69 protein-coding genes (1 of these 69 running past the window's edge) are annotated in these 56,933 nt (G+C 34.2%); 17 read left to right on the forward strand and 52 right to left on the reverse strand.

Annotation, left to right across the window (positions count from 1 at the left end; genetic code table 11):
* The coding region (locus IEV15_RS14725) for a transposase (protein ID WP_505661209.1) at positions 1-202 on the reverse strand (202 nt) is incomplete at its 3' end.
* Between the two features lie 224 nt (positions 203-426).
* On the opposite strand from IEV15_RS14725, the gene IEV15_RS11290 reads away from it, so the two are divergent.
* From IEV15_RS11290 to IEV15_RS11320, 7 genes are all read left to right on the forward strand, one after another.
* Positions 427-876 carry a hypothetical protein gene (locus IEV15_RS11290; protein ID WP_188362637.1) on the forward strand — a complete coding sequence of 150 codons (450 nt, stop codon included), beginning with the start codon at positions 427-429 and terminating at the stop codon, positions 874-876.
* A gap of 152 nt (positions 877-1,028) precedes the next feature.
* Complete coding sequence (locus IEV15_RS11295) at positions 1,029-2,045, forward strand: alpha/beta hydrolase family protein (protein WP_188362638.1); 1,017 nt, start codon at positions 1,029-1,031, stop codon at positions 2,043-2,045.
* A 234-nt stretch (positions 2,046-2,279) separates the two neighbouring features.
* Positions 2,280-2,816 carry a DUF2975 domain-containing protein gene (locus tag IEV15_RS11300; protein WP_188362639.1) on the forward strand — a complete coding sequence of 179 codons (537 nt, stop codon included), beginning with the start codon at positions 2,280-2,282 and terminating at the stop codon, positions 2,814-2,816.
* 3 nt (positions 2,817-2,819) lie between these two features.
* Entirely contained in the window at positions 2,820-3,047 is a 228-nt protein-coding gene (locus IEV15_RS11305) for a helix-turn-helix domain-containing protein (protein WP_188362640.1), read from the forward strand.
* A gap of 155 nt (positions 3,048-3,202) precedes the next feature.
* Positions 3,203-3,844: a class I SAM-dependent methyltransferase gene (locus tag IEV15_RS11310; protein ID WP_188362641.1), complete on the forward strand. Its 642-nt coding sequence runs from the start codon at positions 3,203-3,205 to the stop codon at positions 3,842-3,844.
* 134 nt (positions 3,845-3,978) lie between these two features.
* Positions 3,979-4,482, forward strand: coding sequence for a hypothetical protein (locus IEV15_RS11315; protein ID WP_188362642.1), 504 nt, complete (start codon positions 3,979-3,981; stop codon positions 4,480-4,482).
* 64 nt (positions 4,483-4,546) lie between these two features.
* Entirely contained in the window at positions 4,547-4,993 is a 447-nt protein-coding gene (locus IEV15_RS11320) for a DUF1801 domain-containing protein (RefSeq protein ID WP_188362643.1), read from the forward strand.
* Between the two features lie 62 nt (positions 4,994-5,055).
* Here the strand turns inward: IEV15_RS11320 and IEV15_RS11325 are convergent, their stop codons facing one another.
* A complete protein-coding gene (locus IEV15_RS11325) occupies positions 5,056-5,463 on the reverse strand; it encodes a hypothetical protein (RefSeq protein ID WP_188362644.1) in 408 nt (135 codons plus the stop codon).
* Positions 5,464-5,815: 352 nt separating this feature from the next.
* Here IEV15_RS11325 and IEV15_RS11330 point away from each other — a divergent pair, with 352 nt between their 5' ends.
* The 3 genes from IEV15_RS11330 (at position 5,816) to IEV15_RS11340 (ending at position 8,499) form a co-directional block, all read left to right on the forward strand.
* Positions 5,816-6,508, forward strand: coding sequence for a glycine-rich domain-containing protein (locus IEV15_RS11330; protein WP_188362645.1), 693 nt, complete (start codon positions 5,816-5,818; stop codon positions 6,506-6,508).
* A 148-nt stretch (positions 6,509-6,656) separates the two neighbouring features.
* Entirely contained in the window at positions 6,657-7,367 is a 711-nt protein-coding gene (locus IEV15_RS11335; protein ID WP_229734148.1) for a hypothetical protein, read from the forward strand.
* Between the two features lie 154 nt (positions 7,368-7,521).
* On the forward strand, positions 7,522-8,499 hold the full coding sequence (locus IEV15_RS11340; RefSeq protein WP_188362647.1) for a manganese catalase family protein: 978 nt from the start codon (positions 7,522-7,524) through the stop codon (positions 8,497-8,499).
* A gap of 470 nt (positions 8,500-8,969) precedes the next feature.
* Here the strand turns inward: IEV15_RS11340 and ctlX are convergent, their stop codons facing one another.
* From ctlX to rpsL, 40 genes are all read right to left on the reverse strand, one after another.
* A complete protein-coding gene (gene ctlX / locus IEV15_RS11345) occupies positions 8,970-9,905 on the reverse strand; it encodes a citrulline utilization hydrolase CtlX (protein ID WP_188362648.1) in 936 nt (311 codons plus the stop codon).
* A 65-nt stretch (positions 9,906-9,970) separates the two neighbouring features.
* Positions 9,971-10,888: a dimethylarginine dimethylaminohydrolase family protein gene (locus tag IEV15_RS11350; protein ID WP_188362649.1), complete on the reverse strand. Its 918-nt coding sequence runs from the start codon at positions 10,886-10,888 to the stop codon at positions 9,971-9,973.
* A 170-nt stretch (positions 10,889-11,058) separates the two neighbouring features.
* On the reverse strand, positions 11,059-12,342 hold the full coding sequence (locus tag IEV15_RS11355; RefSeq protein ID WP_188362650.1) for a citrate synthase: 1,284 nt from the start codon (positions 12,340-12,342) through the stop codon (positions 11,059-11,061).
* Positions 12,343-12,542: 200 nt separating this feature from the next.
* Positions 12,543-15,677 carry a DUF7619 domain-containing protein gene (locus IEV15_RS11360; protein ID WP_188362651.1) on the reverse strand — a complete coding sequence of 1,045 codons (3,135 nt, stop codon included), beginning with the start codon at positions 15,675-15,677 and terminating at the stop codon, positions 12,543-12,545.
* 81 nt (positions 15,678-15,758) lie between these two features.
* Complete coding sequence (locus tag IEV15_RS11365; RefSeq protein ID WP_188362652.1) at positions 15,759-16,520, reverse strand: LytR/AlgR family response regulator transcription factor; 762 nt, start codon at positions 16,518-16,520, stop codon at positions 15,759-15,761.
* 56 nt (positions 16,521-16,576) lie between these two features.
* Positions 16,577-18,544, reverse strand: a complete 1,968-nt coding sequence (locus IEV15_RS11370; protein WP_188362653.1) for a tetratricopeptide repeat-containing sensor histidine kinase — start codon at positions 18,542-18,544, stop codon at positions 16,577-16,579.
* 145 nt (positions 18,545-18,689) lie between these two features.
* Complete coding sequence (gene eno, locus IEV15_RS11375) at positions 18,690-19,982, reverse strand: phosphopyruvate hydratase (protein WP_188362654.1); 1,293 nt, start codon at positions 19,980-19,982, stop codon at positions 18,690-18,692.
* A 157-nt stretch (positions 19,983-20,139) separates the two neighbouring features.
* Entirely contained in the window at positions 20,140-21,258 is a 1,119-nt protein-coding gene (carA, locus tag IEV15_RS11380) for a glutamine-hydrolyzing carbamoyl-phosphate synthase small subunit (protein WP_188362655.1), read from the reverse strand.
* 354 nt (positions 21,259-21,612) lie between these two features.
* Positions 21,613-22,119 (reverse strand): 50S ribosomal protein L17, encoded by a 507-nt coding sequence (gene rplQ / locus IEV15_RS11385; protein WP_188362656.1) that lies wholly within the window; start codon positions 22,117-22,119, stop codon positions 21,613-21,615.
* Between the two features lie 63 nt (positions 22,120-22,182).
* Positions 22,183-23,175 carry a DNA-directed RNA polymerase subunit alpha gene (locus IEV15_RS11390; protein WP_188362657.1) on the reverse strand — a complete coding sequence of 331 codons (993 nt, stop codon included), beginning with the start codon at positions 23,173-23,175 and terminating at the stop codon, positions 22,183-22,185.
* A 21-nt stretch (positions 23,176-23,196) separates the two neighbouring features.
* Positions 23,197-23,802, reverse strand: coding sequence for a 30S ribosomal protein S4 (gene rpsD / locus IEV15_RS11395; protein ID WP_188362658.1), 606 nt, complete (start codon positions 23,800-23,802; stop codon positions 23,197-23,199).
* 116 nt (positions 23,803-23,918) lie between these two features.
* Positions 23,919-24,302, reverse strand: a complete 384-nt coding sequence (gene rpsK, locus IEV15_RS11400; protein WP_112086712.1) for a 30S ribosomal protein S11 — start codon at positions 24,300-24,302, stop codon at positions 23,919-23,921.
* An 8-nt stretch (positions 24,303-24,310) separates the two neighbouring features.
* The gene (gene rpsM, locus IEV15_RS11405) at positions 24,311-24,685 is read right to left on the reverse strand and encodes a 30S ribosomal protein S13 (RefSeq protein WP_188362659.1); all 375 of its coding nucleotides are present in this window, start codon (positions 24,683-24,685) and stop codon (positions 24,311-24,313) included.
* 2 nt (positions 24,686-24,687) lie between these two features.
* Positions 24,688-24,804 carry a type B 50S ribosomal protein L36 gene (ykgO, locus tag IEV15_RS11410; RefSeq protein WP_084139925.1) on the reverse strand — a complete coding sequence of 39 codons (117 nt, stop codon included), beginning with the start codon at positions 24,802-24,804 and terminating at the stop codon, positions 24,688-24,690.
* 12 nt (positions 24,805-24,816) lie between these two features.
* Positions 24,817-25,032, reverse strand: a complete 216-nt coding sequence (gene infA / locus IEV15_RS11415) for a translation initiation factor IF-1 (RefSeq protein WP_026714631.1) — start codon at positions 25,030-25,032, stop codon at positions 24,817-24,819.
* A gap of 2 nt (positions 25,033-25,034) precedes the next feature.
* Entirely contained in the window at positions 25,035-26,381 is a 1,347-nt protein-coding gene (gene secY, locus IEV15_RS11420) for a preprotein translocase subunit SecY (RefSeq protein ID WP_188362660.1), read from the reverse strand.
* 11 nt (positions 26,382-26,392) lie between these two features.
* A complete protein-coding gene (gene rplO / locus IEV15_RS11425; RefSeq protein ID WP_188362661.1) occupies positions 26,393-26,845 on the reverse strand; it encodes a 50S ribosomal protein L15 in 453 nt (150 codons plus the stop codon).
* An 11-nt stretch (positions 26,846-26,856) separates the two neighbouring features.
* Positions 26,857-27,039 carry a 50S ribosomal protein L30 gene (gene rpmD, locus IEV15_RS11430; protein ID WP_188362662.1) on the reverse strand — a complete coding sequence of 61 codons (183 nt, stop codon included), beginning with the start codon at positions 27,037-27,039 and terminating at the stop codon, positions 26,857-26,859.
* A 12-nt stretch (positions 27,040-27,051) separates the two neighbouring features.
* Positions 27,052-27,576 carry a 30S ribosomal protein S5 gene (gene rpsE, locus IEV15_RS11435; protein ID WP_188362663.1) on the reverse strand — a complete coding sequence of 175 codons (525 nt, stop codon included), beginning with the start codon at positions 27,574-27,576 and terminating at the stop codon, positions 27,052-27,054.
* A 6-nt stretch (positions 27,577-27,582) separates the two neighbouring features.
* Positions 27,583-27,936, reverse strand: coding sequence for a 50S ribosomal protein L18 (gene rplR, locus IEV15_RS11440; protein ID WP_188362664.1), 354 nt, complete (start codon positions 27,934-27,936; stop codon positions 27,583-27,585).
* Positions 27,937-27,949: 13 nt separating this feature from the next.
* Positions 27,950-28,492, reverse strand: coding sequence for a 50S ribosomal protein L6 (gene rplF / locus IEV15_RS11445; protein WP_188362665.1), 543 nt, complete (start codon positions 28,490-28,492; stop codon positions 27,950-27,952).
* Positions 28,493-28,507: 15 nt separating this feature from the next.
* A complete protein-coding gene (gene rpsH, locus IEV15_RS11450; RefSeq protein ID WP_188362666.1) occupies positions 28,508-28,906 on the reverse strand; it encodes a 30S ribosomal protein S8 in 399 nt (132 codons plus the stop codon).
* 140 nt (positions 28,907-29,046) lie between these two features.
* Positions 29,047-29,316, reverse strand: a complete 270-nt coding sequence (gene rpsN / locus IEV15_RS11455; protein WP_112086722.1) for a 30S ribosomal protein S14 — start codon at positions 29,314-29,316, stop codon at positions 29,047-29,049.
* A gap of 3 nt (positions 29,317-29,319) precedes the next feature.
* Positions 29,320-29,871 (reverse strand): 50S ribosomal protein L5, encoded by a 552-nt coding sequence (rplE, locus tag IEV15_RS11460; RefSeq protein ID WP_188362667.1) that lies wholly within the window; start codon positions 29,869-29,871, stop codon positions 29,320-29,322.
* Positions 29,872-29,873: 2 nt separating this feature from the next.
* The gene (gene rplX / locus IEV15_RS11465; RefSeq protein WP_188362668.1) at positions 29,874-30,188 is read right to left on the reverse strand and encodes a 50S ribosomal protein L24; all 315 of its coding nucleotides are present in this window, start codon (positions 30,186-30,188) and stop codon (positions 29,874-29,876) included.
* 11 nt (positions 30,189-30,199) lie between these two features.
* Positions 30,200-30,568, reverse strand: a complete 369-nt coding sequence (gene rplN / locus IEV15_RS11470; protein ID WP_007803649.1) for a 50S ribosomal protein L14 — start codon at positions 30,566-30,568, stop codon at positions 30,200-30,202.
* 2 nt (positions 30,569-30,570) lie between these two features.
* The gene (rpsQ, locus tag IEV15_RS11475) at positions 30,571-30,828 is read right to left on the reverse strand and encodes a 30S ribosomal protein S17 (RefSeq protein WP_188362669.1); all 258 of its coding nucleotides are present in this window, start codon (positions 30,826-30,828) and stop codon (positions 30,571-30,573) included.
* A gap of 17 nt (positions 30,829-30,845) precedes the next feature.
* Positions 30,846-31,037 carry a 50S ribosomal protein L29 gene (gene rpmC / locus IEV15_RS11480; RefSeq protein ID WP_188362670.1) on the reverse strand — a complete coding sequence of 64 codons (192 nt, stop codon included), beginning with the start codon at positions 31,035-31,037 and terminating at the stop codon, positions 30,846-30,848.
* 14 nt (positions 31,038-31,051) lie between these two features.
* Positions 31,052-31,471, reverse strand: coding sequence for a 50S ribosomal protein L16 (gene rplP, locus IEV15_RS11485; protein ID WP_188362671.1), 420 nt, complete (start codon positions 31,469-31,471; stop codon positions 31,052-31,054).
* A 20-nt stretch (positions 31,472-31,491) separates the two neighbouring features.
* Complete coding sequence (gene rpsC / locus IEV15_RS11490) at positions 31,492-32,232, reverse strand: 30S ribosomal protein S3 (RefSeq protein WP_188362672.1); 741 nt, start codon at positions 32,230-32,232, stop codon at positions 31,492-31,494.
* An 8-nt stretch (positions 32,233-32,240) separates the two neighbouring features.
* Positions 32,241-32,651: a 50S ribosomal protein L22 gene (gene rplV / locus IEV15_RS11495; protein WP_188362673.1), complete on the reverse strand. Its 411-nt coding sequence runs from the start codon at positions 32,649-32,651 to the stop codon at positions 32,241-32,243.
* Between the two features lie 6 nt (positions 32,652-32,657).
* The gene (rpsS, locus tag IEV15_RS11500; protein WP_188362674.1) at positions 32,658-32,936 is read right to left on the reverse strand and encodes a 30S ribosomal protein S19; all 279 of its coding nucleotides are present in this window, start codon (positions 32,934-32,936) and stop codon (positions 32,658-32,660) included.
* 10 nt (positions 32,937-32,946) lie between these two features.
* A complete protein-coding gene (gene rplB, locus IEV15_RS11505; protein ID WP_188362675.1) occupies positions 32,947-33,771 on the reverse strand; it encodes a 50S ribosomal protein L2 in 825 nt (274 codons plus the stop codon).
* Positions 33,772-33,778: 7 nt separating this feature from the next.
* Entirely contained in the window at positions 33,779-34,069 is a 291-nt protein-coding gene (gene rplW / locus IEV15_RS11510; RefSeq protein ID WP_188362676.1) for a 50S ribosomal protein L23, read from the reverse strand.
* A 7-nt stretch (positions 34,070-34,076) separates the two neighbouring features.
* Complete coding sequence (rplD, locus tag IEV15_RS11515; protein WP_188362677.1) at positions 34,077-34,706, reverse strand: 50S ribosomal protein L4; 630 nt, start codon at positions 34,704-34,706, stop codon at positions 34,077-34,079.
* Complete coding sequence (gene rplC, locus IEV15_RS11520) at positions 34,706-35,323, reverse strand: 50S ribosomal protein L3 (protein WP_188362678.1); 618 nt, start codon at positions 35,321-35,323, stop codon at positions 34,706-34,708. The genes rplD and rplC overlap by 1 nt, the downstream gene beginning before the upstream one ends.
* A 111-nt stretch (positions 35,324-35,434) precedes the next feature.
* The gene (gene rpsJ, locus IEV15_RS11525) at positions 35,435-35,740 is read right to left on the reverse strand and encodes a 30S ribosomal protein S10 (protein WP_026710316.1); all 306 of its coding nucleotides are present in this window, start codon (positions 35,738-35,740) and stop codon (positions 35,435-35,437) included.
* An 11-nt stretch (positions 35,741-35,751) separates the two neighbouring features.
* On the reverse strand, positions 35,752-37,908 hold the full coding sequence (fusA, locus tag IEV15_RS11530) for an elongation factor G (protein WP_188362679.1): 2,157 nt from the start codon (positions 37,906-37,908) through the stop codon (positions 35,752-35,754).
* Positions 37,909-37,918: 10 nt separating this feature from the next.
* Entirely contained in the window at positions 37,919-38,395 is a 477-nt protein-coding gene (rpsG, locus tag IEV15_RS11535; protein ID WP_188362680.1) for a 30S ribosomal protein S7, read from the reverse strand.
* A gap of 24 nt (positions 38,396-38,419) precedes the next feature.
* Complete coding sequence (gene rpsL / locus IEV15_RS11540; RefSeq protein WP_188362681.1) at positions 38,420-38,824, reverse strand: 30S ribosomal protein S12; 405 nt, start codon at positions 38,822-38,824, stop codon at positions 38,420-38,422.
* A 316-nt stretch (positions 38,825-39,140) separates the two neighbouring features.
* On the opposite strand from rpsL, the gene IEV15_RS11545 reads away from it, so the two are divergent.
* Entirely contained in the window at positions 39,141-40,739 is a 1,599-nt protein-coding gene (locus tag IEV15_RS11545; RefSeq protein WP_229734149.1) for a BamA/TamA family outer membrane protein, read from the forward strand.
* A gap of 30 nt (positions 40,740-40,769) precedes the next feature.
* Positions 40,770-41,504: a 23S rRNA (guanosine(2251)-2'-O)-methyltransferase RlmB gene (gene rlmB, locus IEV15_RS11550; RefSeq protein WP_188362683.1), complete on the forward strand. Its 735-nt coding sequence runs from the start codon at positions 40,770-40,772 to the stop codon at positions 41,502-41,504.
* A 1-nt stretch (position 41,505) separates the two neighbouring features.
* On the opposite strand, the gene IEV15_RS11555 is transcribed toward rlmB, so the two are convergent.
* Positions 41,506-42,264, reverse strand: a complete 759-nt coding sequence (locus tag IEV15_RS11555; protein ID WP_188362684.1) for a rhomboid family intramembrane serine protease — start codon at positions 42,262-42,264, stop codon at positions 41,506-41,508.
* Positions 42,265-42,337: 73 nt separating this feature from the next.
* Here IEV15_RS11555 and IEV15_RS11560 point away from each other — a divergent pair, with 73 nt between their 5' ends.
* Entirely contained in the window at positions 42,338-43,615 is a 1,278-nt protein-coding gene (locus IEV15_RS11560; protein WP_188362685.1) for a replication-associated recombination protein A, read from the forward strand.
* Here the strand turns inward: IEV15_RS11560 and IEV15_RS11565 are convergent.
* The 7 genes from IEV15_RS11565 to radC form a co-directional block, all read right to left on the reverse strand.
* Complete coding sequence (locus IEV15_RS11565; protein WP_188362686.1) at positions 43,612-44,361, reverse strand: hypothetical protein; 750 nt, start codon at positions 44,359-44,361, stop codon at positions 43,612-43,614. The genes IEV15_RS11560 and IEV15_RS11565 overlap by 4 nt on opposite strands.
* 15 nt (positions 44,362-44,376) lie before the next feature.
* Positions 44,377-45,069, reverse strand: coding sequence for a YjjG family noncanonical pyrimidine nucleotidase (locus IEV15_RS11570; protein WP_188362687.1), 693 nt, complete (start codon positions 45,067-45,069; stop codon positions 44,377-44,379).
* Positions 45,070-45,111: 42 nt separating this feature from the next.
* Complete coding sequence (locus IEV15_RS11575) at positions 45,112-45,663, reverse strand: hypothetical protein (protein WP_188362688.1); 552 nt, start codon at positions 45,661-45,663, stop codon at positions 45,112-45,114.
* Positions 45,656-46,948, reverse strand: a complete 1,293-nt coding sequence (locus IEV15_RS11580) for an ABC transporter permease (RefSeq protein WP_188362689.1) — start codon at positions 46,946-46,948, stop codon at positions 45,656-45,658. Before IEV15_RS11580 ends, IEV15_RS11575 begins: the two co-directional genes overlap by 8 nt.
* A gap of 1 nt (position 46,949) precedes the next feature.
* Complete coding sequence (locus IEV15_RS11585; RefSeq protein WP_188362690.1) at positions 46,950-47,579, reverse strand: ABC transporter ATP-binding protein; 630 nt, start codon at positions 47,577-47,579, stop codon at positions 46,950-46,952.
* A 71-nt stretch (positions 47,580-47,650) separates the two neighbouring features.
* A complete protein-coding gene (locus IEV15_RS11590) occupies positions 47,651-48,211 on the reverse strand; it encodes a PepSY domain-containing protein (RefSeq protein ID WP_188362691.1) in 561 nt (186 codons plus the stop codon).
* A gap of 11 nt (positions 48,212-48,222) precedes the next feature.
* A complete protein-coding gene (gene radC / locus IEV15_RS11595) occupies positions 48,223-48,918 on the reverse strand; it encodes a RadC family protein (RefSeq protein WP_188362692.1) in 696 nt (231 codons plus the stop codon).
* 111 nt (positions 48,919-49,029) lie between these two features.
* Between radC and IEV15_RS11600 the strand changes: the two genes are divergently transcribed.
* From IEV15_RS11600 to IEV15_RS11610, 3 genes are all read left to right on the forward strand, one after another.
* Positions 49,030-49,767, forward strand: a complete 738-nt coding sequence (locus IEV15_RS11600; protein ID WP_188362693.1) for an outer membrane lipoprotein-sorting protein — start codon at positions 49,030-49,032, stop codon at positions 49,765-49,767.
* Positions 49,768-49,833: 66 nt separating this feature from the next.
* Positions 49,834-52,914, forward strand: coding sequence for a WD40/YVTN/BNR-like repeat-containing protein (locus IEV15_RS11605; RefSeq protein ID WP_188362694.1), 3,081 nt, complete (start codon positions 49,834-49,836; stop codon positions 52,912-52,914).
* Between the two features lie 96 nt (positions 52,915-53,010).
* Entirely contained in the window at positions 53,011-53,583 is a 573-nt protein-coding gene (locus IEV15_RS11610) for a DUF1287 domain-containing protein (protein WP_188362695.1), read from the forward strand.
* Positions 53,584-53,651: 68 nt separating this feature from the next.
* Here the strand turns inward: IEV15_RS11610 and IEV15_RS11615 are convergent, their stop codons facing one another.
* The gene (locus tag IEV15_RS11615; protein WP_188362696.1) at positions 53,652-55,007 is read right to left on the reverse strand and encodes a UDP-N-acetylmuramate--L-alanine ligase; all 1,356 of its coding nucleotides are present in this window, start codon (positions 55,005-55,007) and stop codon (positions 53,652-53,654) included.
* A 66-nt stretch (positions 55,008-55,073) separates the two neighbouring features.
* Positions 55,074-55,760 (reverse strand): tetratricopeptide repeat protein, encoded by a 687-nt coding sequence (locus IEV15_RS11620; RefSeq protein WP_188362697.1) that lies wholly within the window; start codon positions 55,758-55,760, stop codon positions 55,074-55,076.
* A 142-nt stretch (positions 55,761-55,902) separates the two neighbouring features.
* Here IEV15_RS11620 and IEV15_RS11625 point away from each other — a divergent pair, with 142 nt between their 5' ends.
* A protein-coding gene (locus tag IEV15_RS11625) for an alpha-2-macroglobulin family protein (RefSeq protein ID WP_188362698.1) crosses the window boundary here: on the forward strand, positions 55,903-56,933 show its start. It continues 5,509 nt past the right edge of the window; 1,031 of the gene's 6,540 nt are visible here — the first part of the coding sequence; it begins with the start codon at positions 55,903-55,905; its stop codon lies off the right edge, out of view.

Consider the following 56,933-nt stretch of genomic DNA (forward strand, 5'->3'; position numbering starts at 1 on the left):
AGCCAACCAAACAGATTTTGAAGAACACCACAGGGTCAATGCTCTCTTGTCCTTCGTCTCCATAATAATCTTGTGTAGCTTTGTATAAAAACCGAAAGTCAATGGCTTTATCCAACAATCGGTAGAAGTTATGCTCCGGAATCAAGTCCTGTAAATGAACTTGATAGAGCATTTTTGGGGTGAGTTCTTTTTTTCCTTGCATGACTAAAATTACAAAAAATGAATCTTTTTTGCAAGATTTTTTTGGTATATTTGGGGAGTTGTGCAACAAGCACAGCTGGTAAACGCCATTGCTGTTTTAGTGCAAAAAGGAAACAGTTTTTTCCATAACTTTGTTTTCGGTGGCGGAGAGATTTTTGGTTTTATTTCCGCAACTCGCGTACCAAAAAATCGTTGTTTGATATTCTCAGGTAAAACAAATAAAAAATGAAATCAACAGAAGAAATAGAAAAAAGCTTGGTTACTTTAAGCCTAATTTTTTACTTAGTTTCACTTTTCTTACCTGCGATTTATGTATTTGTCCCATCTTTCGGTAAATCTATTTCATACGATGGTTGGTATGCCTTATTTGTAGGATCACTTTCTGCAACGATGAATGTAAAACAAGCTTTAATTTGGCTTGTTAATCCTATTTATTTACTAGCATTATTTTCAATGAAATTTAGGCCGAAAATAGCATTATTTTTTAGTTTGTTTGTGTTAATTACTTCTCTTACATTTTTAGGGTTCGAAAATATTCAATATACCTGGAGCGGACGAGTTATGTTTATTAATTCTTTGGGTTTCGGTTATTGGTTTTGGAGTATTAGTTTTGTATTGCTCTTAGTTGCCGCATTCATGAATTTAACAGGAGACAAAAATCAGTACATCACATAACTGTGATTTTGTGCAATTGCTCGTTGGGTTATAAAATTTTGCTTTTATTTTCATAACTTCGTTTTTTCCATCCGATAGATCTGAGTTCTTTTTGCCACAACAGTCACATAGCAACAGAACATTGTGGATAAGTTGAACCAAAATCAACATTTATGAATAGCACTTTTTATTTACTTATTCTAGTCGTAGTCCTCTCTACGACTACGTATGGGCAACACGAGAAAATTACTGAAAAATGGAAAACTGAAAGCATCTATGACAGTAACCTTGGCGAAATTAAGTACCACGTTTACAAGAACAAAATTAATGAGCGTAAGCCTTTAATTGTCTATTTACAGGGCTCTACGAACTTCCCTTTGTATTATCTAAACCCAAATGGGACCTATTCCAGTAGCATCACTTTGAATGTTGACTCAATGAGTAATGCTTATCATATTGTTCTTATTAGCAAACCCAACACCCCTCTTGTTGACAGTATCAAAATAGCACCATCCGGCCGAAAGTTCTATCCTATGAAGGAAGGATATCGAGAAAAGTACAGTTTAGATTGGCGAGCAAATTCTGCTGACAAGGTCATTAATGACGCCTTAAAGAAACTGAATGTCGATAGTTCTACAATCATTGTTTGGGGACATTCTGAAGGTTCGCAAGTGGCACCGGCAGTAGCGGTAAAGAATAAAAAAGTTACTCAAATAATTTGTATGATGGGTAACTCACTTAATCATTTGTATGACTTCATTCTTATGGAAAGAGTGTCAGCCTTAAAAGGTGAAAAATCAAATGAAAAAGCACAGTCAAACGTCGATTCACTATATACCGAATACAAAAAAATATACAGTGATCCTCAATCCACAGAAAAAGAATGGTTTGGAGAAACCTATTACAAATGGAGTAGCTTTACCTTGAATTCCCCAATAGAAAATATGTTGCAGCTTGATATCCCTATTCTTTATGTCGCCGGAGGGAATGACCACCATAGTATCTTGAATATGGACTACGCCAAATTGGAGTTCTTAAGAAAAGGGAAAGCCAATTTGACTTATAAGGTATTTCCAAACTGCGACCATTTTTTTATGGAAACTAAGACCGATACATCCGGTAAAAAGGAATGGATTGACCACTTGAATGAAGTCAATAACTTTGCTTTAGAATGGGTGACTAAAAATTGATCCATAAACTACACACAAAAATGGCTATGAGTATTTGCTTGTCCTCTCCTACTTCTGAAAATCCTTGCGGATTTTCAATTTGGTGTGTACTTGTAAAAGAAACGCAACTAAACTATAAAGTACGACTTTGCACTATTGTAGCATCTGACAAAATTATTCGATTATAACTATTTATTTATTGTTTATCAATAAATATTTATTATGTTTGCGATGTAATTTAAAATTTTAATAGTTATGTCAAAAACAAACAACTTCGTATTTTGGGGCTTATATATTGTGGCTTGGTTCATTTTTGTAGGCTTGTCTATTGAAGCGGGAGGCTTAGTGGTAAATTTCATTTTCAGTCTTTATAACCCTGAATTTGTAACAAATCTTTATCAAAAGTTAGACTTAACTGAGATGTATGCAGCCAGTAGCTTAGCTTTTTTCGGCATCTATAGCTTTATTCTAATCATTTCCATTTTAAAAGCTTGTCTATTTTATACCGTTATCAGACTAATGCACACTATGGATTTATCAAAACCGTTCGACACTTTTGTTGCGAGACATATTTCACTCGTAAGTTATTTTGCCCTTTCCATTGGACTGTTAAGTTATATTGGCAGACAGTTAGTTAAAAAATTAATGCATCACGGTTTTGTTCCGGACAACTTAAACCAGTTTTGGGCAGACAGTGATGCATTTATTTTAATGGGAGCTGTGATCTATATCATTGCGACTATTTTCAAAAAAGGAGTAGCTATTCAAACCGAAAACGATTTAACTGTTTAAGCTATGTCAATAATTGTAAACTTAGACGTGATGATGGCAAAGCGAAAGATGTCACTGAATGAACTTTCTGAAAAAGTTGATTTGACATTATCTAACCTTTCCATCTTAAAGACAGGGAAGGCAAAAGCAATTCGATTCAGTACTTTAGATTCAATTTGTAAAGCATTGCAATGTCAGCCCGGTGATATTTTGGAATATGGAAATGACGAAAAGGAGAACAACGAACGCTAACAGTGCTTGTGGGAGGCTGCCAGGCTTGGTTAACTGTTGAAAAAACTACGTTTTTTTTCAACAGTTGTCTTGTACTTAGAGAATTAAGTTCTAAATTCGTAACAACCTCTAGGAGTTGCGGGAGGTTGTGCGTCATTTAAGGAAACGACACAACAATGGACAGCTATAAAGAAACCTTTGAAACTTGGAACAAAATTGCTTCACTATATCAAGACAAGTTTATGGACTTGGACTTGTATAATGAGACGTATGATTTTATTTGTAATTCCATTACCAAGGCAAATGCAAAAGTATTAGAAATTGGTTGTGGACCGGGAAACATCACAAAGTATCTTTTATCAAAAAGACCCGACTTTGCTGTTCACGGAATTGACATAGCTCCCAATATGATAGCACTTGCAAAAAAGAATAATCCCTCAGCAAGTTTTGCTATTCTGGACATCCGGCAAATTGATGAAATAAAAACAAAATATGACGCAATTGTTTGTGGTTTTTGTTTACCATATTTGTCGCAGACCGACATCCAAAAACTTATAACAGACTGTTATAATTTGCTGTATGAAAATGGATTGATCTATATAAGTTTTGTAGAAGGCGACCCAAGTAATTCTGACTTTCAAGTTAGTAGTAGTGGCGATAGAAGTTACTTTTATTTTCATAATTTAGACGCTTTGAAAACGAAACTTATTGAAAGTAAATTTGAAGAACTTACTATATTTAAAGTGGACTATAAAAAAACAGGAAACGAAATTGAGAGTCATACTATAGTAATTGCGAAGAAAAAAACGACGACATAACCTCGGTTTGGCATTATTACGGATGAAGTGCTTCTATGAAACATTTGTGCAAAGTTCAACATTAGGAATTCTATTGTACTTTTGTGGTGAAAATTTGCCACTTCGATAAGCAAAGAACCGTTAATAAATATTTTATGAGAAAACTGTTCATTTTTACAACCTTCTTTTTTTCCGGTTTGATCTATTCACAGTCAAATTTGGATTCTAAAGGAGTTTTAAAAGGTCTCGAAAAAGAGGAATGGATTATGATTGATAGAATTCTTTCTTATTCAAACGCCGACAGTATAAGCAAAATAACTCCAATTGATTTGCTTCGATATCTGATAACTGGAACGGCTGATTCAGAATCTGACATCAAATTAATTAAATATACTATTCCAAAGTCTTGGATTACGAAAGAAAATGTTACTCAACTAATGCCATTTGTTTATGCAAAAAAGAAATCCAGACAAATACAAAGTATTATGTCAAGTTTTGCATCGCCAAAAAATAGTACAATAGGACTTGAAGCAATGCACTTAATTAACCTTTATAGAAATCAAAATTATAATTATCCGGAACTTTGTTTTCTCTGCCATTCAAAGAAAACACAAAATGAAATGGCAGATGATTATAGTTCGTGGTGGAAAGCTCAATAGAACGATTTCCAATTGAGTATACTACCCTAATCACCAAAAGAAGAAACTATTTTACCCCTAAACGATGGCAAAAACAAAGACCACTTATACAGGAAAAGACGTAGCCGATTTTGTGAATTCCTATGTTGAGAATGAGCAGAAAAAAGCTGACAGTTTTCGATTAATCGAATTGATGCAGGAATGGACTGGGTTTGAAGCCCAAATGTGGGGTCCGAGTATTATCGGATTTGGTACTTATCATTATAAATATGCAAGCGGTCACGAGGGTGATGCCCCTATTATTGGTTTTTCGCCGAGGAAAGCAGCGTTTTCGCTTTATGTTTATTCTCCAACAGAAAAAAGCAAAGAATTGTTAGCCGAACTTGGCAAGTTTAAAATGAGTAAAGCTTGCATCTATGTAAATAAGCTTTCGGATATTACTATTTCTGCTTTAGAAGGGATTTGCCTGGAGTCTTTGCAGTATATTAATGAGCATTACGAGTGTGGGTGTCGAGGGGAGAAAAAAGTTTAATCGGTTAATGGATGTATGTCCATTTGGTGAGTAACTCTATAATTTCATTCTCTAAATCAAACCTATTCTGAAACGATAACATACTCCACCCCTACTAAGGTAATGGAATTCACATTAGCGAGTTCAAGGGAGTCTTCAGCTTCAAAAGTTGTGATACAGTCTGAATTGGCCGCTATATTGCCACATTGTCCATTAACATTGGTAAAAGTTGTAGCAATTAGTCCATCAGTATTTAGTGTCACGCGGTAGTATCCATTGACTGCAACATTATTAGGATTAGAGAATTTAATTTGATATCGCAGTAATCTGGTGTTGTTTCCGGTATCCGGGATAAATTCAAATTGAAGCACCTCATGGGCTACATGCGTTAGTTCTTCTATTTGGATATCGGGTTCGTTGTTGCTATCGGATGAACAACCTAAGATTAAGCAAAAACATGCGGTCAGTACTGTTAGTTTGATAAGGTTCATAGTGTCTAATTAAAAAGAGGTGTTTTAATTGGAATCAAATATAAGAACTATTTGTTGGAAAATAGGATATGGAAGTTGGAACTTCTTTCTAAATGGTTACTAAATTATTTGTTTTTTGCTTACTAAAAAAGTAACCCAATCTTATATCACTTTTGAAAAGCTTTTAAGTTTAAGAATCAGTGTCTTTGACAGGCTATTAAAAAATACCTGATTTTGAGCGAATTAACCACATATTTTTTTAAATTTGTTATACTATGAAGCACATTTACAGGTTGTATTGCGTTATCATTATTCGCAGTTGGAACGTTGCTGCTACATATTGACATTTTTAACTCATTAATTTACTACGATTATGAAAAACAAAATTACAAAAATGATTTGTCTACTGATTTTCTCATTATTAGTAGGCTGTTCAAGTGATGATTCTAAAGTAGTTTCAGGCACTTTGGAATTTTCGGAAATAGGTTCCCATACTTTTGAAATTGATGCTGATGCTATCGAGGCAACCATTACTGTTATTGGTGGCGGAGGCGGTGGCGGAGGCGGCACAAGTTATAACTCAGGAAATTCATCTACTGGTGGCGGTGGCGGTGGCGGTGCCGGAGAGGTAAAAACTTTTACGGATGTTACACTTCAAAAAAATGTTACCTATACCGTAGTTGTAGGTGCCGGAGGAGTTGGCGGTAGTGCGGGTAGTTTTGGCCTGAACGGACAACCCTCTTCCGTATCTCTTGAACTAACCACCCTTCATTCCGCTCTAGTGGGAAATGGCGGAGCCGGTAATGTACCCAATCAAACTAGTGGTGGCAACGGAGGCACTGGTTTTCCGGCAGGTACAGCAGGAGGCAGCGGAGTTTTAAAGAATTTAAATGGAAATGCAACGGCCGGAACAGGTGGTGCCGGAGGGAATAATTCGAGTGCATATGGAAATGGAGGAAATGGAGGAAATGGAGCGGGTCTTTCTAACTCTATTCCGACAAACGCGTTTCCGGGATCTAACGGAGGAAGCGGCTATGTGAGAATTGAATGGACCGGGAGAGAATGATAGGTTTTGGTTAATTGGTTAGTATTTGGTTTTTTGTGGCCGTTTTTTTCTTGCTAAAAATATCGTTAAATCTGTTCCCAGGAAGAAAACCTTTCTTACTATTAAATGATCATTTAAGATGAAAGATCGAAGTACTTATTTCCGAAATATGTCCAGAATCCTGCTGTTGTTTGTGTTCTTGGGCTTTGCTCCCAGTTTTTACTTGAAATTTTTGCTGGATGAGCCTACTTTTTATCCGGATGGTTTGCCCCTAACGCATGTTATTCATGGCGTTATCCTAACAGTTTGGTATGTTTTCTTGGTAGTACAAACAGGATTGATTGAGTCAAACCGTTTTCGTTTGCATCAGCGGCTCGGTTGGTTTGGTGCCGTTTGGGCGGTCTTGGTTTTGGTCTCTACTGTTTGGGTTATTTCGGTATTCCCAAATCGGATGCAAAGTCTGGCACAGCAGCTTCAATCTACTGTTGACGAAGTTGAGCCGGGATTGACTTTTATCTTGTGGCTTGATGTTTTTATGTGTCTTTTGTTTATTGGATTTTTGACTACTGCGATTGTAAAACGAAATGAGGCGGCTATTCACAAACGTTTGATGCTTTATACCGGACTGGTGTTCATTTTTGCTGCTACTAACCGCATGGCCGGTTCCATTGGTTTTATAACCGGTTTGGACATCAGCATGCCGTTGGGATTGTTGTTGCTTCTGTCACTTACGGGAAGTTTGCTTATTCATGATCGGAAAACACAAGGTAAAATACTAAGTGTTTCGTGGTGGTGTTTTGGGTTGTATTGGCTTTGTGTTGTGTTGAGTTTAGTGATTTCAGGCAGTGAATGGGGCGGGGTCTTGTTGGGTGTGGAATGAAAACTTAAATCGGAAACTATATTCAAAATCATGCAACGCTACCTATTAATTTTGCAACGCTTTTAGCAACCAACAGGCTTAATTTTGCTTTATCTCATGTAGTAATTAGTTGGACTAAATTTTACATGTATTAGTAACTCAAAAAAATTAAGCTATGTTTCATCATGTAAAAGAATTACAATTTAATGCGAGGGTTTCTAAACCCGACGTTCGCTTTGCGAAACTATTATTAGAACAATTTGGCGGTCCGAATGGCGAACTTAAAGCAGCAATGCAATATTTTGTTCAGGCCTTTGGCTGTAGAAAAGCTTATCCGGCGGAATATGATATGCTAATGGATATTGCTACTGAAGAATTCAGTCACCTTGAAATTGTGGGTGCTACCATTCAGATGTTGCTGACGGGTGTCAACGGCGAATTGAAAAACGCGGCTGATGAATCTGACCTCAACAAAATGTTGGACGGAAAAGCGGCTAAAGAAAATTATATCCACGATGCGATGATTAATCCTCATTTCTTTCTTGTTAGTGGTGGCACTCCAACCCTTACTGATAGTGTTGGCAATCCTTGGAATGCCAGTTATATTATGGGAATGGGTGATTTAACAGCAGATTTACGTTTGAATATCGGTGCTGAAACAAGTGCCAAAATGGTATATGAAAACTTGATGAAATTTACTGACGATGAATATGTAAAAGAATCGTTGCGTTATTTGATGACGCGTGAAGTTGCCCATTTTCAGATGTTTCAAGCAGCATTAGAAGGCATTCAACCGAACTTTCCACCCGGTATTTTAGAAAGCGATCCACGATATAGCAATAAGTATTTTAATATGTCTAAAGGGGATGATTTCAAAGGGCCTTGGAATGAAGGCAGAAGTCCGGAATTGAAAGAAGTTTGGCAAGTTATAGAAGACCCGCTTCAGCATGTTCGAGCTACTAATGGCTTGCTGGATGAGAAAAGTAAAGGTACTGAAAGAACGGATGCTACTGTTCAACAACACAATAAGAAGTTGAGTGCAGAACGTAAAACAACTGTTGAAGCAGCTACTCGTCCGGAAAATGGCGTTATGAGTTGGTCCGTTTATGAAGAAAGTCTTCAGGCAAAATCCAATCAAAACCATAAAGGATAGCTATATAGTAGTCAATAGATACTTGCAGTAACAAGTTATTGCATTTTATTATAAACCGCTCTCGAATAACATTACCCAAAGACTATGAATAAAATTTTTAGAGGATTACTAGCCGGCTACGGTGCCAAAAAATTAGGTGGCGGTTGCTTAGGAACAATTATCGTTTTTATAATTATTTGGATTATTTTGGGCTATTTTTAAAATAAAGTTCTGGAATTTTTCTGCACAAAAATATATTAGGTTGTTTTAATTGACTTTAATAATTGCCTACTAAGAAACCGCCTCATTTTATGGGGTGGTTTTTCTTTGTTAAAAAAAATGAACCGATGTATAGGATTAGGGGGTTAATGAATGGTTTAGAATGGAATTCTACAACAAAGTCAATAACGATTTCGAAAATTATCACTATTTAAATACCTAAAAAAAATCCAAGCTTTTCAACTTGGATTTTTTTGTTTCTATCTATTAACTTAAGCCGTTGGCAAAAATATTTCTGCCATCATGCAACGGGCACTTCCGCCACCACAAGCTTCTATGGTATCTAAACTGGAAGAAATGATTTCGCAGTGTTCTTCTATTTTGTGAATCTGAGCTTTGGTCAAACTTTGATGAGCTGAATTACTCATGACCAAATAACGTTTGTTGTCTTTTCCTTTCACTTGTAGCATGTTTCCGGCGAAGTTGTTCACTTGATCTTCAGTGATTAGAATGATGTCTTTTCCGTCGGCACGAAGGTTGTCTAGGACCATTTTGCGTTCTTTTTTATCATCGATGCAATCGGCACAAATCACTGCAAATGTTTCGGCTAAACACATCATAACGTTGGTATGATAAATGTGTTTTCGCTCACCATTCACCGTTTGATAGGCTTCAAAAATAACAGGAGCCAAATCGAAATCTTCACAAAATTCAATGAATAATTCTTCATCAGCACGAGGTGAAAGAGCACAATAGGCTTTGGCATTGTCACGGTCTAAGAGTATGCTTCCTGTTCCTTCCAAGTAATAGCCATCGTCTTCTGCGGAAGTATAGTCCATAATTTCATTGATGACAAAACCTTTATCTTCAATGATATCTAAAATGTCTTCTCTACGTTCTAAACGACGGTTTTCGGCAAACATAGGATATAAAGTTACATCACCGTTTTCATGAAATGAAATCCAGTTGTTTGGAAAAATACTGTCGGGCGTGTCGGGATCTAATGTATCATCAACAACAATCACGTTCACTCCTACTTTTTGAAGTTTTTCTACAAACGCATCAAACTCTTGTTGAGCTTTTACATTAACGGTAGCTGGAGTTGTGTTGTCAAGTACTTTTTGATAGTAATTATTTACGGCCGTTTGCTCGTTCATTCTGAAGGCAACGGGACGGATCATTAGAATGGTGTTTGTTGTTTGGTTCATCGTTTTTTGTTTAAAGGTTTAATGTTTAAAAGTTTAAAAGTCGTTAACTGCTATTAAACCTGCTGCTATTTATCTCTTACTAATGGTAATGTTGAACATCGCAACAATCCCTCTTGTTTTGCAATTTCAGCGTATGGAATTTCTTCGACGGTGAAACCATTTTCACGAAGCCAAATGTTTAAGCGGGTGAAGTTTTTTTCTGAAACCACAACATCCGGTGCGATTGAAAACACGTTGGAATTCATATGATACATTTCGTCACGGGTAATGTGGAACAAATTTTCTTTTCCGAAAAGATTCACTAAAAAGACATAATCGGCTTCTTCGCGAAATCCACTTTTATAGATGATTCCTTTGTTTGTTCCAACGGGTTGAAAACAACAATCAAGATGCAAGGCATTATCACGAGCTTCAATTTTTGATTTCACCAAATCGAAATCTTTTACTTTTTTATGTGGAAATAATTGTTTGATATATTCCACTCCTTGCCAATTGGTTCGTGCTGTGATGTAATCTTTATAATCAGAACCTTTATACGTACCAATGAAAATATAATCATTCCACAGCATTACGTCACCTCCTTCAATATGTACTTCTTCGGGTGGACGTAGTACTTTTTTGGGGTCAATATGATCAATAACATATTGAATGGCATCCAGTTCTTTTTCTCTATCAGGAAGAATGTTTGCTTTGATGAACGTGTCATCAATTACAAATCCGATATCCCGACTGAAAATTTGGTTATAATTTGGAATTATATCCGGTCTGAAAACTTCTACGTCATATTTTTTAAACACTTGATTGAAGGCTTCCATTTCAACAATCATATCGGCTTCTATGGGATAGGTTCCTGCTAAAATGTGTTCGAGTGATTTTGGGTCATAGGCTTCTTCGGCAGTTGGCGTTGGTCCGTTGCTTACCGCAGTTCCTAAGACCACGGCCCTCAATCGAGAGGTTTCATTTTGAATGTGAATTGGTAACATATAGTGGCTTTTGGCTTTTGACAAAGATAAAAAAAGGGTTTCCAAAAGCAATGGTTATTGTGGTATTAATAATTATAGTAGTGAATTTTTAAATATTTCATAAAATAAGAAAGCCTTCCGAAAAGGAAGGCTTTAAATTTTTGGCATGAACAAGTCGCAACTTATCCCTACTATCTTTTATCCATTGATTTGAACTCTCTCAACGGATGACCTACATACACTTGACGAGGTCTTCCTATAGGTTCTTTATTGATTCGCATTTCTTTCCATTGAGCAATCCAACCCGGTAAACGACCAATGGCGAACATTACGGTAAACATTTCGGTTGGGATTCCTAAGGCTCTATAAATAATTCCAGAATAAAAATCAACATTCGGATATAAGTTTCTTGCTTTGAAGTATTCGTCTTCTAGAGCTACTTTTTCTAATTGTTTTGCAATATCCAATAACGGATCATCTACACCTAGTGCAGTTAAAACATCATCGGCTGCTTTTTTAATGATTGTTGCACGAGGGTCAAAGTTTTTGTAAACTCTGTGTCCGAATCCCATTAAACGGAACGGATCGTCTTTATCTTTTGCTTTTAAGACAAACTTGGCCACATCTCCGCCGTTTTTGTGAATTTCTTCTAGCATTTCTAAAACAGCTTGATTAGCACCACCATGAAGTGGCCCCCAAAGTGCAGAAACACCTGATGCGATAGATGCAAATAATCCAGCATGCGAAGAACCTACAATTCGTACTGTTGAAGTAGAACAATTTTGTTCGTGATCAGCATGAAGAATGAATAACTTGTCTAAGGCTTGCACCACAATTGGATCAATTTTATAGGGTCCTGTAGGTAAAGCATACATTAAATGCATGAAGTTCTCTACATAGCCTTTTGTATTGTCATAATAATTTAACGGATAGCCCATTGACTTTCTGAATGTCCAAGTTGCAATAACTAAAAATTTACCCATAGTTTTACAAACTGCTTCATACATCTCCTTCTCGTTGTGGGGATTGACAGACTTAGGATTGAAAGCCGTCAGAGCACTGGTTAAAGAAGCTAAAACACCCATTGGATGTGCTGTTTTTGGAAAACCATCGATGATATTTTTCATCTCTTCGTTTACCAAAGTATATTTACGAATATCGTTTTCAAATTTTTCAATTTGAGTTTTTGTTGGTAATTCTCCAAAGATTAACAAATAAGAAACTTCTAAGAAATTGGCTTTTGCGGCTAAATCTTCAATGGAATACCCTCTGTAGCGAAGAATTCCTTCTTCTCCATCTAAAAAAGTAATTTCACTTTTACAAGAACCCGAATTTTTGTAACCCGGATCTAAAGTAATTGCACCAGTTAAAGCACGTAATTGTTCGATGTCGATGGCAGCTTCATTTTCACTTCCAACTATGATTGGAAACTCATACTCTTTGCCTTCGAATTTTAATATTGCAGTTTTTGACATGATTATGTGTGTAATTTGTATGTATAAACAATGTTTGTTGCGAAATTACGGAATTTTAGAGGAATGTTAAAATTTTATCGTAAACGTTTTCGTTAAATTTAGTATAAATATTGCAAAGTTTATATACATCAAAACCATGTGATAAAAAAAACTCACGAATAAAATTCGTGAGCTTTCAACTTCAAAACTAAAATAACTGACTAATTCTTAATCAATTTTTCTATCATACTACCGGAATCTGTAGCGATTTTAATAAAATATATACCGCTAGCTCTTTCTAACATGTTCAATGCTGTAGTTAGATTATTTACTAATTGTGTTTGTAACAGTCTTCCGTTGGCATCATATAGTTCAATTGATTTAATAGTTTTATCGCTACTGGTAATAGTGACAACATCCTTCACCGAATTAGGATAAACACTAACCGATGTGCTCCATTCCGGATTGTTGGTGCTTAATGTTACAAATAAAGTTTCTGCTTCATTTGTTTCAATCGGGAAATTATAATCAAAATAGATGTTGGCATATTTTGCTACAAAATCTCCTTCTTGTAAATCACCTTTAGATTTTATTTTCAACAAAATGTTTCCATGACCACCGGAATCCAATTGAATGTTTTGAAAAATAAATTCAATTTTACTTCCATTTCTTCTAATAGTAGCATTGTGTGAAGCAGCAATCATTTGTAAGGAATTCACATTGAATTGAGAGGCGTTAATCTCTGTTTTTACTACAATATTTTCTGCGGAAGCATTTCCTGTATTTTCAAATCGAATCATATAATGTAAAAACTCGCCAATTTCACTTGGAGAGACAACTTCTCCTTGAAGACAAGTTATGTCATTTGGATCGTAGGAACCCACAACGGATTGATTAAAAACAAACGTATTGTCTGTAACAGCTACATCTCCTGTTTGAGGCAAAATTACCGAGGTAAAAGTCAACACATCATCAATATTCACCGGGTTGGTTGTATCTGTTGGTGCGTTTATTAAAAAGGTGACTAAAATACTTCGAGATTCAAACGGCATCAGATTAGCATAATCCCATTGTAAACCACCTGTAGCTTGAGCAGAAGGCACTACAGAAGTGGAAACCAAATTCATTAAATTGTGATTGTAAAAGAAATTCAAACCATAATTTTGTGACATCACTTGATTTCCTTTGTTCTTGTAAACTATTTTGTAAACGGCTTCAAAACCAGGACGAGCAGGAACCACGGGAGCAATAACAACCTCTAAATCAGGATGCACACCATTGGCAGAAATACAGAAATTTTGAATGGTTGTTGAGTTATCGATAGTCATGACAGGAACTTCAGCAGAAAATGGTGTAACAGTAAAGTAGGAGGCATTTTCTAAATTGGGAACCAAACCATAAACACCCGTGTTTGATGTAAATAAATTATATATTCCTAAACCATTTGAATAGACAGATGAATTAGTTGTCATACCATCTATGTTTACTTCTAATCCAAAATAATTTGCATTTGGGTCTGAGGTATCACAACCGTTGTTATTAAAATCATATTGAATGGTTCCTGTGATTGTGTTGTAATCTCCGCCGGGATTGAAGGAGCAATAGGAATTAACTACTACATTATTCATATTATTAAGAGCAAAGTAGTTGGCAAATGTAGAAATTCTATACTCATCAACACATACATATTGTAGATTCGGATTATTATTCATTGGATATCCATTTTGAATTGTCAATTCATACTCACGACCAAACTTAAGAAATACAGAAATTAAGTTTGGATTATTAGTACACTGAAGTGAAATAAAATTTTGATTACCAGATAAATCTAAAGTAGAAATTAAAGTATTTGAACAGTTTAAAAATTGCAGATCTAGGATTGAACCCACAAAATCAAGGTTTCCAACTAAATTATTTGAGCAATTTAATGATCTTAAACTAGATAAAGATGTTACAAAGTTAATATCACTAAAATTGTTATTATTTATTGACAAAAATTCTATATCTGTTGTGCCTGATAAATTAATAGTCGATAGAATATTATTACTAAATCCCGCATTATATATTTGTGGACAATCAATTATCTCTACAAAGGATAACAGATTATTATCCGCATGAATTGAACTTAAATTGCTCAGACCATCAAAGGACAGGGAAGAAATTTGATTATTATTACAATACAAAACTGTCAAATCGAAAAGTGAATCTAAATTTAAGCTTGTAATAACATTATTTGTACAGGTTAACTGATACAAATTAATCAAACCATTTAAATTAATATTACTAATTGAATTATCACTGCATAAAACGACCTTTAAATTTTCCAAATCATGTAAATCTAAAGAAACTAACTGATTACCATTGACATATAAATTTTCTAAATTTGTCATACCGGACACATTAATACTTGTTAATAGTGAATTATTACATTGCAGTGTTTTAAGATTGACTAATGATGACAAGTTTAATGATGTAATTGATGTGTTTGAACAACTTAAATTGGAAAGATTTTGGAAATATTCGATTCCTACTATTTGACTAATATTATTATTACTGTTAACACTTAATGAGGAAACTAATAGTGCTTCAGAAAATTGTATTTCATTATCATTATTTATATCAATAGTAATTTGGTTGCCTAAATAATTCAAAGCAATAAAATTACTTGGGTTTGCATTTAACAATTGCTGCTTAAAATTTGCATCAGGAAAAAATATAATTCCATCCTCAGCTACTATTAAATCAAAGCTTGTTATTGAAAAACAACCTGTATCTGTATTTTCAACTCTGGTGTAAATTGTTTGAGGATTGGTAGTATTTGAAAAAGCAGTGGCAGAAACTATCATTGATGAACCTGAAACTGCATCTGTTTCTGTTACATAATAACTAACAAAAGCTGATGAATTACCATTAATTAAAAAAGTAGTTTGAGAAGATAAATCAAAAGTTGCCGTTCCAATAAAGGGCGATTGATAGATAACTAAATTTGATGGTTGTACAATAGATGGTAACGGATTTACAATCAAATCAAAACTTGTAATCGCAAAATTTGTTGGGTTTGCATTTTCTAAAACTCGGACAAATATTGTGTGAGGATTTGAACTATTAATGTATGCCATAGGATTTGCGATTGGAGCCATCTCATTTTGAGCATCCGCAAGAGAAGTATAAAAAGTTATTGTATAAAGTGATGGATTTAAACCGTTTAAAATTTCAGGAATAGTCACTGTTAGATCAAAGGCTTCAAATCCATCACTGTTTTGATCACAAATCGCCAAATTATTTGGCTGCCCAATTGGGGGTTGTGCATAAAGTGATCCTGTTAGTAAAATAAATAAAAGTAAAATCTTCTTCATAGCAATTTATTTTTTTAAAGATAATTCAGTTGGTTAAATTTATAGATGGTTAATGAGTAAATAGTGGTTTTGAATTAGAATTTATAACGATTTCAACAATTCTTGTAAACGTTCTTTTTTTCGTTGTGAAATCGGCAAATTACTGTTATCCGCCATTACTACATATCCCCCGTCTTTTTTTATATATGATTTCAAATAGGCCAAATTGATTAAATGCGATTGATGAATGCGTTCAAAGCCATGTTCGGTTAACAATTCTTCATATTCTTTCAATGTTTTTGAAATCAAAATGGGTTTATTATTCTTGATGTAAAATTTAGTATAATTATCTTCGCTTTCACAACGAATAATATCACTAATTTCAAACAAGTGAATACCATCTGCTGTTGACAAAGCTATCCTTTTAAAGTTGTCTACTTTTTTTCGAATGTTTTCAAGCAACAAATCAATATGAGCATAATTTTCGCTTTTTGACAAAACATCATTTATTTTACTAATCACTTTTTGCAATTCTTCAGGGTCAACCGGTTTTAATAAAAAATCTAAGGCACTAAATCGAAATGCTTTAATAGCATATTGCTCATGAGCGGTAATGAACACTACTTGCGATGTAATTTTACCGTTCTTTGATGCGAGTTGTTCCAATAAATCAAAACCGGTTCCATCAGTGAGTTGAATATCTAAAAATAGTACCTCAGGATTTAATTGATTGATTGCTTCTACTCCGGTTTGAACGCTATCGGCTTCACCAATAACCTTTATGTTTGGTGCATAACGCAAAAGTAACTGCCTCATTCCGGCTCTTAAATTCGCATCGTCATCTATTAGTAGTGCAGTTGTCATGTTTTTGTTGCGGGTTGCGGATTTCGAGTGCGGTTTACCTCACAATCCGTAAATTACTATTTTATATATTGTATCGGTAAATTCAGGACTACTTTTGTTCCTTGAATTTCTCCTTCATTGTCTTTGATTTCTTTGATTTCTACTTTAGCTTTTTGAGCTGTAGAAGCTTCCATCATTTCCAATCGCTTTTTTGTAATATCTAAAGCCATTGATTTGTGAATAGCTACCAAATTTTCTTTTATTTCCTTCGATTTTTCAAATCCAATTCCGTCATCTAAAATAGTACAAATCAAATTTTCTTTATCCAGTGAGAAGTCTATGGAAATAGTTCCGTTTTCTTTTTTGGGAATCAAACCGTGAATAATGGCATTTTCAACAAACGGTTGTAATAATAATGGTGGGATAGCCATATCGTCTTCAATATCAGAACTCTTTGTTATTTTAAAATCAAAAACATTATTAAATCGCAATTGTTCTAATTCCAGATAATTTTGTAAACTCTCCATTTCTTTATCAATTGGAATCAATGATTCTTTGGAATACTCTAAAGTCAAACGCATTAACTTGGAAAATTTAGACAAATATTTGATAGCTGAATCGGTTCCATTCTGAACTATAAAACTGGAAATAGAACCCAAACAATTAAACACAAAATGCGGATTCATTTGAAGATGTAGGGCTTTTTGTTCATATTCAGCCAACTCTTTCTGTAATGTCAATGTTTTCTTTAACTGAAATCTATTATAAAATAAAAATGCAATTCCAATGATAAGCAAAGTCAACAAAGCAATAAATAAGGTTATTAATGTTTGTCGTTTTGATTTTTCTGAAAGGACTAATTCCTTTTTTTCAAGTTCCTTTTTTTGTAAAGCTTCTTTTTTCTCAAACTCATAATTCATTTCAGCTTGGACACTTTTTCTAATATTTTCATGATTCATCAAGCTATCTTGAGCCGCTTTAAATAATTTAAAATGACTAAATGCTTCATTGGGTTTATGCTGCTTTTCGTAGATGGAACTCAACAAACTTTCGGCTAAAGCTGTTCCTTCAAACACTCTTAACTCATAGGACAACTCTGCTGCTTTCTTGGCATGTACTAATGCATCATCATACTTTTTTTGGTCAAAAAGCAATTGTCCCATCAAAAGATACGTATCCGATTTACCAAACTTATCATCAATAGTTTCAAATGTTTGTAGAGCTAAATTCCAGTTTTCAAATGCTTTTGAAGGATTAGAAGTTTCCTTATAAAACACTCCCAAATTATTATACAATTCTCCCAGACCTCTCGGATTCGGACTCTTATCAAAAAAAAGCTTAGCTATCGCATAATTTGCTTCTGCTTTATCGAAATTTTTTTGCTTAAGGTAAAGATTACCTATGTTAGTACAGGTAATCCCAACGGTTTTATCGCCTGTTTTTTCTTGTAACTTTTGTGCTTTAGTAAAATATTCCAAAGCTTTAAAATCCTCATTTTGTGCTCTGTAAACTACTCCAATATTATTAAAAACTCTAGCTAATTTTTCTTCGTCCTGCAATTCCTCATAAATTGTAACAGCTTTTAGGTGAAATTGAAGGGCTTTTGCATAATTACTTTGTTCCGAAAACACAACTCCCATACTACCAAACGTTCGAGCTAAACCACTTTTGTTTTTGAAATCTTCTGTGGAGCCAATTGACAATTCGTTTTCGAAAATCAATTTTGCTTTAGAAAAATAGTCAAGTGCTTTTGAGTAATCACCTGTAATAATATTTGAGATTCCAAGATTCAAAAAAGCATTTCCTTCTTCAGACTTAAAACGTATTTTCTGAGAAAGTTGCAATGCTTTTTGAGCATACTCTTTCATTCTTTTCGGGTCACTACTTTTATAATAATCCGAAATGGCATTCAGAATTTGAGTTTTTTCAATTTCATTTTTAGAGTTTTCCAATGCAGTCAACAAACTATCTGTGACAGCATTTTGACTTAAAAGATTCGAAAAACCGGATAAAAATATAAGTAGCAGTACTAATAACTTCCTCATAACAATGAATTGATAAACAAATATAGTTTTTCGATTGATATCTAAAGTTTACAAATGAGTATAATGTGGTTTTGATTTAGAATATGAAAAAGAAAAACCCTTTCAAATTCATTGAAAGGGTATCTTTATAAAGTCTTAAAAAAAACTACTTCTGTTTGAAAGCATTCAATCCGGGAAAGTAAGCCACCTCACCTAATTCTTCTTCAATACGAAGCAATTGATTGTATTTTGCCATACGATCGGAACGCGAAGCCGAACCGGTTTTAATTTGACCACAGTTTAAAGCTACGGCTAAATCCGCAATAGTATTGTCTTCTGTTTCTCCCGAACGGTGTGACATCACAGAGGTATAACCTGCATTGTGAGCCATATTAACCGCTGCAATAGTTTCGGTTAACGTTCCTATTTGATTTACTTTAATCAAAATAGAATTGGCAATTCCTTTATCGATTCCGGTTTTTAAACGTTGAACGTTAGTTACAAATAAATCATCACCTACTAATTGAATTTTATCTCCAATTAAATCGGTTAAATATTTCCAACCTTCCCAGTCATTTTCATCCATTCCGTCTTCAATGGAAATGATTGGGTATTTAGCAGCTAGTTCCGCTAAATATTCAGCTTGTTGTGCAGAAGTTCTAATTTTTCCGGTATCGCCTTCAAATTTTTTGTAATCGTAATTTCCGTTTACATAAAATTCGGCAGCAGCACAATCCAAAGCTATCATCACATCATCCCCAAAAGTATAACCTGCATTTTCAACGGCCAATTTGATAGAATCTAACGCGTCTTCTGTTCCGCCGGGTAAGTTCGGTGCAAAACCACCTTCGTCACCTACTGCAGTTGACAAATGACGATCGTGTAATACTTTCTTCAAGTTGTGAAAAATCTCCGTTCCCATTTGCATGGCATGCGTGAAATTTTTAGCTTTTACAGGCATAATCATAAATTCCTGAAATGCAATCGGAGCATCAGAATGCGAACCTCCGTTAATGATATTCATCATTGGAACTGGTAATGTATTGGCAGAAACACCACCCACATAACGATATAAAGGCATTCCTAATTCGTTAGCAGCAGCTTTGGCAACGGCTAATGAAACACCAAGAATAGCATTGGCACCTAAATTTGATTTATTTGGAGTTCCATCCAATTCAATCATGGTTTTGTCGATTTGATTTTGTTCAAAAACGGACATACCCACTATTTCATTGGCAATGTTAGTATTTACGTTATCTACTGCTTTCAACACGCCTTTTCCCATATATGATTTTCCACCGTCACGTAACTCTACAGCTTCGTGTTCTCCGGTTGAAGCTCCTGATGGAACAGCGGCTCTTCCTAAAATTCCGTTTTCTGTAATGACATCCACTTCAACAGTTGGATTACCTCTTGAATCAAGGATTTGTCTTGCATGTACTTTAATAATAATACTCATGGTTTATTTATTTACTATTTTTTAGTTACTTATTTTGATGATACACAAATTTACGGATTCTAAATTTTGATTTTTATATAATTTAATCAAAGTTATAAACGCAAACGTTTTAGTAAAAAGAGACCTGACAATTACACAAACTGTCAGGTCTTTCTATTCAAACTTCTTGTAAAGTTGCTTTTTTAATGTTGGAAATGAAATCATCAAACAAATAAGATGAATCGTGTGGACCCGGACTTGCTTCGGGATGGTATTGCACCGAGAAACAATTCTTAGATTTCATTCGCATTCCGGCTACGGTTCCATCATTAAGGTGTTCGTGGGTGATTTCTAAATCGGGATGTTTTTCAAGTTCTTCGCGAACAACAGCAAATCCGTGGTTTTGAGAAGTAATTTCACCTTTTCCGGTGATGAGATTTTTTACGGGATGATTGATTCCGCGATGTCCGTTGAACATTTTATAAGTAGAAATGCCGTTGGCCAAACCAATGATTTGATGACCAAGACAAATTCCGAATAATGGTTTATTGTCGGCAATGATTTGTCTTGCTACTTCGATTACGCCGACCAATGGTTCCGGATCTCCGGGACCGTTGGACAAAAAGTAACCATCAGGATTGAAACTTTGTAAATCGGCATACGAAGCGTTGTATGGAAATACTTTGATATAACAATCTCTCTTGGCTAAATTGCGAAGGATATTGGTTTTAATACCTAAATCTAACGCAGAAATTTTATACGTTGCGTTTTCATCTCCCAAGAAATAAGGTTCTTTGGTTGAAACGGTGGAAGCTAACTCCAATCCCTTCATGTCTGGAACGTTGGCCAATTGATGTTTCAGTTCGTCAATATGCGTTCCGTCAGTACAGATAACAGCGTTTTGTGCTCCATTATCGCGAATATAGCTTACTAATGCTCGTGTATCAACGTCAGAAATAGCGATTAGGTTTTGTTTTTCGAAATAGTCGTATAAACTTCCGGCTGCATCGGGTCTGGAATAGTTAAAGCTGAAATTCTTGCACACTAATCCGGAAATTTTGATAGAATCGGATTCTACTTCTTGGTCGTTTACACCATAATTTCCAATGTGTGCATTGGTGGCTACCATAATTTGACCGAAATAGGACGGATCGGTAAAGATTTCCTGATAGCCTGTCATTCCGGTGTTGAAGCAGACTTCACCGAAGGTTTTTCCGCTGATTCCGATTGATTTTCCGTGAAAAATAGTGCCATCTGCGAGTAAAAGAATGGCGGGTTGTCGTGTGGTGTAGTTCATTGTTGTGTGTTGTTTTGCAAATTTAGTTTAAATTCTGAATTTGGGAAAGTTTTTTTTTCTTAGGTTCTGAGGTTCTGAGGCACTAAGGTTTTGATGATGGCTTCTTATGGAATTCAATCTTTTTATGGTTTACTTTCTAGCCCCGACCTGCCTGCCGGCAGGCAGGTTGCAGCGATATCCTTTTGTGTAGTTTACGGAACAAAAGATATAGCGGAAAGCGGGAAAATGGTTTCCTGAAAAAGCCCGAGCCATTGCTCTGCCAATTCGCTATCGCTCGGGTCGCTTCTGAAAAAATCAAAAAAAAAGGACAAACTCGAAAGTTTATCCTTTATTTTTATTGAATAAATGGTTTCATTATTCAGCAGCTTCGGTTGTTGGAGTTGAATCAGCAGCTGGAGCTTCCGGTGCTTTTGCTTCTGGAGCAGCGGCTTCGGTTTTCTTAGCTTTTCCACCACGACGGCTTTTTGCTTTTTTCTCTTCTTTTTTACCTCCGTTGTATAGTTCGTTGAAGTCAACTAGTTCGATCATCGCCATATCAGCGTTATCTCCCAAACGATTTCCTAACTTGATGATACGTGTGTAACCACCTGGACGGTCGCCCACTTTTGCTGCTACTTCTCTAAATAGTTCAGTAACACCATATTTATTTCTCAAGTAAGCAAATACGATACGTCTGTTGTGCGTAGTATCTTCTTTTGATTTTGTGATCAATGGTTCAACGAATTGTTTCAAAGCTTTTGCTTTGGCAACTGTTGTATTGATTCTTTTGTGCTCAATTAATGAACAAGCCATATTAGCCAACATTGATTTTCTATGACCTTGTTGTCTGCTTAAATGGTTTACTTTTTTTCCGTGTCTCATGACGTGTTTTTTAAACCTTCATCTTGCATCTATCCGCTTTGGAGAGCAAAATATGAAGTAAATTTATTCTTTATCTAATTTATATTTTGACAAATCCATTCCGAAATGTAAGTTTTTGATTGCCACAAGCTCATCAAGCTCGGTCAGTGATTTCTTACCGAAGTTACGGAATTTCATCAAGTCGTTTTTATTGAATGATACTAAATCACCAAGCGTTTCAACTTCTGCAGCTTTTAAACAATTTAATGCTCTTACAGACAAATCCATATCAACAAGCTTAGTTTTAAGCAATTGTCTCATGTGCAATGATTCTTCATCATACGATTCTGTTTGAGCAATTTCGTCAGCTTCAAGCGTTATTCTCTCGTCTGAGAACAACATAAAGTGATGAATTAAAACTTTTGCAGCTTCTGTTAAAGCATCTTTAGGATTTATTGAACCATCAGTTTTAATTTCAAAAACTAATTTTTCATAATCTGTTTTTTGCTCAACACGGAAGTTTTCGATAGCATATTTTACATTCTTTACAGGTGTAAAAATTGAATCGATAAAAATAGTTCCAATTGCTGCATTTTGCTTCTTATTTTCTTCGGCAGGAACATATCCTCTTCCTTTTTCAATTGTTAATTCAATATTTAAATTAACTTTTGAATCAAGATTACAGATAACTAACTCAGGGTTTAATACTTGAAATCCTGAAATGAATTTCTGAAAATCGCCTGCAGTTATTTGATCTTTACCGGAAAGTGAAATTGTTACAGTTTCATTATCAACTTCTTCAATTTGACGTTTAAGTCTAACTTGTTTCAAGCTTAAAATGATTTCAGTAACATCTTCAACTACACCAGAAATCGTAGAAAATTCGTGATCAACACCTTCAATACGAACAGAAGTTATTGCATAACCTTCAAGAGCTGAAAGTAAAACTCTTCTAAGTGCATTTCCAACTGTCAATCCGTAACCGGGTTCTAAAGGTCTGAATTCAAACTTACCTTCAAAATCGGTTGAATCGATCATGATAACTTTATCGGGTTTTTGAAAATTAAATATTGCCATAATTTAGACTTCTGTCAATTTTTATTTGTTGTATAACTCAACGATTAGTTGTTCTTTGATATTTTCTGGTATTTGTAAACGTTGTGGAACAGTAACGAAAGTACCTTCTTTTGTATCATTGTTCCAAGTAATCCATTCGTAAACAGTGTTTGAATTTGCCAAAGAACTGTTGATTGCTTCAACTGATTTTGATTTTTCACGAACTGCTACTTTATCGCCTGGTTTTAGGTGGTAAGAAGGAATGTTAACGATTTCACCGTTTACTGTAATATGTCTGTGTCCTACAATTTGACGAGCAGCTCTTCTTGATGGAGCTACACCCATTCTGTAAACCACGTTATCTAATCTTGCTTCGCATAATTGTAAAAGGATTTCACCTGTTACACCTTTTGATGCTGATGCTTTTTCAAATAAGTTTCTGAATTGTTTTTCAAGAATTCCGTAAGTGTACTTCGCTTTTTGCTTTTCCATTAACTGAACTGCATATTCAGATTTTTTACCTCTTCTCTTAGCCAAACCATGTTGTCCAGGTGGGTAATTTCTTTTTTCGAAGGCTTTGTCTTCTCCGAATATAGCTTCGCCAAATTTACGAGCTATCTTAGTTTTTGGACCAGTATATCTTGCCATTTTAAATTGTTTTAAAGTAGTGATTATGAATTCAGGTCAAATCCTTCGATAATCAAACTCTACTTTTTGTTATACTTAATTAAACTTATAAATTGCTGAATTAATTTCAGCTAAAATTATACTCTTCTTCTTTTTGGAGGTCTACATCCGTTGTGTGGCATTGGTGTTACGTCAATGATTTCTGTAACTTCAATTCCACCGTTATGTATTGAACGGATAGCAGACTCACGTCCGTTTCCTGGCCCTTTTACATACACCTTAACTTTTTTCAAACCTGCCTCAAGTGCAACTTTAGAACAATCTTCTGCTGCCATTTGAGCGGCATAAGGGGTGTTCTTTTTTGATCCTCTGAAACCCATTTTACCGGCAGATGACCAAGAAATTACTTCTCCTTTTTTATTGGTAAGAGAGATAATAATGTTATTGAAAGTTGCATTAATATGAGCTTCACCCGTTGATTCAACGATAACTTTACGTTTTTTTGCTGTTGCTTTAGCCATATTACTTATTATTTAGTTGCTTTTTTCTTGTTAGCAACAGTTTTTCTTTTACCTTTTCTTGTTCTAGAATTGTTCTTAGTTCTTTGTCCTCTTAATGGAAGACCAGATCTGTGACGAATTCCTCTGTAACACCCAATGTCCATAAGACGTTTGATGTGTAAAGATACTTCTGAACGCAATTCACCTTCAATCTTGTAATAGGATACCGCGTCACGGATTCCTCCGATTTCGTCATCATTCCAATCTTGAACTTTCTTGTCTTGACTAACTTGAGCTTTTTCTAAAATCTCAATAGCTCTGCTTTTTCCGATACCAAAGATATAGGTTAATGCAATAACTCCTCTTTTGTTTTTGGGTATATCAACCCCTGCTATTCTTGCCATAATTATCCTTGTCTTTGTTTAAATCTAGGATTCTTTTTGTTAATAACGTACAATCTACCTTTTCTACGTACAATTACGCATTCGGCACTTCTCTTTTTAACTGATGCTCTTACTTTCATTTTGAATAAGCTTTAATATCTGTAAGTAATTCTTGCTTTGGACAGGTCATATGGACTCATTTCCAGTTTCACTTTATCACCAGGTAATAATTTGATGTAATGCATACGCATTTTTCCTGAAATATGAGCAATAACAACGTGACCGTTTTCTAACTCTACACGAAACATTGCATTTGATAATGCTTCAATAATGCTCCCGTCTTGTTCTATTGCTGATTGTTTTGCCATAATTAAGCTACTGCTTTTCTATTTTTGCCACTTTTCATTAAACCATCATAATGTCTGTTCAACAAGTATGAATTGATTTGTTGAATGGTATCAATTGCAACTCCAACCATAATTAACAATGATGTACCTCCAAAAAACATACCCCAGTTAGGTTGCACATTCATCAAATTAACCACAATAGCTGGGAACACAGCAATAAGAGCTAAAAATAACGAACCTGGGAAAGTAATTAAAGACATCACTTTATCTAAGAAATCTGACGTCTCAACTCCTGGTCTAATACCCGGAATAAATCCACCACTTCTCTTTAAATCATCTGCCATTTTGTTTGTTGGTACTGTAATTGCCGTATAAAAATAGGTGAAAACAACTATTAATAGTGCAAATACAATATTATAAGCTAATCCAAACATATTGCTGAATTGACCGGTAATACTTTGAGCTGTTTCAGAATCTGAAAGACCTGCAACGGCAGCCGGTATAAACATAATTGCTTGAGCAAAAATGATAGGCATAACTCCTGAAGCATTAAGCTTAAGTGGAATAAACTGTCTGTTTCCTCCCATCATATCTTGTTCAAAATCACCTGAAGTTGTTCTTCGGGCATATTGAACAGGAATCTTTCTCACAGCCATTACAAGTAAGATACAAGCAATAATAACCAATAACCAAAGTATAATTTCAAATACTAAAAGTACAGGTCCACCATTTCCTTGTGTCAATGTAGAAGTAATCTCTTGGATAAATGACTGTGGTAATCTGGCAATAATACCTACCATAATCAAAAGTGAAATTCCATTTCCAATACCTTTATCTGTAATTTTTTCACCTAACCACATTGCAAATATAGTACCGGTTACTAAAATAATTACAGAAGAAAATAAGAACGAAAACGAATTGAATCCAAGCAAAAATGCATCTGACGGTAATGTTCTGTATAAGTTATAGATATAACCCGGACCTTGAACAAGAGTAATTGCAATAGTTAACCAACGTGTAATTTGATTAATCTTTTTTCTTCCACTCTCACCATCTTTTTGCAATTTTTGTAAATATGGAACTGCAATGCCCATTAACTGAACCACAATCGATGCAGAAATATAAGGCATGATTCCTAAAGCAAACACGGACGCTTGTGAAAAAGCACCACCAGTGAACATATCTAGTAATCCTCCAATTCCTTGAGAAGTTTGATCTGCCAAACCTGCCAATTTAGTGGCGTCAATACCAGGTAGTGTTACTTGTGCACCAAATCGATAAACTAATAGTAAACCAAGGGTAACTAAAATTCTGTTTTTTAGTTCTTCAATTTTCCAAACGTTAGCGAGTGTATCAAAAAATTTCTTCATATACAAGAAAATTATAAAGTTACGGCTTCACCACCAGCAGCTTCAATAGCAGCTTTTGCGGTTGCAGTAAATTTATGAGCGGTTATTTTCAATTTTGCTTTAAGTTCTCCTCTACCTAAAACTTTTACTAATTCATTTTTAGTAGCTAATCTATTTTCAACTAATACAGAAAAATCAACTGTATCTGTTACTGTACCATTATCTACTAAAGCTTGTAATGTATCAAGATTAACACCTTGATAATCTACTCTATTGATATTTTTAAAACCAAACTTAGGCACACGTCTTTGAAGTGGCATTTGTCCACCTTCAAATCCAATCTTTTTAGAATAACCAGAACGAGATTTTGCTCCTTTGTGACCACGTGAAGCGGTTCCACCTTTTCCAGATCCTTCTCCTCTACCTAATCTTTTATTTTGATTGTGTGTTGAACCTTCTGCAGGTTGTAAGTTACTTAAATTCATAATGAATTGTATTATTTAGTTTCTTCAACAGAAACTAAGTGTTGAACTTTATTTACCATTCCAAGGATAGCAGGAGTTGCATCATGTTCTACAACTTGACCTAACTTACGTAATCCTAAAGCTTCCAATGTTCTCTTTTGTGTTTGAGGACAGTTGATTTTGCTTGTTACTTGTTTTACTTTAATTTTTGCCATAATTTCCTTGAATTAACCTTTAAATACTTTCTCTAAAGATACTCCTCTTTGTTTTGCAACAGTGTAAGCACTTCTCATTTGCAATAATGCATCAAAAGTAGCTTTTACCACATTGTGTGGATTTGAAGATCCTTGAGATTTTGATAATACATCATGAATTCCTACTGATTCAAGAACTGAACGAACAGCTCCACCGGCAATAACTCCTGTACCATGAGATGCAGGCATTAAGAAAACACGTGCACCACCAAATTTACCTTTTTGTTCGTGAGGAACAGATTGACCACTTAGAGGAATTTTTACTAAATTTTTCTTAGCATCTTCAACAGCCTTAGCGATTGCTTCTGATACATCTTTAGATTTTCCTAAACCATGACCTACTACTCCATTTTCATCACCTACAACAACAATTGCAGAAAAGCCAAAAGCTCTACCTCCTTTTGTTACTTTGGTAACACGATTTACACTAACCAAACGATCCTTTAATTCAAGACCACTAGGCTTAACTAGTTCTACGTTTTTATAATTCTGATACATATTTTCTTAGAATTTAAGTCCGGCAGCTCTTGCACCTTCGGCTAATGATTTTACTCTTCCGTGATATAAATAACCTCCTCTATCGAAAGTTACATTTTCTATACCAGCTTTTAATGCTCTTTCGGCTACTAGTTTTCCAACTGCAGTAGCTTTTTCAACATTTGTACCTTTAGAATCTACTTCTTTATCTCTTGAAGAAGCGGCTAACAAAGTGGTACCATTTGCATCATCAATAAGTTGAGCATAGATTTCTTTATTGCTTCTGAACACAGAAAGTCTTGGTTTTTCGGTAGTACCGATAACAATTTTTCTAATTCTGTATTTGATTCTTTGTCTTCTATCAGATTTTGTTAATGACATAATCTTATTTTTTTTAAGCTGATTTACCTGCTTTTCTTCTTAATACTTCTCCAACGAACTTAACTCCTTTTCCTTTGTAAGGTTCAGGTTTTCTGAAGCCTCTAATTTTAGCAGCTACTTGACCTAAAAGTTGTTTGTCAAATGACGTTAATTTTACGATTGGGTTTTTACCTTTCTCTGAAACTGTTTCCAAAACTACTTCTGGAGCAACTTCTAAAATGATATTGTGTGAAAACCCTAAAGCAAGATCTAATTTTTGACCTTGGTTAGAAGCTCTGTAACCCACACCAACTAACTCTAATTCTTTCGTAAAACCTGTAGATACGCCAATAATCATGTTGTTGATTAATGAACGGTATAAACCGTGTTTCGATCTTTGGTCTTTATGATCTGATGATCGCTCAACTAATACTTGACCTTCTTCAACTTTCACTTCAACATCTGAGTATTCTTGTGTAAGTTGACCTAACTTCCCTTTAACTGTAATCACGTTATTTGCTACTTCAACAGTAACGCCTGCCGGGATTGCAACTGGATTTTTACCTATTCTTGACATCGTTTAGTCTTTTTTTTAGTATACGTAACAAATTACTTCTCCACCAACATTTAACTGTTTAGCTTGTTTTCCTGTCATAACTCCTTTTGAGGTAGAAACGATAGCAATTCCTAAACCGTTTAAGATTCTTGGTAAATTAGACGAACCTGCATATTTACGCAAACCTGGTTTACTAATTCTTTGGATATCTCTGATTACCGGCTCTTTAGTATCTTTATCATACTTTAAAGCGATTTTAATGATGCCTTGAACACCACTATCATCAAACTTGTAACTTAAAATATATCCTTGATCGAATAAAATTTTTGTGATTTCTTTTTTAAGATTAGAAGCAGGAATTTCAACCACTTTGTGATTTGCCATTACTGCGTTTCTAACTCGAGTTAGATAATCTGCAATAGGATCTGTATACATATTTATAAAATTTTGGCGACGGTTTTCAGAGGAACTATTCCGCTGAACCTGAAGCCATTAAACACATTTTTTTGAGTAGATAATTGTACGTTACCTGCTAAAAGCTGGCAAATGTACAATTATCTGCTGGAATAAACTAACTACCAGCTAGCTTTCTTTACACCTGGAATTAATCCTTGGTTAGCCATTTCACGAAATGTTACACGTGAAAGACCGAATTGACGCATATATCCTCTAGGTCTTCCTGTTAATTTACAACGATTGTGTAAACGTACTGGAGAGGCATTTTTTGGTAATTTTTGTAAACCTTCATAATCACCAGCTTCTAATAAAGCTTTGCGTTTTTCAGCATACTTTTCTACCGTTTTTTGTCTCTTCACCTCACGGGCTTTCATTGATTCTTTAGCCATATCTTAATTCTTTTTAAAAGGTAAACCTAGTTCTGTCAATAATGATTTTGCTTCTTTATCTGTTTTAGCAGAAGTTACAAAGGTAATGTCCATTCCTGAAATTTTGTTTACTTTATCAATATCAATTTCAGGGAAAATGATTTGTTCAAGTACTCCAAGATTGTAATTTCCTCTTCCGTCAAAACCAGTTGCTTTGATACCACCGAAATCTCTAACACGAGGTAATGAAGATGTAATCAATCTATCTAAGAATTCATACATTCTTTCACCACGTAAAGTTACTTTGGCACCAATTGGCATTCCTTTTCTTAATTTAAAAGACGCAACGTCTTTTTTAGAAATTGTAGATACTGCTTTTTGTCCTGTAATTTTAGTCAATTCATCAACTGCATAATCAACTAATTTTTTATCGGATACAGCAGCTCCAACTCCACGGCTTACAACAATTTTTTCCAATTTAGGAACTTGCATTACATTCTTGTAACCGTACTCTTCTTTCAAAGCAGCAATAACTCTGCTTTTATATTCTTCTTTTAGTCTAGGTATATAAGCCATCACTATAATACTTGATTAGATTTTTTTGCAAATCTTACTTTCTTATCTCCTTCTACTTTGATTCCAACTTTAGTTACTTTTTTTGACTTTGGGTCAATCAAAGATAAATTTGAAATTTGAATAGGAGCTTCTTTCTTTACGATTCCACCTTGAGGGTTTTTTGCACTTGGTTTAGTGTGAACAGAAACCATGTTTGTACCTTCAACAATCGCTTTATTTGCATCACGGAAAACACGTAAAACTTTACCTTCAGTTCCTTTATGGTCACCTGCAATAACTCTTACTACGTCTCCAGTTTTAATTTTTAATTTTGTCATCATTAATCGAATTAAAGCACTTCAGGTGCTAATGATACAATTTTCATGAATTGTTTTTCACGAAGTTCTCTGGCAACCGGACCAAAAACACGAGTTCCTCTCATTTCTCCTGCAGCGTTTAACAATACACAAGCGTTATCGTCAAAACGAATGTAAGATCCATCAGCTCTTCTCACTTCTTTTTTGGTTCGTACAACAACTGCAGTGGATACCGCACCTTTTTTAACGTTTCCGTTAGGTGTTGCATCTTTAATAGACACTACAATTTTATCTCCAACAGAGGCATAACGACGTTTCGTTCCTCCTAAAACACGGATAGTCAAAACTTCTTTTGCTCCTGTGTTGTCTGCTACTTTTAATCTTGATTCTTGTTGTACCATAATTATTTCGCTCTTTCAATGATTTCAACTAATCTCCAACATTTTGATTTTGATAAAGGTCGTGTTTCCATGATCTTTACAGTATCTCCAATGTTACAGTCGTTTGTTTCGTCGTGTGCAACATATTTCTTAGTTTTCAACACGAACTTACCGTATAACGGGTGTTTTACTTTTCTTGTTTCAGAAACAACAATGGATTTTTCCATTTTGTTGCTAGTAACAACACCAACTCTTTCTTTTCTTAAATTTCTTTTTTCCATCTTTCAGCAGTATACAATTATTGTAACTCTCTTTTACTAATTTCAGTTGCTAATCTTGCTACTGATCTTCTCACTGCTCTAATCTGTAAAGGATTTTGAATAGGAGAAATAGCGTGAGCCATTTTTAGGTCGGTGTATGTTTTACGTAACTGACTTAATTGTTCTTGTAACTCAGCTGTAGACAGACTAATAATTTCTGATTGTTTCATAATTTTAAATAATATTATGCTTCGAAATCTCTAGCAACAATGAATTTTGTTTTAACAGGTAGTTTTTGAGCAGCTAAGCGTAATGCTTCTTTTGCTACTGACAAAGGAACTCCTCCTACTTCAAACATTATTCTTCCGGGTTTAACAACGGCAGCCCAATATTCTACGGCTCCCTTTCCTTTACCCATACGTACTTCTAGTGGTTTCTTAGTGATTGGTTTATCTGGAAATATTTTAATCCACAACTGACCTTCTCTTTTCATAAAACGAGTTGCGGCGATACGAGCTGCCTCGATTTGACGAGAAGTCAAGAAAGCAGAATCTAAAGATTTAATCCCAAACATTCCGTTAGAAAGTTCGTGCCCTCTTTGAGAAACGCCTTTCATTCTACCCTTTTGTACCTTACGGTATTTTGTTCTTTTAGGCTGTAACATTTTTTCTTTAGTTTAAAAAATTACTTTCTTTTGCGTTGGTTTGGTTTACCGCTTGGTTTCCCATTAGAGTTGTTACCTTTTCCACTTCCTGCAGCTTGTTTTTTATCCATACCTACAAGTGGAGAAAGATCTCTCTTTCCGTAAACTTCACCTTTCATGATCCATACTTTGATTCCCATTCTACCATAAGTAGTATGAGCTTCAGCTAAAGCATAATCAATGTCTGCTCTGAAAGTTGATAGAGGAATTCTTCCTTCTTTGAAACCTTCTGAACGTGCCATTTCAGCACCATTCAAACGACCTGAAATCAAAACTTTAATACCTTCTGCATTCATACGCATTGCTGCTGCGATAGCCATTTTAATAGCTCTTCTGTATGAAATACGGCTTTCAATTTGACGAGCGATACTTGTTGCAACTAAATAAGCATCTAACTCAGGTCTTTTAATTTCAAAGATGTTAATTTGAACCTCTTTGTCAGTAATTTTCTTAAGTTCTTCTTTCAACTTGTCTACCTCTTGACCGCCTTTTCCGATAATGATACCAGGTCTTGCAGTAGTGATAGTAACGGTTACAAGTTTTAAAGTTCTCTCGATGATTACTTTTGATACACTAGCTTTTGATAAACGAGCATGAATATACTTTCTGATTTTATAATCTTCGGCAATTTTATCACCGTAATCATTTCCACCATACCAGTTAGAGTCCCATCCTCTGATGATACCAAGTCTATTCCCTATTGGATTTGTCTTTTGTCCCATCTTAATTATTAATTGCTTTGTGTGTTATTATTAGCTCCAAGCACGATTGTTACGTGATTTGAACGTTTTCTTATTCTGTGTGCACGACCTTGAGGTGCAGGACGAAGTCTTTTTAACATCGCACCACCATCTACTCTGATCTCTTTTACAAATAAAGCTGCTTCTTCTAAGTTACCTTCTTCATTTTTTTGTTGCCAGTTATTAATAGCTGATAACAATAATTTCTCTAACTTTCTTGAAGCTTCTTTTTGACTAAATCTTAAAATATTTAGTGCTCTTTCCACTTTCTGACCTCTTACCAAGTCTGCTACTAGACGCATTTTTCTAGGTGAAGTAGGGCAGTTATTCAATTTAGCGAAAGCAATAGACTTATTAGCCTCTTTCCTCGCATCTGCTGTTTCTCTTTTACGAACTCCCATAACTTCTTATTTTTTACCTTTATTTTTAGCTCCAGCGTGACCTCTAAAAGATCTTGTTGGTGAAAACTCTCCTAATTTATGTCCTACCATGTTTTCTGTTACATATACAGGAACAAACTGACGACCATTGTGAACTGCGATAGTCTGTCCTACGAAATCTGGAGTAATCATAGAGGCTCTTGACCATGTTTTGATTACACCTTTGTTTGATTTCTCAACATTCTCCAGAACTTTCTTCTCTAATTTATAATGAACAAAAGGTCCTTTTTTTAATGAACGTGCCATATCTATCTAATTATTTCTTTCTGCGTTCAACAATATACTTATTACTCGGATTGGCTTTGGCACGAGTTCTATAACCTTTAGCTGGAATACCTTTTCTAGAACGTGGGTGACCTCCTGATGAACGTCCTTCTCCACCACCCATTGGGTGATCAACAGGGTTCATCGCAACTGGTCTTGTTCTTGGTCTTCTACCTAACCATCTTGATCTACCGGCTTTACCGGAAACGATTAATTGGTGGTCTGAATTCGATACCGCACCGATAGTTGCTGTACAAGTAAGCAAGATCAATCTTGTTTCACCTGAAGGCATTTTTATCGTTGCATATTTACCATCTCTTGCCATTAATTGAGCGAATGTACCGGCTGAACGAGCAATTGTTGCTCCTTGACCCGGACGTAACTCAATACATGAAATAACAGTACCTAAAGGAATTTTGCTCAATGGAAGTGTGTTACCAATTTCCGGAGATGCATTCTCACCTGACATTACTGTTTGTCCTACCTGCAAACCATTTTGAGCGATGATATAAGTCTTTTGACCATCAACATAACTCAATAATGCAATAAATGCAGTTCTGTTTGGATCGTACTCAATAGATTTAACTGTAGCTGGAATTCCATCTTTAGTTCTTTTAAAATCTATGACACGATATTTTTGTTTGTGACCACCGCCTGTATAACGCATGGTCATTTTTCCTTGACTATTTCTACCTCCAGAGTTTTTTTTCGGTGCGAGTAATGAACGCTCCGGCTTATCAGTTGTAATGGCGTCAAAACCATTAACAACTCTAAAACGCTGACCCGGGGTAATAGGTTTTAATTTTCTAACTGACATTGTTTAATTAGATATTGTTATAAAAATCAATAGTTTCTCCTTCGCTTACTTGAACAATTGCTTTTTTATAAGCATTTGTTTTAGCACTGATTAAACCACTTTTAGTGTATTTAACCGAGCGATCTGGTCTTACATTCATAGTGTTTACAGCAACAATATTTACACCATAAGCGGCTTCAATAGCATTTTTTATTTGCACTTTGTTAGCTTTCTTTTCCACTACAAAACCATAACGGTTAGCTAACTCAGTTTGTTTAGTAACTTTTTCTGTTATGATTGGTTTAATAATGATACTCATGGCTCTATTATTTACTTAAATTTTCTTCAATTCCTTCTAAAGAACTCTCTAGAAGCACCAATTTATTTGCGTTTAAAATCGCATAAGTGCTTAATTCTGAGTTTGTTACAACTTTAGAGGCCTTTAAATTGCGTGACGACAAATATACATTTTTATTTGAATCACCCAACACAAATAAAGATTTTTTATTTTCCAACCCTAAGGCTTTCAATATTGTAATAAAATTCTTTGTGTTTGGAGTTTCGAAATTAAAATCTTCTAGTACTACCAATTCTGAATCTTTTACTTTTTGAGAGAAAGCTGATTTACGAGCTAATCTTTTTAAAGTTTTGTTCAATTTGAAAGAATAACTTCTTGGTCTTGGACCAAAAACTGTACCTCCTCCTTTGAACAATGGATTCTTGATACTTCCTGCACGAGCAGTACCTGTACCTTTTTGTTTCTTAATTTTACGAGTACTTCCTGTAACCTCAGCTCTTTCTTTTGCTTTGTGAGTACCTTGTCTTTGATTAGCAAGATATTGTTTCACATCAAGATAGATAGCATGATTGTTAGGCTCGATAGCGAAAACAGCATCAGAAAGTTGAACTTTTCTGCCTGTTTCTTTTCCGTTGATATCTAAAACTTTTACTTCCATTACTTCTGAATGATTACATAAGAGTTTTTATGACCTGGAACGCATCCTTTAACAACCAAAAGGTTTTTGTCTGCTACCACTTTTAAAACTCTAAGGTTTTGAATTGTTACATTTTCTCCTCCAGTTCTTCCTGCCATACGCATCCCTTTGAATACTCTTGATGGATAAGAAGAAGCTCCTACAGAACCAGGTGCTCTTAAACGGTTGTGTTGACCGTGAGTTGCTTGTCCAACACCACCAAATCCGTGACGTTTAACAACCCCTTGAAAACCTTTACCTTTTGATACACCTTGTACATCAACAAATTCTCCTTCGTTGAATTGATCTACAGTGACTAAATCACCTAATTTAAACTCTGTTTCAAAATCTTGAAATTCAACGACTTTTTTCTTAGCAGAAGTACCCGCTTTTTGAAAGTGGCCAATAGCCGCTTTTGTAGCGTGTTTTTCTGTTTTGTCATCGAAACCAAGTTGAAACGCTTCATACCCGTCAACCTCTTTGGTTCTGACTTGGGTAACGACACATGGACCTGCTTCAATTACTGTACAAGGAATGTTTTTCCCGTTTTCGTCGAAGATGCTAGTCATGCCGATTTTTTTTCCAATTAACCCAGACATATAAAACTAATTAATAATTAATAAAATTCTTTTTTTTGTTTCGTAGTAAAACAAGAGTATTAAGTAATAAGAAAAGTCTTATTACTTAATACTTTCGTCTCTGTACATTTATCACACTTTGATTTCAACTTCAACACCACTTGGCAACTCTAATTTCATTAGAGCATCAATTGTTTTTGAAGAAGAAGAATAGATATCTAATAATCTTTTGTATGAACTCACTTCAAACTGCTCTCTAGCTTTTTTGTTAACGTGTGGAGAACGTAATACAGTGAAAATCTTTTTGTGTGTAGGTAATGGAATTGGACCTGTTACTACAGCACCGGTACTTTTTACCGTTTTTACAATCTTCTCAGCTGATTTATCAACCAACATGTGATCGTAAGATTTTAATTTTATTCTGATTTTTTGACTCATTTTCTTAAGAATTAAGCGTTTCCTTTTGCTTTTTTGATAACCTCTTCAGAAATATTTGAAGGAGTTTGTTCATAATGTGAAAATTCCATTGTAGATGTTGCTCTACCAGAAGATAATGTTCTTAAAGTAGTAACATAACCAAACATTTCTGAAAGTGGAACATTTGCTTTGATAGTCTTAGCACCTGCTCTGTCTCCCATATCGTTTACTTGACCTCTACGACGGTTTAAATCTCCAACGATATCTCCCATGTTTTCTTCAGGAGTAATTACTTCAATTTTCATAATTGGCTCAAGAATTACAGCTCCGGCAGCTTTTGCAACCTCTTTGTAACCCATTTTAGCAGCTAATTCGAAAGAAAGAGCATCCGAATCCACAGGGTGGAATGATCCGTCTAATAAAGTAACTTTTAAACTATCTACAGCATATCCTGCTAAAGGACCTGTTTTCATAGCTTCTTTGAAACCTTTTTCAACAGAAGGAATATATTCTTTTGGAACGTTACCTCCTTTTACTTCGTTAACAAACTGAAGACCTACGAATGGTTTTCCATCCACATCGTCAGCTGGTCCTAAACGGAAAACGATATCACCAAATTTACCACGTCCACCAGATTGCTTTTTATAAGTTTCTCTGTGTTGTGCAACTTTAGTAAATGCTTCTTTGTATTCAACTTGAGGCTCACCTTGGTTTACTTCAACTTTGAATTCACGTTTCATACGATCTACAAGAATGTCTAAGTGTAACTCACCCATACCTGAAATAATCGTTTGACCTGAAGCTTCATCAGTTCTCACTGTAAAAGTTGGATCTTCTTCAGCTAATTTAGCTAAAGCCATACCCATTTTATCAACGTCTGCCTTAGTTTTTGGCTCGATAGCGATACCAATTACAGGATCAGGGAATTTCATACTTTCTAATACAATAGGATGTTTTTCATCACACATTGTATCTCCGGTTTTGATATCCTTAAATCCAACAGCAGCTCCAATATCTCCAGCCTCAATATAATCGATTGGATTTTGTTTGTTTGCGTGCATTTGGTAGATACGAGAGATACGCTCTTTGTTTCCTGAACGAGTGTTCAAAATATAAGAACCTGCATCTAAACGACCTGAATAGGCACGAAAGAAAGCTAAACGTCCAACATAAGGATCCGTTGCAATTTTAAAAGCTAAAGCTGCAAATGGTTCTTTTGGATCAGGACGACGCAATATTTTCTTTTGATCTTCTTCTAACAAATCAGCATCATCAGGATGAATTCCTTCGATACCTTCTTTATCCATTGGAGATGGTAAGTATTTACAAACTGCATCTAACATGAACTGAACACCTTTGTTTTTGAAAGATGAACCGGCAATCATTGGAATAATAGCCATGTCAATTGTTGCAGCACGTAAAGCTGTATTAATTTCTTCTTCAGTAATAGAATTTTCATCTTCCATATACTTATCTAAAAGATTCTCATCATATGTAGCAATCTCTTCAATAAGTTTTGAACGATATTCTTTTACTTCATCAACCATATCAGCTGGAATTGGAACGATGTCAAAAGTTGCCCCCTGCGTTTCATCATGCCAAATAATAGCTTGGTTTTTTACTAAATCTACTACTCCTCTAAAATCATTCTCTTCTCCAATTGGCAATGTAATTGCAACTGCGTTTGATTTCAACATGTCTTTAACTTGTTGACAAACGTTTAAGAAGTTAGAACCTTGACGGTCCATTTTGTTTACGAATCCCATTCTTGGAACTCTGTATTGATCAGCAAGTCTCCAGTTAGTTTCAGACTGAGGTTCAACACCGTCAACCGCACTAAATAAGAAAACTAAACCATCTAATACACGTAACGAACGGTTTACCTCTACTGTAAAGTCAACGTGACCGGGAGTATCGATAATATTAAAGTGGTATGGTTTTGATTCCGGCAATGGTTTCCCTTGCTCAGTTGGAAAACTCCACTCACAAGTGGTAGCAGCAGAAGTAATTGTAATACCTCTTTCTTGCTCTTGTGCCATCCAGTCCATTGTTGCAGCACCATCGTGCACTTCACCAATTTTGTGTGATTTTCCTGTATAAAATAGAATACGCTCTGTTGTTGTAGTTTTACCTGCATCAATGTGAGCTGCAATTCCAATATTTCTTGTGTATTTTAAATCTCTAGCCATTTTTTATGAATTAAAATCTAAAGTGAGAGAACGCTTTGTTAGCTTCTGCCATTTTGTGAGTATCCATTCTTTTCTTAACTGCTGCACCTTCTTCTTTAGCTGCTGCTAAAATTTCAGAGGCAAGTTTAGCTGCCATTGATTTTTCGTTTCTTCTTCGTGCGTATAAAATCATCCATTTGATAGCATAAGATATCTTTCTATCCGGACGAATTTGCATTGGAATCTGAAATGTTGCTCCACCTACTCTACGACTACGTACTTCTACGTGAGGCATAACATTGGTCAAGGCATCTTTCCAAATTTCTAATGACGATTTTTCTGCATCTTGTTTCTTAGTTTCTACGATTTCCATTGCATCATAGAACACTTTGAAAGCAGTTGATTTTTTACCATCCCACATTAAGTTGTTCACAAAACGTGTTACCAATTGATCATTGAATTTTGGATCCGGTAAAAGAGGTCTTTTTTTGGCCTGTCTTTTTCTCATGTCTTTTCTTTAAAAGTTTTTAACTTACTTTTTCTTTGCGGGTGCTGCTACTTGTCCTGGTTTTGGTCGTTTTGCACCATATTTCGAACGACGTTGAGTACGACCGGCTACACCAGCTGTATCTAAAGCCCCACGAACAATATGGTATCTAACTCCTGGCAAATCTTTTACCCTTCCGCCTCTAACTAATACTATCGAGTGCTCTTGTAGATTGTGTCCTTCTCCCGGGATGTAGGCATTAATCTCGTTTCCGTTTGTTAAACGAACCCTTGCTACCTTTCTCATTGCTGAGTTTGGTTTCTTTGGAGTTGTTGTGTAAACACGAGTACATACACCTCTTCTTTGAGGACAAGAATCTAAAGCAGCCGATTTACTCTTCTTAGTTATTTGGGCTCTCCCTGTTCTTACTAATTGTTGAATTGTTGGCATAATTAATACTAAAAATTTTTCTTGTTTTTAAAATTACCCTATTTTTAGGGGTTGCAAATGTAAGAAATATTTTTTGCAAAACAAATCATAATTTATTTATTTTCTAATGGTTAGCATTTTTATTGATTTGAATATAAATTTTTCATCTAAAATAAGCCTGATTTTGAGACTTTCTTGAATGGATTACTTTTAATAAAATACCATTCTTTCTATTTTTACGTTACTTTTATCAAAATTTATTTTGGATTTGAAACCCCTATTATATCTTATATTTTGTTTACTTCTGATTGAAAATTGTTTTTCTCAATCTCTCTATTTGAAAATTGAAGGCAACTCAAATTCAGAAACTCAAATAATAGATTCTATTGGTTATCCCAAAAAATTTAAAACGGCCAATGAAATAATTACCGCTTCAAAAAACCTATCCAATCAACTCTTTCAAATTGGGTATTTTGAACATCAAATTGCGGAACCGCTAAAAGTAAACGATTCTACTTTTTTCTTCAAATACAATCTCAAAAATAATAGCAATACAATTTTGCTACATATTAAAGATGCTGATTTAGAATTTGTACCCTTAGGATTTAAAAGCTCCTCAAATCAATTTACAATTGAAACAAAACAATTGCAAAGCTTCATGGAAGAACTATTGAAAAAACTGGAAGTAAATGGTTATTCCTTAGCAAAAGCTCAATTGATAAATATTCAAACTCAAAACAATAAAATTAGTGCAGACCTATATATAAACAAACAAGCTAAAAGAAACATTAACGATATAGTAGTTTTAGGTTATGACAAATTTCCAAAAGGACATCTAAAAAACATTCAACGAATAAATAGGAACAGAACTTTTACTAAGCTTAATCTTGAAAATATATATAATGACTTCAACAAACTTCCTTTTGTAAAACAAACCAAATATCCGGAAATATTATTCACTCCTGATTCTACAAAAATTTATGTTTATTTGGAAAAAGCAAAATCCAATCAATTTGATGGCTTCATTGGGTTTTCTAATGACGAAGACAGTAAGATTATTTTTAACGGTTATGTAGATCTTCTTTTACAAAACGCAATAAACTCCGGTGAAAAAATATTTTTATATTGGAAAAATGATGGGAACCAACAAGCTACCTTTAATATAGGTCTGGAAATTCCTTATTTATTTAAAACACCCATAACTTTAAAATCCGAATTGAATATTTTCAAACAAGATAGTACGTTTCAAAACACAAAAACAGCTATAGATTTAGGTTACCTTTTTAATTATAATACAAGAGCTTATGTTGGCTATCAATCAACTCAATCAGGCACCATTCAAAACACATCTTCACCTTTGATAAATGATTTCAATAATGCATTTTTTACAACTCAATTTGAGTTTAAAGATTTTAAATTTGATGATTTTCTTTTTCCCGAAAAAACAAATTTGAATCTTAAATTTGGTACTGGCGAAAGAACCACTCTAATAGACACTCAAAAACAGTACTTCATTTCAATGAATGCTACTCATATTTTTAATTTAAATGAAAACAACAGCATCCAACTCAATAGTGAGAATTTTTATTTGAAAAGCGACACCTATATTATTAATGAATTGTTTCGATTTGGAGGAATTCGATCAATAAGAGGATTTAATGAAAATAGCTTACAAGGAAGTTTATTCACCTCACTGTTAACGGAATATCGCTACACGTTTTCCTCAGGTTTTTATGCTCATACAGTCATAGACTACGGCTATTTTGAAGATAAATCAACAAACAATAGTGCTTCTCTACTTGGTCTCGGAATTGGATTTGGTTTGTTTACAAAAAACGGACTATTCAACATTGTTTATGCCAACGGTAACGAAAAAAATCAAGAGTTTAAATTATCCAATTCAATTGTTCACATAAGTTTTAAATCTAGATTTTAAGTTTCTAAACTTAATTGTACCTTTGACCCCATGGAAAAAGAAAATCAAATTTTTGGCATACGAGCAATTATAGAAGCCATTCAAGCTGGCAAAGAATTGGACAAAGTGTTTTTGCAAAAAGATTCGCAAGGCGATTTAATGCGGGAACTATTGAAAACAATGAAAAGTCATAAAGTTAATTTTACTTATGTTCCAGTAGAAAAATTAAATCGTTTGACTTCAAAAAATCATCAAGGTGCTGTGGCTACAGTTGCTCCGGTTGCATTTCATGATTTAGAAACTTTAATTTCTACCGTTGTTGAAAGTGGTAAAACACCTTTATTTTTAGTATTAGACCAAATATCTGATGCTCGAAATTTTGGAGCTATTATCCGAACCGCAGAATGCACAGGAGTTGACGGCATTATCATAGGCAAACAAGGAGCCGCACCGGTAAATGGTGATACCGTAAAAACCAGTGCAGGTGCCGTTTTTAATGTTCCGATCTGTAAAGTGGAACATATTAAAGATGCTATTTTTTATCTACAAGGTTCGGGAATAAAAACAATTGCCGCGACCGAAAAAACAGATGATTCAATTTATGATTTATCATTAAATGAACCTTTGGCCATTATTATGGGAAGTGAGGATCGAGGTGTAAATCCTTCTGTTTTAAAAATTGTTGATGAAAAAGCCAAACTTCCAATGTATGGAACCATAGCTTCTTTGAATGTATCTGTTGCTTGTGGTGCTTTTTTGTATGAAATAGTAAGACAGCGACAATAAATTAATCTTCTTTTTTTGGAATAAATTCATAAAAAACATTTTGAGACGACTCGAAAGGTTTTGACGATTCCATCTCCGAAATTTCTTCCGGTTTTGGTGGATTAACAAAGTTTCCATTGGCATCAAAACGTTTCATGAATGGATCATTTTCGGGATTAAAATCCGGTTTTTCCCATTCATAACGAATTGGTTTTTTATATTTTTCGGCTTTGTATAAAAGTGAAAATAAAAACCCTGTAATAAATCCGGCCAAATGTCCTTCCCAAGAAATTCCTTTCTCCACATCCGGAAAAATATACCAAATCATTCCGCCATACAACATTACAATCATTAAGGACAAAGCAACCAAACGATAATAACGAGTTTGAATTCCCTTAAAAAAAATAAAACTCACCAAAACATAAATCAATCCACTAGCACCAATATGATAGCTTTCACGACCAATTAACCAAGTGCCGAGTCCGGAAATTAGAATTCCAAAAACTAAAACTTGTAAAGAAACTTCTCTGTAAAAATAGCGTAATAAGGCAATTAAAAATAATAATGGAATAGAATTATTATATAAATGATTCAAATCACCATGCAAAAAAGGACTAAAAATCACACCTTTTAATCCACTCCAAGTTCTTGGAAAAACACCGAATTCACTTAGGTCAATTTTAAATCGAACTTCTATCCAAAAAACAATCCACAAAGCCAATACAAAAAATAATGGCCATGCAATTACAGATGTTGAAAAAATAAATGGTTTTTGTTTCATATGAGGATTTGAATCAAAAATTCAACCAAAACGAATATAGTGCTTTTTTGTCAGAAATCAGTATTTTTACATCATGGAAGCACCACTTGCCGAACGCATCAGGCCACAACATTTATCAGAATACATTAGTCAATTACATTTGGTTGGCGAACAAGGTTCGTTGACGCATCAAATTGCAAAAGGAATTATTCCTAGTTTAATTTTATGGGGTCCACCGGGAACCGGAAAAACGACGTTGGCTCAAATTATGGCTCAAGAAAGCAAACGTCCTTTTTTTACGCTGAGTGCCATTAATTCTGGGGTAAAAGACATTCGGGAAGTGATTGAAAAAGCCAAAATGAGTGGCGGATTATTCACCGCTAAAAACCCGATTTTGTTTATTGATGAGATTCATCGTTTTAGTAAATCACAACAAGATTCATTATTAGCAGCAGTTGAAAAAGGATGGATTACATTGATTGGAGCTACTACTGAAAATCCGAGTTTTGAAGTGATTCCTGCTTTATTGTCAAGATGTCAGGTTTATGTATTAAATGCATTTTCTAAAGATGATTTAGAACAATTGTTACACCGTGCAATTGAACAAGACGAAATTTTAAAAACCAAACAAATTACCTTAACAGAAACCGAAGCTCTATTGCGACTTTCCGGTGGCGATGGAAGAAAATTGCTGAATATCTTCGAATTGATTGTTAATGCAACAGAAGAAAATTCGATTGAAATCACAAATGAAAAAGTGATGCAGTTGGTTCAAAAGAACACCGTTTTATATGACAAAACGGGCGAACAACATTATGATATTGTATCGGTTTTCATCAAATCTATTCGCGGAAGTGACCCAAATGGAGCGGTCTATTGGTTAGCTCGAATGATTGAAGGTGGCGAAGACGTGAAATTTATAGCCCGACGAATGCTCATTTTAGCCAGTGAAGATATTGGCAATGCCAATCCAACTGCTTTAATCATGGCAAACAACACATTTCAAGCGGTAACAACTATTGGTTATCCTGAAAGCAGAATTTTATTGAGTCAATGTGCGATTTATTTGGCTACATCCGCAAAAAGCAATGCGAGTTATTTAGCTATCGGAAAAGCACAACAAATCGTGAAACAAACCGGCGATTTGCCTGTTCCTTTACATCTTCGAAATGCACCAACCAAATTGATGAAAGAATTAGGCTATGGTGACGAATACAAATATTCGCACGATTATGAAAATAATTTTGCTGAGCAGGAATTTTTGCCTGATGAAATCCAAAACACTTCTTTTTATGAACCCGGAAATAATGCGAGAGAAAAAGAACTTAGGCAATTTTTAAAAAACCGCTGGAAAGATAAATATGGATATTAGAATTTTATTGTCAATTTTTCTGAAACTACGTTATCGTTTTCTTGATATTCAAAAAACCAACTGCCATCTTTTAAAGTGACAACACCATTCAGAGATCCTTTTTGAGCTAAAAAAACTGAAGGATTATCTGTTTTTGACAACTTAAAAACCACTTTTGGAGTTGAATCTACTAGCTGAAAACCATTTGAAATGGGTTGAGCAAAAAGAATTTCATCAGATTTTGAAAGTAAAATTGCTTGAGCTTCAGTGGGCTGAATTTCAACAACCTCTGTTGCTTTTTTATCGCTAATAACAGTCACTTTAGAATTTGTTTTTTTATTCGCTGAATAGTTATAATTAAAATTATTCAATGAGGTAAAGGCATTTTTCAAAGCTTCTTCATAAGCTGTTTTATTATCTTTTTCCTTACTACTTCCAATTTCGCTGCTGTAAATAATAGTGCCATTACAATCTTTAAAAACAATTTTTAATTTTGTCCAAATAAATCTGCCTACTCTTTCAACATCAACTTTTAAAGCTTCACACTCCTCAAAAGAAATATGTGATGGAATTTCTTGATTATCATAAAAACATATAAATCCAATTTTTTCCAAATTATGTTTTGTGATGGTATTTAATCGATATTCATTTTCAGAATTCATAAATTCAAATTTTGCTGGAACTATAACATATTTATAGTTATTCAAAGTTTGAGACCAACTTGAAAATGAAAATATGAGCAACAAAAGAAGGATATATTTTTTCATAGTATAATTGATTGTTTATAAATAATTTTTTAATAAAAGTAAATGATTTATTTGAGTTATAGAAGGTGTTACTTCAATATTAAACTCATTAAAAAAGATAGCATCCAAACCCGAATTTATTGCCCCTTCAACATCGGCTTCCAAACTGTCACCAATCATAATGCTTGTTGCCCTTTGAGCTTTAGCAGATTTTAATGCGTAATCAAAAATGAGCGGATTAGGTTTTTTTACCCCTGCCAATTCTGAATTGGTTACGGTTGTAAAGTACTGTTTAATATTTGAGTTTTTTAACTTTCCTTCTTGTACAGAATGAAAACCATTGGTTATGATGTGTAATTTATATTTTGGATGTAAATACTCTAAAATCTCCAAAGCTCCTTGGTATAAATTATTGAATTGAGGCAAATAAACAATGTATTCCTTGGCAATTAAATGAATTATATCGTCATGAACTTCTTCCTTCATCAAATCAAAAACTTCCTTTAAACGAAAATAGCGTAAATCTTCTTGAGAAATTTTTTCATCACGATATAATTTCCAATATTTTAGATTAGTAGGAACATAAAAATTTAAAAAAAGGGATAAATCTAAATCTAATTTATGCTTATCAAAAATCACTTCAAAAGCTAATGCTGAATTTTTTTCAAAATCCCAAAGTGTATGATCTAAATCAAAAAAAATATCCGATTTGTTTTGAAAAGGTTTCATTAAAAATGATAAATAGTAATGGAAAAGATTAAACGGCTTTGATTATTTAGCTCCTTTTACAATAACGGCTTCATCTACATGATAAATCCAATCGTTAACATCGTTATCATTATATCTAAAAACACCTTCAAGGGTAACATATTGATCGGTTTTTAGTTTTGGAGTTGCTCCTTTAAATTTAATTCCCATAATGGTTTCAGGTCCGGCTTGACCACAAAAAAAACAAGAAGCAAATACATTTTTACTTAATGCATAGGAAACATTATCAATTGGAATTATGAAACCACTCATCACAATTTTTTTCTTTCCTTTTTGTTTTAAACTTGAATTAATAATAGGAAACATTACCCCGTCAGGATAGTCTTTGCTTGGTTTTTTTACATATTTAATTTCGCCCAATAATTTCCATGTTAATGTATCGGGCTTTGTATGCTGAAATGGATTTTCTAAATTTAAAAACGAAGCCGATTGCAAATTGCTGTTTTGATCTACTTTATTAGATGTAGTTGCTTTCACTTGTTTTGGAACAAAAGTTGTGTCCAAATAAGCTAAAACTATGAAAACCAATATGAAACCAATATAAATTTTACGCATTTGATAATGTTTTTGAAATATTTAATGTATATGCTTTAATTGCCGGTAGTAGTGCAGCTAAAATCCCAACAAATATAGTAACCAAAAATAAAATTCCTTCTTTTTCCCATAGTATTATAAACGGATCAAAAGCCATTTTAAATTGTTCATCTGTTGTTGATGAAATTATCCACAAGGCAAGTCTTCCAACAATTGTACCAAAAAGAAAACCTACAATACATAATAGCAAACTTTCAAAAAGCACTAAAACTAAAAGTTGAATTCTTGATGCTCCTGATACCCGCATCAATGCAAATTCATATTTTCTTTCTTTGAGTCGATTGTAAAGTGCAATAAAAATGCTAATTCCGGAAATCAACATAATTCCATAAGCCAGATATTCTAATGCTTGAAGTCCAAATCCAAAAAGTGAAAATAATCTGTTGATTTCAATTGCCGGAAGTGCCGCTTGCATTTTCGTGTTTTGAGCAATCATTCTTGGCCAAGAAATGATACCCATCTTACTTTTGAATTTAATTAAAACGGCTGTAATTTCATTTTCTTCTTCGTGATCGTGTTCATCGCCTTCTTCATGAACATGTCCTTCTTCACCATGTGCCGGATTTTCATCAACTTCGTCATGGTCGTGATTGCAATTTTCATCATGTACATGACCTTCATGATCGTGACCATGATCACCATGAACAGCCCAAACACTTTCAACTGTTGAAAGTATCAAATTGTCAACAACTTTTCCGGTTGGTGAAGCAATTCCTGTTACTACATAAGGAAAATCTTCGTGAACATCACCTTCCTGAGAATCGCCATGAGTTCCAAAAAAAGTATCGCCAACTTTTAAATTTAATTTTTTTGCAATCTCACTGCCAACAACTACTTCAAAATCTTTTTCGAAAATTTTTCCTGTTTCAACTTTAGCTGTATATTTTTCTAAATAATCAGGAGTTGTTCCAACAATCCGAAAGCCTCGATAATTATCTCCAAAAGCTAACGGTATTGCAGTTTCTACAAAAGGATGATTCATCCATACCTGAGCTTCTTTGTAACTAATATTTCCGGTTGGAGCATCTACTTGATACACTGCCGAAAGAATTAATTGCAATGGACTTCCTTGTGCTCCAATAACCAAATCAACTCCATCAATATTACTTGAAAATTGTTTTTCAAACTGCTCTTGTAATAAAATCAAAAGCGAAATAATAGCAACAGAAGCCGTGAGTAACACTAGACTTAAAACGGTATTTAATGGTTTGAACCAAAGGTTTTTCCAAGCTAATTTTCCAATCATCTTAATTTAAATTTATATGGTTAGAAAATGTGTCTTTTAATCGTTGGTCATGCGTCACAATTATCAATGAAGCCTTGTGTTCCTTTGACAACTTTTGCAATAAATCAGCAACTTTTGCTGCGTTTTCATCATCTAAACTTGAAGTAGGTTCATCTGCCAAAAGCAATTTTGGTTCATTAATCAAAGCTCTCGCAATTGAAACCCGCTGTTGTTGGCCAATACTTAATTTAGAAGGAAGCTTATATATTTGATCTTCTAAATCAAGTGCAACCAATAATGATTTTGCTTTTTCTGTTGCTTTTTCTCCGTTTGACAACCAAGAAGCCAAAACAACATTTTCAAGCACATTTAATGAGGCAACAAAATGCGATTGTTGTAAAACCAACCCAATATTTTTACCTCTAAATTGATCAAGTTCTTTTTCAGATAATGATGAAATTGTAGTATCTTGAATTGAAATGGAACCTGAATCAGGCCGAAGTAATCCACCCAAAAGATGCAACAAAGTTGTTTTTCCTTTGCCCGAGTTTCCGGTAATCAACAAAGTTTGTGAAGCTTCATTATGCAAATCGGGAAATGAAAAAGTGGTTTTTTCATTAAATGAAAATTTCAAATCTTTGGTTTGAATCATTGCGTTAATTTTATTTTGGAAAGATACTGATATTTTGAAAAATGAGTTGTTAATCAATTCTAAAAATTAGCCTAAGATTTTCGCATTTTTTTGGGTCCATACCACAACCAAAATCCTGTAATTGTAAACACCAGCAAAGCAAAACTCATGATTGAAGTATAAATCAATTTAAAAGTTCCTGATTGAAATCCTAAATAATAATCAACAATTGACCCATCATGAATTTTCTCAACCACATCAGATCGTCTTGTGTCAATTTGAAGTAATTCTCCAGTTGCACCATCTAGTTGCACTTCATAAAAATGAGACTTGAACGTAAACTTTACCATTCCTTTTTCAGGTCGAACATCAATTCTATCAATTTCTGATTTTTTTTTATCGTTCAAATAAACTGACAAAAAATTAACTGCATTATTTTGTAAACTATCCAAAGGAATAAAACTACTCAATTCTGTAGATGTTCCTTTTTTTGTTTCGGGTAAAATCATACTACCGCTGTGTTTTTTTATTCCTAATAAAAACCCGGTAATCGCAATTATAAAAAAGAAAACAAACAAAAACGCACCAGTTGTTCTGTGAATTTTTCTAAAAATACGTAGAATTTTTGCTTGACTTTTTCTTGTTTCTGACACTTTATTGTTTTTTACATTACACCTTCATCGGCAAAGCTATAATAACCATTTTCTGTTACAATAATATGGTCAATAACTGACAATTCCAATTGTCTTGCTGCTGATTTTAATTTTTGTGTAATTTCTATATCAGGTTCACTTGGTTCCAATCTGCCGGAAGGATGATTGTGTGACAGAATTAATGATGTGGCATTATTTTCTAAAGCTAACTTTAAAATCAATCGAACATCTACCACAGTTCCTGTAATTCCTCCTTTGCTAAGTTGTTCCTTTTTGATTACTTTATTGGAATTATTGAGATATAATACCCAAAATTCCTCATGAGGTAGTTCACCTATTAAGGGTTGCATGATTTCAAATATGATTTTACTGGAAGTAATTTTAACTAACTGTGTTGCTTCTTCTGATTTTCTTCTTCTGGCTAATTCAACTGCGGCAATAATTGAAATTGCTTTTGCTTCACCAATTCCTTTAAATGTCATCAATTGATTGATTGACATTTTTCCTAAAGCATTTAGATTGTTTTGAACTGAAGCTAAGATTCTTTTGCTCAATTCAACTGCACTTTCATTTCTACTTCCCGAGCCTATTAATATGGCTAGCAATTCTGCATCGCTTAAAGCAGCTCTTCCTTTTAGTACTAACTTTTCTCTTGGCTTATCGTCTTCTGCCCAATATTTAATTGAGAAATTTGTTTTTTCTTCCATGTTGTTTGGCGTATAAATGTTATTAAAATTTAAAATTAATAATTTTTAGTTTTAGTTTGTAACATTTTTATTATTTTTATTACTAATTCAATCAAAATAAAACTTTTTATTATGAAAAAAAATAGTGTAACACTAGTTTGTGTATTTTCATTTTTGCTTGCTTCTGTAGCTTCTCTTGCCCAAAATGCAGACGAAATTATCAGTAATTACTTCAAAACAATTGGAGGTGCTGAGAAGTTTGAAAAACTAACCGGAACAAAAATGGAAATGAGTGTGAATTATCAGGGTATGGAAATTCCTGTAGAAATGGTTCAGCTTAAAGGCGGTAAAATGTATTTGAAAATTAATTTCCAAGGTCAGGAAATTACTCAAATGGCATTTGATGGAACAACAGCTTGGTCAACAAATTTTATGACCATGAAAGCTGAAAAAATGGAATCGGAAATGGTTGAAAACATTAAACAAGAAGCTAACGATTATCCTGATGTTTTGTTAAATTATAAAGCAAAAGGATATACTGCAGACTATCTAGGAAAAGAAACCAAGGAGGGAACGGAATGTTACAAAGTTAAAATCACAAAAAAACCGCAAACTGTTGATGGTGAAAAAGTGGATAATGTAGTCTTCTATTATTTTGACACAGAAAATAATGTTCCGATTTTAACAGAAACTGAAATTAAACAAGGCCCGATGAAAGGACAAATGTCAACAACAACAATGAGTGACTACCAAGAAGTTGACGGGTTGTATTTTCCTTTTACAATGAATCAAATGGGACAAGCTATGGTGGTGAAGAAAGTTACTTTAAACCCAACAGTTGATCCAAGTGCTTTTAGCTTTAAAGAATAAAACTAATAACTTTTAAAAATCCCCATTATATAAATTTTGGGGATTTTTTTTAAACCAAACTCAACAATGAAAAACTATAACAAATTACTTGTTGCTTTAAGTTTCATTTTTGCTTTTCAAGTTCAAGCACAAGAGGAAATAATTTTAAAAGGCAAAGAATTATTTGGTGATATCAAAGCCCGTCAGATTGGTCCGGCTATTATGAGCGGGAGAATTTCAGACATAGCAAATCACCCCACAAACAACAAAATAATCTACATTGGTGCTGCCGGTGGTGGCGTTTGGAAAAGTTCAGATGGTGGTGCTTCCTTCTCTCCTATTTTTGACAAACACATTCAATCGATTGGTTGTGTTACTATTGACCCTAATAATCCTGACAACACAATTTGGGTTGGAACAGGTGAACCATGGACCCGTAATAGTGTATCTATTGGAGATGGAATTTATAAATCAACCGATGGTGGTTTGAATTGGACTAACATGGGTTTACCAAAATCAGACCGAATTACATCCATAATTGTTGACCCAAGAAATAGTGATGTAGTTTGGGCTGGAGTTCTTGGTGCACTTTGGGGTGATAGTGAAGATCGAGGCATCTATAAAACAACAGATGGCGGAAAAACATGGAATAAATCATTTTATGTAGATCAAAAAACAGGTTGTGCAGACTTGGTAATTGACCCCGTTAATCCGGATATTATGTATGCCAGTTTTTGGGAATTCAGAAGAACCGCATGGTCGTTTAATTCCGGAGGATATAATTCTGCCTTGTACAAAACTATTGATGGCGGTAAAACTTGGAACAAAATTCACAATGGTTTTCCAAAAGGGCAATTGGGCAGAATTGCTATTGGAGTAGCTCCATCAAAACCTGAAGTTTTATATGCTGTCTTGGAAACCGAACAAGATAAAGACAAAGGCTTATATCGTTCTGAAGATTCAGGTGCCAGTTGGAAACATTTAAATAGTGATTTTGAATTGGTTGTTCGTCCGTTTTATTTTTCAAGAATTACAATTGATCCTCGAAATCCGGATATTCTATACAAAGGTGGTTTAAGAGGTTCCATTAGTAGAGATGGTGGAAAAACATTTAAACCGCTAGGAAACATGCATGCTGATATTCATGATGTTACTGTTGATTTACATGACAGCAATCGAATTTATGTGGCAACCGATGGAGGTTTATACAGAAGTTGGGATTCTGGAAACACACTTGACATTGTAAAAAATCTACCCCTTTCACAGTACTATCATTTAAGTTTAGATGATGAAGAACCTTATAACATTTATGGAGGTTTGCAAGACAATGGCTCATGGTATGGCCCAAGTAAAAGTGACGGCGGCATTGAAGCTCGCGACTGGCATGTTGTGGGTTATGGCGATGGATTTCGTGTTTTAAAACATCCTACCAAAAAAATCATTTACAGTGAAATGCAAGGTGCCGAAAACATTTGGCGATATAATTTAGAAACTAAAGAATTAAAAACCATTCAACCGCTTGCCGTAAAAGGCGACCCAAAATTACGTTTCAACTGGAATACACCTATTGTTACCGGAATTCACAACCCTGACAGAATTTATGCCGGAAGTCAATTTGTTCATGTTTCTGATTACATGGGACAAACTTGGCGAAAAATATCAGGCGACTTAACCACTAACGATCCTACAAAAACAAATACAGAAAAATCAGGTGGTCTTTCTGTTGACAATTCCGGAGCCGAAAATCACTGTACCATTTTTACCATCGCAGAATCACCCTTAAACAAAGACGTAATTTGGGCCGGAACTGATGATGGCAATGTTCAAATTACAAGAGATAGTGGCAAAACATGGTCTAATGTAACGGCGAATATTAAAGGATTACCAAAAAACACCTGGTGTTATCACATTGAAGCAAGCGTTTTCAATGAAGGAACTGCATATGCCGTTTTTGATGGTCATTCAAAAAATGATTATACTGCTTATGTTTATAAAACTTCTGATTTTGGAAAAACATGGACATCAATTACCACTCCTGAAATAGGAAGTTTTGCACGAAATATTCAAGAGGATTATAAAAATCCTAACTTATTATTCTTAGGTACAGAAATAGGATTATACATCACTGTTGATGGCGGTAAAAATTGGTCTAAATTTGAAAATAATATGCCTGCTGTGGCGGTGCATTATTTGGATTTACATCCAAAAACAAATGATTTGGTAATGGCTACACATGGTAGAGGAATTATCATAATTGATGACATAAGTACACTCAGACAAATCACTCCCGAAATCCTGAAAAAAGAAGTTCATTTTTTTGATAGAAAACCATTTGTGATTGAAGAAGAATCCAGTTTTGGTGGCACCGCTTCTGAATTGGAGTTTGTTGGACCAAATCCAAATACCTCAGGTCAAATCATCTATTATTTGAAAAAACGAAATACGTTTGGAAAAATGGATTTGGAAATTCAGGATACGAATGGAAATAAAATAGTGACACTTCCTGCAGGAAATCAAAAAGGGATTAATATTGTTTCATGGAATTACAACACCAGAAATCCAAAAATTGCAACTGCAAAAACATTAAGTTTTGGAGGCTTCACTTCTCCAAGAGTTCCGGAAGGTACTTATAAAGCAGTTTTGACAAAAGGAAAAGAGGTTTACACACATGAATTCAAAGTTGTTAACGACCCAAAAAGTGTAATAACGCCAAGCGAAAGAAAACTTCAAGCTGAAGCTGCAAAAATGCTTTTTGATAAAAATGAAGAGTTAGCCTATTTCGTTTATGAACTAGACGAGTTAATAGCTCTTAACAAAAAAATAATTGAAAAAGACCCAAAAACAGCAAAAGCAAATAACAAGATTGATGCGGAGTTTAATGCTCTAAAAAACACAATGGTTGTGACAACAGGAGATATGTATGTTGGTGCCGCTGAACCACAATTAAGAGAAAAATTGAGTACAATTTATGCCTCTGTTGCTCAACAATTTGACGCACCATCGCCTTCTCAAAAAGACAACATTGAAAATGTGATGGATTTATATTCTAAAGCAACAACAAGTTTAAATGCTCTAAAAGGAAAATATAAAACCAAATTAATTGATCAGGGAACTAAACTTGGCATTCCATTTCAATTAAAATCATTTGATGAGTTTTTGAAAGATTAAATTTTTTACAACGTAACAAAAAATGCTTCTTTAACAAAAGAGGCATTTTTTTTGTACTAAAAATTTTGATTTTGAGTTTATTTTAAAAACATTTTCATGAAGACACTGCTCTCTTTCTTATTAATTGGAATACTATCTTTCAATTCAACTACTTTTTCTAAAAAATTATCTGACGCCGCTTTGGAATTAACAAAAGACAAAGTGACTTATGATCCGTCATATGTGAGCATAAAATATCCAAATGGTGATGTGCCAAAAGACAAAGGTGTTTGCACCGATGTGATTATTCGTGCCTACCGGAAATTGGGTGTTGATTTGCAAAAAGAAGTACACGAAGACATGAAAAAAAACTTTTCGCTCTATCCTAAAAAATGGGGATTAAAAAAAACTGACACTAATATTGACCATCGAAGGGTTCCCAATTTAGAAGTGTTTTTTGAACGAAAAGGAGAAAAACTGACAGTTACTAAAAATGCTTCCGATTATAAAACCGGCGATATTGTAACTTGGATGATTGGCGACAAGCTTCCGCATATTGGTATTGTTACACACAAAAAATCAACAGATGGTAAACGCAATTTAATTGTGCACAATGTGGGTGGCGGACAGGTTTTGGAGGACTGCTTGTTTAGTTATACGATTGTGGGGCATTTTCGGTATGAGAAGTAATTAGTCAATGTGGCAATTTGCCAATTAAAACTACTGCTAATTCCCTCAATGACTCATTGACATATTCCCTAATTGACTAATTGCTTAACCTCCTCAAAATCCAAACCACCATAATTCCCTGAACTCATCAACAACAAAGCAGAATTATCCAAATTAGTTGAAAATAAAAAATCTTTAAATTCAGTTGGATTCGTATAAATTATCAAATCATTTCGTTTAAAAGATTGTGCGATTTGGTCATACGTTACTTCTTCCAGTTGTTTGATTTTAACAGCGTCTGGCGAATAAAACACAACGGCAACATCGGCAGCATCTAAAGCTCCTTCGTATTCTTTCAAGAATTCGGCATTCAAACTGCTATAGGTGTGCAATTCTAAACACGCCACTAATTTTCTATCGGGATATTGATTTTTAACGGCTTTGGTAGTTGCAGCAACTTTACTGGGTGAATGAGCAAAATCTTTGTAAGCTACTTTTCCTTTTCCTTCGGCAATTTTTTCTAACCTTTTAGAAGCTCCTTTAAAATTGGCTATTGCCTCATAAAAATCGGCTTCATCCACACCCATATTTTGACATATCCATTTGGCTCCGGCAAGATTATTCAAATTGTGAGCACCGAACACTTCAATTGGCATTGGTCCTTCGGGAGTATCAAGATAAGTAGTTCCTTTTTCAACGGAATAATTGGGCGTTTGATAAGGTAATCTTCGGATGGTGTTGGTCGTTTCTTCAGCTACTTTTCTAACGGTTTCATCTTCTTCATTATAGACCAAAATGCCACCTTTTGTAATTTGATTTACAAAAATTTCAAACTGTTCTACATAATTTTCAAAGGTTGGAAACACATTAATATGATCCCATGCAATGCCGGAAAGTAATGCAATATTGGGTTGGTACAAATGAAATTTCGGTCTTCTGTCAATTGGAGATGATAAATATTCATCTCCTTCCAAAACGATAAAATCATTTTTTTCGGTGAGATGAACCATCGTATCAAAACCTTCCAGCTGTGCTCCTACCATATAATCAACTTCAATGTTATGATAATGCATCACATGTAAAATCATTGAAGTTATTGTCGTTTTCCCATGTGAACCGCCAATCACAACACGGGTTTTATTTTTTGATTGTTCGTATAAAAATTCAGGATAAGAATAAATTTTCAAGCCCAATTCTTTTGCTTTTAATAATTCCGGATTATCGGCTTTGGCGTGCATTCCGAGAATAATTGCCTCTATTTCTGTAGTTATTTTTTCAGGAAACCAACCCATTTCATTAGGCAAAAGTCTAAACTTTTCTAAACGTGATTTGGAAGGTTCAAAAATAGCATCATCACTTCCGGTAACGTGATAACCTTTGTGGTGTAAGGCAAGTGCTAAATTGTGCATGGCGGCTCCGCCAATGGCGATAAAGTGGGTTCTCATTTTCTGTTGTCGGTTGTCGGTTATCTGTTGTCGGTTAACTGATAACGGACAACAGACAACGGATTACTATTTTTCAAATTTATTTTTTAATGCTTCGGCTTTTTGTGGTTGTTTTAATTTGTTTTTATACAAATCATAGAGCTTTTGAAAGGTATTTTTTGAATTTCCAATTTCGTGAGCAATCATGTAATTTGCTTCAGCTTTTGTAAAACGTTTGAAATATTCATCAATAAAACCTCTGGCTAAATAACCATCAACTTTTGATAAATTCATTAATTCATCTGCATATTTTTGAGCTTTGGTTTCGCTTCCGCCAACAATACCCGGCAATTCGATATAAAGCATCACTAAAGCCCAGCGAGAGTCAATGTGTTTTTCATCTAATTTTGCGGCAGTTAAAAAAGATTTTTCAATTTCATCAATCATTCCTAAAGCTTTGAATTTGTTCGACTCTTTAGCTTTCATTCCCATAGCTCCACCAAACTTATAGTGATAATCAGCATTTTTAGGATATTGGATTTTTATTTTTTTATAGTATACAATAGCTTCATCCCAATTTTTTTCCTTCCCGGCTATATCTCCTAGATACTCTAAAGTTTTTGTGTGATTCGGATTTGATTTAAGTTGGTTTTCAAACAGAATTTTCGCTTCAGGAAACTTCCCTTTATGAAACAATTGCTCTGCTTTTTCAAAATCTGAATTAGCCATCGAAGGAATAGAAATTAAAAAAATTATAAAAGAGATCATTTTCATAGTTGGAATTTATTTTCAAAAGTAAGGAAATGTTTTTGTGTTTCATTTTAGTTGTAAAAATTTTAAGTATTTTAGTAAACAAATTTTTTCCTCAAAATCCAACCTTCTTGACCATTTTATACTCTATTAATAAAAAACCCGTATGCGTAAATTAATAACTCTTTGTTTCCTTTTTGTTTTCACTTTTACATTTAGTCAAAATTTTGATCAACAATGGAAGGAAGTTTACAAATATGAGTTAGACGGAAAAATACAATCTGCACAAAAAGAAGTAGAAGAGATTTATAAAAAAGCTAAAAAGAAAAAAGATGAAGTGCAAATCGTCAAGTGTTTTTTCTATTTGTCAAAATTTGAAGAGGTTTTTGATGAAAAAGCTCAATTAACCATTATTTCAAATTTAAAAAAAGAAATTAAGGAAGCTGAGCCGATTTCAAAAGCACTATTAAATTATATTTACGCAACTATTTTACAGAATTACTATAATCGATATTCTTATAACATTGATAAAAGAACAGAGCTAGAGTCTCAAAAAAATTTAGATTTTTTAACTTGGACTTCACTTGACTTTGATACTGAAATTGAAAAGGCAATGAAGAATTCGTTACAGAATGAAAAATTGCTTAGAACCATTTCTATAAAATCTCTCAAAGAAATATTTGAAATCTCTCCAAATGTAGATGCTAAAAATTATAGTTTATATGATTTTTTAGTTGAAAAAAGTATTGTTCATTACAAACCAAAAGTAAACCGTCGGGAAGTTAAAAATAACAAATATGAATTTGACTTATTTGAAAATTTATACGCAGAATCCAATACTTTCATCAATTATAAGTGGTCTTCTTTGACTGATGAAAATTTAAAAAAACTAGTTGCAATTCTACAAGAAAACGAACTATTTTACTTATCAAACAACAAAGAAAAAAATGATTTTGCTTATTATGAACGCTTAAAATTTGCTAACTCAATATATAGCGATAATTCTACTTTTGTTAATAAAATAACCCAACTTGAAAACAAAACGACTAGCTCTTTTTTAAAACAATCTTTAAGAGTTGAACGTATAAAATATTATATCAGTCAAACTTCAAAACAAAACAATGTCAACAATTATAATGAAGCACTCCAATTAATTGACACTGTTTTAAAAACAAAAATAAATTTCAATGCTTTGGC

Source organism: Flavobacterium orientale, from assembly GCF_014638005.1.
Lineage (GTDB): Bacteria > Bacteroidota > Bacteroidia > Flavobacteriales > Flavobacteriaceae > Flavobacterium > Flavobacterium orientale.

Coding starts and splice junctions, on each gene's coding strand:
- rplR (WP_188362664.1), bottom strand. CDS start 27,936: ATGTCATTAACAAAATCTGATAGAAGACAAAGAATCAAATACAGAATT.
- eno (WP_188362654.1), bottom strand. CDS start 19,982: ATGAGTATTATTATTAAAGTACATGCAAGACAAATCCTTGATTCAAGA.
- rpsH (WP_188362666.1), bottom strand. CDS start 28,906: ATGTATACAGATCCTATTGCAGATTATCTAACTCGAGTTAGAAACGCA.
- IEV15_RS11365 (WP_188362652.1), bottom strand. CDS start 16,520: ATGACAACTGCACTACTAATAGATGACGATGCGAATTTAAGAGCCGGA.
- rplX (WP_188362668.1), bottom strand. CDS start 30,188: ATGACAAAATTAAAAATTAAAACTGGAGACGTAGTAAGAGTTATTGCA.
- rpsE (WP_188362663.1), bottom strand. CDS start 27,576: ATGTATCAGAATTATAAAAACGTAGAACTAGTTAAGCCTAGTGGTCTT.
- ctlX (WP_188362648.1), bottom strand. CDS start 9,905: ATGAACCAAACAACAAACACCATTCTAATGATCCGTCCCGTTGCCTTC.
- IEV15_RS11575 (WP_188362688.1), bottom strand. CDS start 45,663: ATGCGTAAAATTTATATTGGTTTCATATTGGTTTTCATAGTTTTAGCT.
- rplB (WP_188362675.1), bottom strand. CDS start 33,771: ATGTCAGTTAGAAAATTAAAACCTATTACCCCGGGTCAGCGTTTTAGA.
- IEV15_RS11320 (WP_188362643.1), top strand. CDS start 4,547: ATGGCAAAAACAAAGACCACTTATACAGGAAAAGACGTAGCCGATTTT.
- rplP (WP_188362671.1), bottom strand. CDS start 31,471: ATGTTACAGCCTAAAAGAACAAAATACCGTAAGGTACAAAAGGGTAGA.
- rplF (WP_188362665.1), bottom strand. CDS start 28,492: ATGTCAAGAATAGGTAAAAATCCAGTTGCAATCCCGGCAGGCGTTACT.
- rplC (WP_188362678.1), bottom strand. CDS start 35,323: ATGTCTGGGTTAATTGGAAAAAAAATCGGCATGACTAGCATCTTCGAC.
- IEV15_RS11325 (WP_188362644.1), bottom strand. CDS start 5,463: ATGAACCTTATCAAACTAACAGTACTGACCGCATGTTTTTGCTTAATC.
- carA (WP_188362655.1), bottom strand. CDS start 21,258: ATGAACTACACCACACGACAACCCGCCATTCTTTTACTCGCAGATGGC.
- IEV15_RS11620 (WP_188362697.1), bottom strand. CDS start 55,760: ATGAAAATGATCTCTTTTATAATTTTTTTAATTTCTATTCCTTCGATG.
- rpsS (WP_188362674.1), bottom strand. CDS start 32,936: ATGGCACGTTCATTAAAAAAAGGACCTTTTGTTCATTATAAATTAGAG.
- IEV15_RS11355 (WP_188362650.1), bottom strand. CDS start 12,342: ATGTCAAAAACTGCAATATTAAAATTCGAAGGCAAAGAGTATGAGTTT.
- rpsC (WP_188362672.1), bottom strand. CDS start 32,232: ATGGGACAAAAGACAAATCCAATAGGGAATAGACTTGGTATCATCAGA.
- ykgO (WP_084139925.1), bottom strand. CDS start 24,804: ATGAAAGTAAGAGCATCAGTTAAAAAGAGAAGTGCCGAATGCGTAATT.
- fusA (WP_188362679.1), bottom strand. CDS start 37,908: ATGGCTAGAGATTTAAAATACACAAGAAATATTGGAATTGCAGCTCAC.
- rplQ (WP_188362656.1), bottom strand. CDS start 22,119: ATGAGACACGGAAAAAAAGTAAACCATTTAAGCAGACAACAAGGTCAT.
- radC (WP_188362692.1), bottom strand. CDS start 48,918: ATGGAAGAAAAAACAAATTTCTCAATTAAATATTGGGCAGAAGACGAT.
- IEV15_RS11350 (WP_188362649.1), bottom strand. CDS start 10,888: ATGTTACCAATTCACATTCAAAATGAAACCTCTCGATTGAGGGCCGTG.
- IEV15_RS11390 (WP_188362657.1), bottom strand. CDS start 23,175: ATGGCAATATTTAATTTTCAAAAACCCGATAAAGTTATCATGATCGAT.
- infA (WP_026714631.1), bottom strand. CDS start 25,032: ATGGCAAAACAATCAGCAATAGAACAAGACGGGAGCATTATTGAAGCA.
- rpsM (WP_188362659.1), bottom strand. CDS start 24,685: ATGGCAAGAATAGCAGGGGTTGATATACCCAAAAACAAAAGAGGAGTT.
- rpsL (WP_188362681.1), bottom strand. CDS start 38,824: ATGCCAACAATTCAACAATTAGTAAGAACAGGGAGAGCCCAAATAACT.
- IEV15_RS11565 (WP_188362686.1), bottom strand. CDS start 44,361: ATGAAAAAATATATCCTTCTTTTGTTGCTCATATTTTCATTTTCAAGT.
- rpsG (WP_188362680.1), bottom strand. CDS start 38,395: ATGAGAAAAAGACAGGCCAAAAAAAGACCTCTTTTACCGGATCCAAAA.
- IEV15_RS11610 (WP_188362695.1), top strand. CDS start 53,011: ATGAAGACACTGCTCTCTTTCTTATTAATTGGAATACTATCTTTCAAT.
- rpsJ (WP_026710316.1), bottom strand. CDS start 35,740: ATGAGTCAAAAAATCAGAATAAAATTAAAATCTTACGATCACATGTTG.
- IEV15_RS11600 (WP_188362693.1), top strand. CDS start 49,030: ATGAAAAAAAATAGTGTAACACTAGTTTGTGTATTTTCATTTTTGCTT.
- IEV15_RS11295 (WP_188362638.1), top strand. CDS start 1,029: ATGAATAGCACTTTTTATTTACTTATTCTAGTCGTAGTCCTCTCTACG.
- rplW (WP_188362676.1), bottom strand. CDS start 34,069: ATGAGTATCATTATTAAACCAATCATAACAGAAAAAGTTACTAAACAA.
- secY (WP_188362660.1), bottom strand. CDS start 26,381: ATGAAGAAATTTTTTGATACACTCGCTAACGTTTGGAAAATTGAAGAA.
- IEV15_RS11330 (WP_188362645.1), top strand. CDS start 5,816: ATGAAAAACAAAATTACAAAAATGATTTGTCTACTGATTTTCTCATTA.
- IEV15_RS11340 (WP_188362647.1), top strand. CDS start 7,522: ATGTTTCATCATGTAAAAGAATTACAATTTAATGCGAGGGTTTCTAAA.
- IEV15_RS11615 (WP_188362696.1), bottom strand. CDS start 55,007: ATGAGAACCCACTTTATCGCCATTGGCGGAGCCGCCATGCACAATTTA.
- IEV15_RS11310 (WP_188362641.1), top strand. CDS start 3,203: ATGGACAGCTATAAAGAAACCTTTGAAACTTGGAACAAAATTGCTTCA.
- rpsD (WP_188362658.1), bottom strand. CDS start 23,802: ATGGCAAGATATACTGGTCCAAAAACTAAGATAGCTCGTAAATTTGGC.
- IEV15_RS11570 (WP_188362687.1), bottom strand. CDS start 45,069: ATGAAACCTTTTCAAAACAAATCGGATATTTTTTTTGATTTAGATCAT.
- IEV15_RS11370 (WP_188362653.1), bottom strand. CDS start 18,544: ATGAGGAAGTTATTAGTACTGCTACTTATATTTTTATCCGGTTTTTCG.
- rpmC (WP_188362670.1), bottom strand. CDS start 31,037: ATGAAACAATCAGAAATTATTAGTCTGTCTACAGCTGAGTTACAAGAA.
- IEV15_RS11560 (WP_188362685.1), top strand. CDS start 42,338: ATGGAAGCACCACTTGCCGAACGCATCAGGCCACAACATTTATCAGAA.
- rpsN (WP_112086722.1), bottom strand. CDS start 29,316: ATGGCTAAAGAATCAATGAAAGCCCGTGAGGTGAAGAGACAAAAAACG.
- IEV15_RS11360 (WP_188362651.1), bottom strand. CDS start 15,677: ATGAAGAAGATTTTACTTTTATTTATTTTACTAACAGGATCACTTTAT.
- IEV15_RS11580 (WP_188362689.1), bottom strand. CDS start 46,948: ATGATTGGAAAATTAGCTTGGAAAAACCTTTGGTTCAAACCATTAAAT.
- IEV15_RS11605 (WP_188362694.1), top strand. CDS start 49,834: ATGAAAAACTATAACAAATTACTTGTTGCTTTAAGTTTCATTTTTGCT.
- IEV15_RS11555 (WP_188362684.1), bottom strand. CDS start 42,264: ATGAAACAAAAACCATTTATTTTTTCAACATCTGTAATTGCATGGCCA.
- rpsK (WP_112086712.1), bottom strand. CDS start 24,302: ATGGCTAAAGCAACAGCAAAAAAACGTAAAGTTATCGTTGAATCAACG.
- IEV15_RS11305 (WP_188362640.1), top strand. CDS start 2,820: ATGTCAATAATTGTAAACTTAGACGTGATGATGGCAAAGCGAAAGATG.
- IEV15_RS11585 (WP_188362690.1), bottom strand. CDS start 47,579: ATGATTCAAACCAAAGATTTGAAATTTTCATTTAATGAAAAAACCACT.
- rplE (WP_188362667.1), bottom strand. CDS start 29,871: ATGGCTTATATACCTAGACTAAAAGAAGAATATAAAAGCAGAGTTATT.
- IEV15_RS11315 (WP_188362642.1), top strand. CDS start 3,979: ATGAGAAAACTGTTCATTTTTACAACCTTCTTTTTTTCCGGTTTGATC.
- rlmB (WP_188362683.1), top strand. CDS start 40,770: ATGGAAAAAGAAAATCAAATTTTTGGCATACGAGCAATTATAGAAGCC.
- IEV15_RS11290 (WP_188362637.1), top strand. CDS start 427: ATGAAATCAACAGAAGAAATAGAAAAAAGCTTGGTTACTTTAAGCCTA.
- rpmD (WP_188362662.1), bottom strand. CDS start 27,039: ATGGCAAAAATTAAAGTAAAACAAGTAACAAGCAAAATCAACTGTCCT.
- rplN (WP_007803649.1), bottom strand. CDS start 30,568: ATGGTACAACAAGAATCAAGATTAAAAGTAGCAGACAACACAGGAGCA.
- rplD (WP_188362677.1), bottom strand. CDS start 34,706: ATGGAAGTAAAAGTTTTAGATATCAACGGAAAAGAAACAGGCAGAAAA.
- rpsQ (WP_188362669.1), bottom strand. CDS start 30,828: ATGGAAAAAAGAAATTTAAGAAAAGAAAGAGTTGGTGTTGTTACTAGC.
- IEV15_RS11300 (WP_188362639.1), top strand. CDS start 2,280: ATGTCAAAAACAAACAACTTCGTATTTTGGGGCTTATATATTGTGGCT.
- rplO (WP_188362661.1), bottom strand. CDS start 26,845: ATGAATTTAAGTAACTTACAACCTGCAGAAGGTTCAACACACAATCAA.
- IEV15_RS11335 (WP_229734148.1), top strand. CDS start 6,657: ATGTCCAGAATCCTGCTGTTGTTTGTGTTCTTGGGCTTTGCTCCCAGT.
- rplV (WP_188362673.1), bottom strand. CDS start 32,651: ATGGGAGTTCGTAAAAGAGAAACAGCAGATGCGAGGAAAGAGGCTAAT.